Here is a 55,616-nt window from a genome sequence, read left to right on the forward strand (position 1 = left end):
CCGACCTGGCCGCCGCAGCGCGCAGAGCGAGGGCGGGAGCCAGGCGCGCCGCCGCTCCCGCCCGTCCGCGAAGCGTGAGCCTGCCGCTTTTCGACCCGCTGCGGCATCCCCCGAGCCCTGGGCTTGCCGAAGGGGGCCGCGGCCGCCATGGGCCGGCGCGCGCCGTCCCGCGCATCCTGTTTCCCGGCCTCACCGAGCCGTCTCCCCTCCCGCAGCCGCCCTCCCGCGACGATCCGGTAAGCGCCGCGCGTCTTGGCCAGCGGCTGGCGGCACTGGTCGCCGCCCTTGACGATCTGCCGGGGCAGGCCAGGCGCTTTGCCCGCTGGAAGGCGCGCCGCGATCTGGGGCTTGTGCGCCGCACCGCACCGCTGCGCGGCGGCCGGCCGCCCGGCGGACGGCTCTCCCGCTTCGACCCGTCCGCCACTATCCGCCCCCGCAATATCCGCGAGGTCGACGAAATCCTCGTTCATGCCCATTCGCTGGCCGTGGACGCGCTTGCGAGCCCCGATACGTCATGACGCGTGGGCCGCGGACGCGTTCAGAAAGTCGAGCATTCCAACAAGCCAGACGGGGTAAGATCCGGGCGTGGCAAGGATGGAACACGGCCGACCTGCCCACCGAAGCCCGAAGGGCGAAGGTGGGAGGCCAAGGCGGCGACCGCCGCCCGCCCGACTTTTCGGGCGCCCCCGCGGAGGCCAGCGAGCCCGGACTTGTCCGGGGGAGCGCTCGGCCGCACGGCCGCGAGCGAAAGGAACCAACAAGGCGGCGACCGCCGCCCGCCCGACTTTTCGGGCGCCCCCGCGGAGGCCAGCGAGCCCGGACTCGATCCGGGGGAGCGCTCGGCCGTGAGCGAAGGGAAACCAGCGTGGCGAGGATGAAACGCGTCCCTGCCTACCCAAGGCGTGAAGGAGAAGCGATGACCATGAGCCGCATTTACAGCCCCGGCCGGCCGTCCGCGCCGCCTCAGCGCGTCACCCTTTCCAGAAAGCGCTCGACGGCGGCGGTCGCCGCGTCGCCGGGCCGGCCGAGCCGGCTGGCGATGGAGCCATGGGTGTAGCGGCCGCCGTCGAAGACCTCGACGTAGGCGCCGCGGCTTCTCAACAGATTGGCGTAGCCGTTGGTGAGCGCACGGCGGCGCGCGCCGTCGGAGCCCGAATGCAGGAAAAAGTGCGGCGGAAAGCCGGCACTGCGCCTGGCGTAAGTGACAGGCGACCAGCGCACCCAGTTGTCCGGATCGGAGCCGAAGGCGTCGATGTAGGGATAGCCGAGCGAGCCGCGCATGCCGGCATAGGCAACCATGTCGTAAGCCTGGACGTCGTTGGGGATGACGCCCCGCACCTCGCCCACCATGCCGCGCGCCGCCGTCAGCGCCACCAGATGGGCACCGGCCGAATGGCCCATCAGAACGATGCGGTTGGGATCGCCGCCATAGCGGCGGATATTCGTGCGCACCCAGGAAACGGCATCGGCAAGATCGCGCGCCTGGCCGTCGATGGTGGTGGCCGGCACCTTGCGGTAGTCGATGGCGACCAGCAGATAGCCTTTGGCGTTCAGCCATCCGGGCAGGGAATAGACCCTCTTGCGGTCGCCCTTCACCCAGCCGCCGCCATGGGCGTAGATGACAACCGGCTTCAACCCGCTGGACGCCTTGAAGAGGTTCAGTTGCAGGACGCTGGCGCGAACGGGCTCCTCGGCGGGCGTGTGGATATCGAGCTGCAGCCCGCCGCTGTAGACCACGCCGTCGTGCAGCATGGCGCCGCTGGCCGGCAGCGCCAGCGCGAGGAATGTCAGAAAGCCCGTCACGGCCAGCTTCAGCGCCGACCGTCGATTGATCGCGTAAGGCATGGTCCCCCTTTTAATCAATCGGCGTTCATCATGATTTGCGTCCGCAAATTGACACAGGAAAGGCCGCCAGTCATCTTTCCGGCGGAATATTACCTGACATAAACAGAAGTTACCGTAACCGCTACGTGGGGAACGCCGCATGGAACGCCACCGCCTCTGCCTGAAATCCGCAATCCTCGCCGGCGTCCTCGCGGCGGTGAATGCGCCGGCCGCCCTTGCCCTTGAGGCGGAGGATGTCGGCGCGCGCCTGAAAGGGCTGATGACCAAGCAGCAACTCGAATTGACCTATGACGGCGCCAGCATGGACGGCGCCGACGTGATTCTGGAGGGTGTGGCCGTGAAAAGCACGGCCGGCGAGACCGCCGTTCCTATCGGCGACGTGACGCTGCGGAACGTCACCGAGGAGGCGGACGGTGCGCTGCGGGCCGACGCCGTCGACGTGGACGACGTCACGTTCGAGGAGAGCGGCAGGACGTTCAGATTCTCCGGCTTCACCATGACGGGCTTGATCCTGCCCGAAAACGCCGGCTCTAAGGCCATCGACGGCGTGATGCACTATGATCAGGCGGGGCTTGCGCGCCTGGAGATCGAGGGCAAGGACGGGTTCGCCGCCTCCTTCGAGGACATCCGCACCGAGGTCGCCGTCGCCGACGACGACACGATGACGTTCGACGGCGCGATGGGCTCCTTCCTGCTCGACCTACGGTCGGTCAAGGACGGCGCCCGCGCCATCCAGACGCTGAAGGACATGGGCTACGAACGGATCACCGGCAGCGGCAGCGCGACGGGAAGCTGGCGCCCCTCCGACGGGCGGACCACGCTGTCACGCTATGAGGTGACAGCGGACAATGCCGGAACGCTGAGCCTGATGGCGGATTTCGACGGCTATACGCCGGAATTCATCCAGGCGATGGAGGAGATGACAAAGGGTGGGAACGCCGGCGGCGGGGAGAACAACACCGCGCAGGGCATGGCCATGCTCGGCATGATGCAGCAGCTCACCTTCCACGGCCTGACGCTGCGCTTCACGGACGATTCTTTGACCGGCCGGGCGCTCGACTACGCGGCCAAGCAGCAGGGCGGCAAGCCGGAGGACATCATCGCCCAGGCGAAGGCCGTCATCCCGATGCAGCTCACGCCCTATCTCGGCGCCGAGCTGACCCAGAACCTGACCCAGGCCGTCGGCACTTTCCTCGAAAACCCGGAGACCCTGGAAATCAGCGCCAAGCCGGAAAACCCGGTTCCCTTCGCCATGCTGATGGGCGCGGCCATGGGCGCGCCCGAACTGCTCATCAAGCAGATCGGGCTCATGGTCACGGCGAACGAGTAGGGAGGTCGCGCGCCTCAGTCCTTCTTGAGCGGCGCGAGCCTGATATGCAGTTCGCGCAGCTGCTGGGGCGTTGCCTCCGACGGTGCACCCATAAGCAAGTCCTGGGCCTGCTGGTTCATGGGGAACATGGTCACCTCGCGCAGGTTCTTCGCGCCCACCAGAAGCATGACGATGCGGTCGATGCCGGCCGCCATGCCGCCATGCGGCGGCGCGCCGTACTGGAAGGCGCGGTAGAGGCCGCCGAAGCGCTCCTCCACGTCCTGCCTCGAAAAGCCGACGATCTCGAAGGCCTTCACCATCACCTCCGGCAAGTGGTTGCGGATGCCGCCGGAAGCGATCTCGAAGCCGTTGCAGACAAGGTCGTACTGGTAAGCCTTGATCGACAGCGGCTCCTCGCCCTCCAGCGCCTCCAGCCCGCCCTGCGGCATGGTGAAGGGGTTGTGGCCGAAGTCGACGCGCTTCTCGTCCTCGTTCCACTCGAAGAAAGGGAAGTCGACGATCCACGCGAGCTCGAAGCGGTCGCGGTCGACGAGGTCCAGCTCCTCGCCGGCGCGCGTGCGCGCAGCGCCCGCGAAGGCGGCGAACTTCTTCGGGTCGCCGGCAACGAAGAAGCAGGCATCGCCATCCTCGAGCCCGAGCTGGGTGCGGATCGCCTCGGTGCGCTCCGGCCCGATGTTCTTGGCGATCGGCCCGGCGCCCTCAAGCGCCTCGCCCTCCTTGCGCCAGAAGATGTACCCCAGCCCCGGCTGTCCCTCGCCCTGCGCCCACGAGTTCATGCGGTCGCAGAAGGCGCGGGAGCCGCCGGTCTTGGCCGGGATCGCCCACACCTCGGCCTTGGGGTCGTTGGCGAGAATGTTCGCGAAGACCTTGAAGCCGGAACCGCGGAAATGTTCCGACACGTCTTCCATGACGATGGGGTTTCTGAGGTCCGGCTTGTCGGTGCCGTATTTGCGCATGGCCTCGCCGTAGGGGATGCGCCGAAACGTCTCGGTCACCGGCTTGCCATTGGCGAAGGCCTCGAAGACCTCGCGCATCACGGGCTCCATCGTCTGGAACACGTCCTCCTGCTCGACAAAGCTCATCTCCAGATCGAGCTGGTAGAACTCGCCCGGCAGCCGGTCGGCGCGCGGGTCCTCGTCGCGGAAGCAGGGCGCGATCTGGAAATAGCGGTCGAAGCCGGAGACCATGATGAGCTGCTTGTAGATCTGCGGCGCCTGCGGCAGCGCATAGAACTTGCCCTCGTGCAGCCGCGAGGGCACGAGGAAGTCGCGCGCGCCCTCAGGCGAAGAAGCGGTGAGGATCGGCGTCGAGAATTCGGTGAAGCCGGCTTCCGCCATGCGCGCGCGCATGTCGGCGATGATCCTGGTGCGGGCGACGATGTTCCTGTGCAGCGTCTCGCGGCGCAGATCGAGGAAGCGGTATTTCAGCCGGATGTCCTCGGGATAGTCCGGTTCGCCGAAGACCGGCAGCGGCAGCTCGCTTGCCTGGGACAGCACCTCGATCTGGCGCGCGAAGATCTCCACCTCGCCGGTCGGCAGGTTCGGGTTCACCGTCTCTTCCGTGCGTGCCTTCACCTCGCCGTCGACGCGGATCACCCACTCGCCGCGCACCTTCTCGGCGGTGCCGAAGGAGGGCGAATCCGGGTCGGCGACAATCTGCGTGATGCCGTAATGGTCGCGCACATCGATGAAGAGCAGGCCGCCATGATCGCGCACGCGGTGGACCCAGCCGGAAAGGCGGACGGTCTCGCCCACGTCGGATTTTCTCAATTCTGCGCAGGTATGGCTGCGGTAGCGGTGCATTATCTCTGGTCCGTGTCTGAAGGTAACTGTGAACGGGCGCGGGCCGGCCTCGTCAAACCGGCGCGAAAAGCGCATGCGCGTCCCATTTTGTCAAGGCGGGGCGGCGGCGCGGCGAAAACCGGGCGATACAATTTCTTCACATTTCGGGCGGCAACGCCTAAAGAGAGTGCATGGAACTCATCAAAACCCGCAAAGAGCTGGAAACGGCGGTCGCCGCGCTCGAAAAATCCGATTTCATCACCATCGACACCGAATTCATTCGTGAGACCACCTTCTGGCCCGAGCTGTGCCTGATCCAGATGGCGGCGCCCGGTGTGACCGCGATGGTCGACCCGCTGGCCCCGGGGATGGACCTTACGCCCTTCTTCGGCCTGATGGCGAACGAGAAGGTGACAAAGGTCTTCCATGCCGCCAGGCAGGATATCGAGATCATCTACAAGCTCGGCAACCTCATCCCGCATCCCATCTTCGACACGCAGGTGGCGGCGATGGTGTGCGGCTTCGGCGACAGCGTTTCCTACGACCAGCTCGTCTACCGCATCACCGGCGAGCACCTCGACAAGGCCTCACGCTTCACCGACTGGCGCCATCGGCCGCTGTCGCAGAAGCAGCTCGACTATGCGCTGGCCGACGTCACCCACCTCATCCCCGTCTACGAGCACCTCGAGGCCCAGCTGGAGCGTGAAGGCCGCGCCCACTGGCTGAAGGAGGAGATGGGCGTGCTGACGGCGGCGGAAACCTACGATCCGCACCCCGACGACGCCTGGAAGCGGCTGAAGCTGCGCGTGCGCAAGCCAATCGAACTCGCCGTCCTGCAGCATGTGGCGGCCTGGCGCGAGCGCGAGGCGCGCGAGCGTAACGTGCCGCGCGGCCGCGTCTTGAAGGACGACGCCATCTACGAGATCGCCCAGCAGCAGCCGGAGGACGCCGCCGCGCTTGGCCGGCTGAGAAGCACGCCCAAGGGCTGGGAGCGTTCGGCCCCCGCGGCGGGCCTGCTCAAGGCCGTCAACGCCGCCCTCGCCCTGCCCAAGGAAGAGCTGCCGAGGCTGCCCAAGCCCCAGCACGCCCCGGAAGGGGCGGCCGCCGCGGCCGAGCTCATCAAGGTGCTGCTCAAGCTGGTGGCCGAGAAGGAAAGCGTGGCCACCAAGATGCTCGCCTCCAGCGACGACATCGATCGCATCGCTGCCGACGGCGAGAAGGCGCAGGTGCCCGCCCTTTCGGGCTGGCGGCGCGAGGTGTTCGGCGAGGAGGCGCTAAAACTCCTGCGCGGCGAGATCGCCCTCAGATTCGCCAACCGGCGCATCGAGACGTTTTCGCCCGGCGAGCGGGCGGCAGCGGCGGAGTGAGCGGATTCGGCCTCGTGTGCTTCAAATCCCGGAACGCGACTTGAGATAGGAGGCCATTTGTAATACGGTGTATTACAAATGGAGAACGGCTATGTCGAAACCCGCTCTTTCCGATCCGATTACGCTCCGTCTACCGGAGGATGTTCTGACGGCCATCGAACAAATCGCGGAAACCTGCGACCGATCCCGCAGCTGGGTGATGGTGAGAGCCTTAAAGGTGTATCTGGCCGGTGAAGGAGCCGACATTCTCGCCGTGCGGAAAGGCCGAAACGAGGTGGCCAGCGGTGACGTGCACGACATGGACGATGTGCTTCGCGAGATCGACGAGATCATCAGGCGCAAGGTTGCCTGATGAGGGTGCGCCTGTCCGGAAGCGCCCGCACCTATCTTCGAGCAGAAGCAGCCTACCTCAGAAAATATAGCCCGAGAGCGGCGAAGACCTTCCTCGACCGGATGGCCGAGGCACGTAAGAACCTAGCTCGGTTTCCAGAACTTGGCCGTGGAATTGAGAGCCTACCTATTTCCGGCTCTCACCGCCTCGTCGTCGGCGATTATCTCCTTGACTATGATTTGGTCGATGGAGACGTCGTTATCGTTTCCATACGCCACGGCCAGCAGAAGCCGCTGACTCAGGAAACCGACGAAGACTTCGACTACGAGGACGGTGCTTCAAGACCATCCGACCGCGGACCATGAGAGCACCGACCCGAAATGCCTGCTCTCATTTCCCCACATCCAACACCAAATTCAGCCCCGTCACCCTGGCCAGATGCGCCATGCGGCCGTGCGGGCGCTCGCCCATCAGGGCGGCGTGGGAGCGCGGGACCAAGAGGGCGATGGAGCTGTCATCGCGCTTTTCCCACTTGAGCTGCGGGATGATGCCGGGCATCGAGGCCGTGAGCAGATAGACCACGCGCAAAAGCCCGCCCAGGAGCCGCGCCCGCTCCACATAGCGCGGCGTGGCGAGCTTGCGCATCTCCGGCGAAAGCGCGTCGTCGAACAGGCCTTCATGGCGGAAGAGAATGGCAAGCGCGATGAAGGCGCGGCCGGGATGGTCGACGCCGATGAAGGAGCCGTGGGAAATGATGTTGAGCGACTGCGTGCCGCGGTATTCGGGGTGGGCGCGCCAGCCGATGTCGGCCAGAAGGCAGGCCGCGCGGCGGTAGCGCTGCTCCTCCTCCGTTTCCTCGATGCCGAAGGCGGCAAAGGCCGTGCCCGACCACTCGGCGAGTTCGCGCGCATGCGTGACGGAGCGCGAGCGCAGAACGGCCAGTTCCTCGGCCGCCGAGAGCAACGGGTCGGCCTGCCGTTCCTCCTCCCCAAGCAGCGAATGGACAAACCCCTCGCGCACACCGTTCGCCGAGATGACGATCTTCGCCGGCCTGGCCGCGCGAATCACCTCCAGGAGCACGGCAGCGCCGTAGGGCAGCAGCGAACGGCGGTTCTTCGATACCCGCTCGATGCCCTTCATCTTGTCGATGTCGCCCTTGGCGACGCGCTTCAGGAAGGCGGCGTCCTCCTTGGGGTCGACCTCGTAGTGGTGCATCACCGGAAGCGGATAGCCGGTGACGTTCATGTGGAGGCGGGCAAGGTTTCGCCACGTGCCGCCGACACAGTAGAAGGCACGCCCCTCCCCCTTCCCCAGCCATTCGGCGCGTGCAAGCTCGCCGCGGGCGATGCGTGCGGCATCGCTCATCGAGGCGCCGGCCATCTCGCGCAGTTTCAGACCGCCGAGGGGGGTCGTGATCCCCTCTCCCATCGTCTCGCCGCGGACGTCGACGAGTTCGAGGCTGCCGCCGCCGAGATCGCCCATGATGCCGTCGGCATCATGGAAGGCGGCGATAACGCCGAGGGCGGCGTAGCGCGCCTCCTCGCGGCCGGAGAGCACGCGGATCCTGGTGCCCAGGATCCTTTCGGCGCGGTGGATGAAATCCGGCCCATTGGTCGCTTCGCGTGCGGCGGCGGTGGCGAGCACGTGGAGCGATGCGGCGCCCGCCTGCTCGGAGAGCGCGCGGAAACGGCCGAATTCATCGACGGCGCGCGTCACGCCGTCGGGATCGAGCTCGCCTGTCGTCACGATACCGCGGCCGAGGCCCGCCAGCATCTTCTCATTGAACAGCACGGTCGGCGAACGGGCGACGCCCTCGTAGATCACCAGACGAATCGAATTCGAGCCGATATCGATGACCGCAATGGGACGCCGGTTCGGCAACCGGCCCTGGGATACGGCTGCGCCCACCACCGCTAGCCGGCGACGGCCTTCTTGGGCCGCTTGAAGGCGGCGATGCGCTTGGGCGCATGCGACTTCAGCGCGACGCCACGGCCCGACAGGCTGGGATTGGTCATGAAATATTCCTGAGCGTTGAAGGCTTCCTCTCCGTCCTGCGGCGCGATGCGCCGCGAGGTGCCGTCAGGCAATACTTCGAAACTCTGCTGATTGTCCATGATGTTTCCCAGCATGATCTGGCCCAGAACCTGCTCGTGCACGGTCGGGTTGGTGATGGGGACCATGGTCTCGACCCGGCGGTCGAGATTGCGCGGCATGATGTCGGCCGAGGAGATGTAGACGATCGCGTCGTCCGACGGCAGACCGCGGCCGTTGCCGAAGCAGTAGATGCGGCTGTGCTCCAGGAACCGGCCAACGATGGACTTCACCCGGATGTTCTCCGAAAGGCCCGGCACCTGGGGGCGCAGGCAGCAGATGCCGCGCACCACAAGGTCGATCTCGACGCCGGCGCGGCCGGCCTCGTAAAGCGCGTCGATCACCTGCGGGTCGACGAGCGAATTCATCTTCATCCAGATCTGCGCCGGCCGGCCCGCCTTGGCATGCTCGATTTCCGCCTGGACATGCTCGAGGATGCGATTCCTCAAGCTGAACGGAGAGACCGCCAGCTTCATGTCCACATCCGGCTCGGCGTAGCCGGTGATGAAATTGAAGACCTTGGCCACGTCGTGGGCGATCGCCGGATCGACGGTGAAATAGGAAAGGTCGGTGTAGATGCGCGCGGTGATCGGATGGTAGTTGCCGGTGCCCAGATGCACGTAATTGCGCAGGCGCCGGCCCTCGCGGCGCACCACAAGCGACATCTTGGCGTGCGTTTTCAACTCGATGAAACCGAAGACGACCTGTACGCCGGCGCGCTCCAGGTCGCGCGCCCAGCGGATATTCGCCTCCTCGTCGAAGCGGGCCTTCAGCTCCACGAGCGCGGTGACCGACTTGCCCGCTTCCGCCGCGTCGATCAAGGCGCGCACGATGGGGCTGTCGTTGGAGGTGCGGTAGAGCGTCTGCTTGATGGCCACCACTTCCGGGTCCTGCGCGGCCTGGCGCAGGAACTGCACCACGACATCGAAGCTCTCATAGGGATGGTGGACGACGATATCCTTCTCGCGGATGGCCGCGAAACAGTCGCCGCCATGGTCGCGGATACGCTCGGGGAAGCGCGGGTTGTAGGGCGGGAACTTCAGGTCGTCGCGCGGCAGTTTGACGATTTCGGAAATCTGGTTGATGGCGAGCGGCCCGTCGAGCACGCTGATGCGCGAGGACGGCACGCCGAGCTCGGTCGCCACGAAATCGCGCAAGCCCTGGGGCATGGTGCTTTCGAACTCGATACGGATCACCGAACCCCTGCGCCGGCGCTTGAGCGCGCTCTCGAACAGCCGCACGAGGTCCTCCGCCTCCTCCTCCACCTCGATATCGCTGTCGCGGATGATGCGGAAGGTGCCGGAGCCGTTGACCTTATAGCCGGGAAACAATTTGCCGATGGACATCTCGACGATGTCCTCCAGCGCGATGAAGCGCACCGTCTTCGGCCGCTCCGGCAGAGCGACGAAGCGCTGCAGCGTGACCGGCAGGCGCAGAAGCGCCGTCATCCTCTCCTTGTTGCCCAGATGCTGCAGGTCGAGGGCGACCGAAAAGCCGAGATTGGGGATGAAGGGGAAGGGGTGCGCCGGGTCGATGGAAAGCGGGGTGAGCACCGGGTAGATGGCCTCCAGAAAGTGCTCCTCGACCCACTTCCTGTCGTCGCGCGTCAGCGCCTCCGGGCGCACGATCTCGATGCCTTCCTTCCTCATGAGCTCCAGAAGGCCGGCAAGGCTTGCATGCTGGTCCACCTGCAGGCGGCTCACCTCGCGCAGCACGTGCTCGAGCTGCTCTTCCGGCGTGCGCCCGTCGGCACTCCTGGTGGCGATCCCCTCGCGCACCTGGCCGGCGAGCCCGGCCACGCGCACCATGAAGAACTCGTCCAGATTGTCGGCCGAGATCGACAGGAACCGCACGCGCTCAAGGAGCGGGTGGCTGACGTTCTGGGACTCCTCGAGCACCCGCCGGTTGAACTGCAGCCACGAGAACTCGCGGTTGACGAAACGATCGGGGCTCGAGCGCGCAATCTCGTCCGCCGTCCCGGGCTGGGTCGGGAATTCACTCTTGACCGGCTTCAGTTCGTTCATGGCCTGCTCGCTTTTATTGTCCTACCTCCGGGCGGCCCGATCCACCCCATACTACGTCGTGACAGGGTTTTGCGACAGTTTCATATCACGGACTTGCAAAGAAGGTATTTATGCTTCAAACGCACCCGGATAGACGGCGACAGCGGGAGAAAAGAAATGGCGGGCTTTGAGACACCCCATTTCCACAACACGAACGGCTACCGGGCGGTCGAAATCGGCGTCAAGGAGTTCATGTGCGTGGGCGCCAACCCGCCGAACGACCATCCGCATGTCTTTCTCGACATGGGCGACGATGAGGAGCGCATCTGCCCCTACTGTTCGACGCTGTATCACTATAACGCCAAGCTGGAAGCACATGAAACGGTGCCCGAAGGCTGCCTTTTCCGCGAGGAAGCGGTCTAGGGTGTTTCGCGATCGCGATACGGCCGGGCTCGCCCCTCGCCGTTTATCCGATGAACCTCGACAAAAACTCGCCGGCGGCCCGCTATGACCGGCCGCCGCATCGCCATCGCCGGGGCGGGGATCGCCGGGCTGACGGCAGCGCTTTGCTTTGCGGCAAAAGGGTTTTCCGTCGCCGTTTTCGAGCGCGCCGAAACACTTCAGGAAGTGGGCGCGGGCCTGCAGCTTTCGCCCAATGCCACCCGCATCCTCGCCCGCCTCGGCGTGCTGGAGAGCCTCGGCAGGAACGCGGTCCGGCCGCGCGCCATCCTCCTCAAGGATGCAGCAAGGCTTTCCACGCTGGCCGGTGTCACTCTCGGCCAGAAGGCGGAGCGGCGCTGGCAGGCGCCTTATCTGGTCGCCCACCGCGCGGACCTGCAGAAGGCGCTGCTGCAGCGGGTGCGTGACAACCCGGCGATCCGCCTGGAACTGGGCACCAAGGTTCGGGACGCCGCCTTGCGGGACGGCGGAACCGTCGCCACCGTGGCGAAGGCCGGGCAGGCCGGCGAGGTTGCCTGCGACCTGCTCATCGGCGCCGACGGGGTGTGGTCGCAGCTGCGGGCATGCATCGGCGGCCGGCAAAGCCGCTTCACCGGCTTTGCCGCCTTCCGGGCCATCCTGCGCGGAGGCGCGGCGAGCGATCAGGCGGTGGGCACGCTTGCCCCCGACGCCGTCACCGCTTTCCTGGCGCCCGACTTCCACCTCGTCGCCTATCCGGTGAGCGGCGGGGCGGATCTCAATCTGGTGCTGGTGACGCGCAGCGCGGAGATAGGGCGTGGCTGGGCGAACGCCGCCGACATGGCGCACCTTCTGGCGGCAACCCGGCGGGCTGCCCCTGCCCTTTCCGACATTGTCCGGCTGGCCGGGGCCTGGACGGCCTGGCCCATTCACGAGGTGCAGCCCGGAGGGCCGTGGACGAATGCGGGCCTGGCCCTCATCGGCGACGCGGCGCATGCGCTCAGCCCCTACGCCGCCCAGGGCGCAGCCATGGCCATCGAGGATGCAGCGCTCCTGGCGGAGCTGACCGCCGCCGGCGGCGACATGCCGGGCGCGCTCGCCGCCTACGAGCGCCTGCGCAAGCCGCGCCTTGCCCGCGTGGCCCGCCGCGGCGCCTTCAACCGCTTCGTCTGGCATGCCGGCGGGCCGGTCGCGCTGGCCCGCGACGTGGCACTCCGGCTGAAGAGCGAGGAGAGCCTGGCGGCGGATCTCGACTGGCTTTACAGCTATGACGTGGAGGGCGTTTAAGCCGCCCCGCGACTGACGCCCCTAATGCAGGATCTGCGACAGGAACAGCTTGGTGCGCTCGTGCTGCGGGTGGTCGAAGAATTCGGCCGGCGTGTTCTGCTCGACGATCTGGCCCTGGTCCATGAAGATCACCCGGTTGGCCACCTGCCGCGCAAAGCCCATCTCGTGGGTGACGCAGATCATGGTCATGCCCTCCTGGGCAAGGTCCACCATGGTGTCGAGCACCTCCTTGATCATCTCCGGATCGAGCGCCGAGGTCGGCTCGTCGAACAGCATGATGCGCGGGTTCATGCAGAGCGCGCGGGCGATCGCCACGCGCTGCTGCTGGCCGCCGGAGAGCTGGCCGGGATACTTCTTCGCCTGCTCGGGAATCCTGACGCGCTCCAGATAGTGCATGGCGATCTCTTCCGCCTCGCGCTTCGGCGTCTTGCGCACCCAGATGGGGGCGAGCGTGCAGTTCTCCAGGATGGTGAGGTGCGGGAACAGGTTGAAGTGCTGGAACACCATGCCGACCTCGCGCCGCACCTCGTCGATCTTTTTCAGATCGTTGGTGAGCTCGATGCCGTCGACGACGACCCTGCCCTTCTGGTGCTCCTCCAGCCGGTTGATGCAGCGGATCATGGTGGACTTGCCGGAGCCTGAAGGGCCGCACACGACGATACGCTCGCCGCGCATGACCTTCAGATTGATGTCGCGCAGCACATGAAAATCGCCATACCACTTGTGCATGTCGACGATCTCGATCGCCACGTCCGTGTCGGAGATATGAAGTTTCTTCGGATCGATCTTGATCTCCTGCGGGTCGACCACGTTCACGTTCTGCGTTGCCATCGCCTTTTCCCTTGAAGGGCCTTCAAGGCCGTTATCGGTTGTGGCCGGTGTGTAGCCGGCGCTCGGTATAGATAGAATAGCGCGACATGCCGAAGCAGAAGAGCCAATAGACGAATGCCGCGAAGACGAGGCCGGTGGCAGCCGTCGTCGGGGTGATCCAGTTGGGATCGGAAAAGCCGCGCCGCACCGTGCCCAGAAGGTCGGCAAGGCCGATGATGTAGACCAGGCTCGTGTCCTTGAAGAGGCCGATGAAGGTGTTGACGATGCCGGGGATCACCAGTTTGATCGCCTGCGGCATGACCACCAGGCGCATCATCTGCCAATAGCCGAGGCCGAGCGCCTGGGCGCCTTCGTACTGGCCCTTGGGAATGGCCTGCAAACCGCCACGCACCACCTCGGCCATGTAGGCGGCGGAAAACAGCGCCACGCCGATGAGGGCCCGCAGAAGCTGGTTGAAGCTGACCCCTTCCGGCAGGAAAAGCGGGATCATGAAGGCCGACATGAAGAGCACGGTGATCAGCGGCACGCCGCGCCAGAACTCGATGAAGATAATGGAGAACAGGCGCACGGCCGGCAGGTGCGAGCGCCGCCCGAGCGCCAACAGGATGCCGAGCGGCAGCGAGGCGGCGATGCCGGTGAGCGCAACCACCAGCGTCACCAGAAGCCCACCCCACCGATTGGTGGCCACCGGGCTCAAGCCGAAATCGCCGGCAAGCAGCACCACGAGCGCCAGGACGAGGAGCGGCGGGGCGAGCGTGCGCAGAGCCACCGCCCGTCCGTCCTCGCCGGACCACGCCGCAACGAGGCTCGAGGTAATCGACGCCAGCGCCGTCAGGAACGCCAGCAGGGACAGGACCGAGAAGCGGAAGACGAGCAGGTCCATCTGCCCGCTCCAGACGATGTTGGAGGCGAGGAGAAGGACCATCGCCAGCGCAGCAAGCCAGGTCGCCGCCCTCAGGAGCCTGCGCGAAGCGGTGACGTTGGCGGCCGCGAAACTGGCGGACGCAAAGGCGGCCAGCGCGAACAGGAAAGCGATCCAGCCGCCGCCGATGTCGAACTGACCGCCCGTCAAGAGGACGAGGGCGACGAAGGGGAAGGCGACCATCAGAAGAAGCGCGTTCAGCCGCTTTTGCGGCACCGACGGGATCGCCAGCGGCAACGCCAGGGCCACCAGGAGGACGATGACCAGATCAACGCGCCAGCGCTCGCCGAGCGGAAAGAGCCCATACATGAACTGGCCGAGCTTGGCATAGACGAAAGCCCAGCACGCGCCCACCGCCTGGCCTTCCCCTGCCAGGCAGGCTTCCCGGTTGGCGCCGACGAAAACCGCCGACAGGAACGCCCACTGGATCAGGTTCCACGCCGCCCAGATCGAGAAGAGTCCGAGCACCACCGTGAGGGCCGAATCGAGCGGCGTCGCGAAAAGGTTCTTGCGCAGGACGCCGGTGAGGCCGACCTCGCTCGGTGGCGGCGGCAGCGGCTCCTTCTGCTCCTTGGCGACATAGGCTGCAACTTGTTCTTCCACGGCCCGCCTCCTATCGCTCGATCAGCGCCATGCGCGCGTTGAACCAGTTCATGAACGCGGCCACCGCGATGCTCAGGCCCAGATAGACGACCATCCAGATCGCCACCACCTCGACCGACTGCCCGGTCTGGTTGAGCACGGTCGAGCCGACGGCGACCAGCTCTGGATAGCCGACGGCAAGGCCCAGCGAAGAGTTCTTCGTCAGGTTGAGATACTGGCTCGTCAGCGGCGGGATGATGACGCGGAAGGCCTGCGGCACGATGACCAGCCTCAGCGACTGCCTGCGCGTCAACCCTAGTGCCGAAGCCGCCTCAGTCTGCCCCCACGAGACGGCGAGGATGCCGGCGCGCACGATCTCGGCGATGAACGAGGCCGTGTAGAAGGAAAGCGCCAGGAACAGGGCCAGGAATTCGGGCTTCACCTGCAAGCCGCCGACAAGGTTGAAGCGGGTCGCTTCAGGATATTCGAAGACAAAGGGAAAGCCCGTCAGCGCAAAGACGACCAGCGGCAGGCCAAGGATCAAGCCGATACTCGGCAAGAGCGTCGGCCGCTGCTCGCCCGTCCTCATTTGCCGCTGCCTGTTCATCCGGGAAAGGACGATGGCGCCGGCAACGCCGACGACGAAGGCGATCAACGCCAGGACGGCCTCCGGATCGAACCGCATCGCCGGCGTCTGCAGGCCGCGGTTGGAAAGAAAGGCCCCGAACGGCAGATCGATGGCCTGCCGCGGCAGCGGCAGGACGGACAGAACGCCGAAATACCAGAACAGGATGACCAGAAGCGGCGGGACGTTGCGGAAGACCTCGACATAGATCGTGCTCAAGCCGCGCACCAGATAGTTGCGCGACAGGCGGCCGATGCCGACGATAAAGCCGACGATCGTCGCCAGAACGATACCGGAGCCGGCGACGATGATGGTGTTGGTGATGCCGACCAGCAACGCCCGGCCATAGCTCGAGTTGCTGGTGTAGTCGATCGGCACCTGGCCGATGTCGAAGCCCGCCCTCGTCGACAGGAAACCGAGGCCGGAGGCAATGTTGGCCTGTGCGAGGTTGCGCACGGTGTTGTTGATGAGCCATGCGGCGAACGCCAGTATGGCGATGATCATCACGATCTGGATGATCAGCCCGCGTGTCCTGGGGTCGCGCATGAGTGCGACGCGCGGCTCGCGAATGCTTTGGGTGTCAGCCGTCATTTGATCCGCCATAGGCAATGGCGAAGGCCCGGCCGCGGAGACCGGCCCGCCGTTGCTTTGTCAGGCAAGGGAGCCGCGCCTTAGCGGGCGCGGCTCCCCGCTCACCTGATCAGCGGACCGGCGGCGCGTACTGCAGGCCGCCCTTGGTCCACAGCTCGTTCTGGCCGCGCTGGATCCTGAGCGGCGTGTCGGGGCCAACATTACGCTCGAAGATTTCGCCGTAATTGCCGACGGCCTTGATCACGTTGACCATCCAGTCGTTGGACAGGCCGATATCCTGGCCGAAGGTCCCGTCCGTACCGAGGAGACGGCGGATATTCGGATCGTCGGAGTTCACCATCTCATCGACATTGTCCTGGGTCACACCCAGTTCCTCGGCGTTCAGCAAGCCGAAATGCACCCACTTGACGATGTCGAACCACTGCTCGTCGCCCTGGCGGACCACGGGACCCAGCGGCTCCTTGGAGATGATCTCCGGCAGGACGACATGCTCCTCGGGGTTGGCAAGTTCGAGACGCGTGGCGTAGAGGCCCGAGGCATCCGTCGTCAAGACGTCGCAGCGGCCCTGCTCGTAGGCGGCATTGACGTCCGACTGGGACTCGATGACGACCGGGTTGAACTCCATGTTGTTGGCACGGAAGTAGTCGGTCAGGTTCAGCTCGGTCGTCGTGCCGCTCTGCACGCACACGGTGGCGCCGGAGAGCTGCAGCGCCGAGGTCACGTTCAGCTCCTCGCGCACCATGAAGCCCTGGCCGTCGTAGTAGTTGACGCCGGCGAAGTTGAGGCCGAGGGCGGTGTCGCGGTTCATCGTCCAGGTCGTATTGCGCGCCAGGAGATCGACCTCGTTGTTCTGCAGGGCGGGGAAGCGCTGGACCGCGGACAACGGCGAGTACTGCACCTTGCTGCCGTCGCCCTCGAACACGGCGGCTGCCACCGCCTTGCAGTAGTCGACGTCGAGGCCCTGCCATTCACCCTGGTCGTTCTGGGACGCAAAGCCCGGCAGGCCGGTATTGACGCCGCAACGCAGGGCGTCCCTGTTCTTCACGTCGTCGAGCGTGGCTCCGGAGGCCGGAACCGCTGCCAGCGCGATCACGGCCGAGCCGAGCAGTGCCTTGATGGAATTGTTCATGATTATTGACCCTTTTTTTTCGTACAGGGTTCATCCCCTACTGATTTTTGTGCGGAAGCCGGCGCAGGCCGTCTGTCGGGACGACATCGGACGCACGCTTCCTTCTCCCAAGCACGTTTTCCATCGAATGCCATAAATCAGCGCGGGTCAAGAGCCAATGCCGCACGTGCGAGATGCCTGTATCTGTCTGGCAGTCTTGAGAAACCGGCGCGAAGCTTCTATGCCGGACCGGTGCCCGGCGAGGCACGAGGATGGGCGAGGTTTACGGCATGGCGCGAGACGGGCGGAAAGACGGCATCAACACGAGGCTCGCCCATATGGGCAACGATCCGGGCGATTTCTTCGGCTTCGTCAACCCGCCGGTGGTGCATGCCTCGACCGTGCTTTTCCCCGACGCGGCCACCATGGCCTCGCGCAAGCAGAAATACACCTACGGCACGCGCGGCACGCCGACCACCGATGCGCTGGCCAAGGCGATGGACGAACTGGAAGGCTCGGCCGGCACCATCGTCGTGCCTTCGGGGCTCGCCGCCGTCTGCGTGCCGCTCCTGGCGTTTCTTTCGGCGGGCGACCACGCGCTCATCGTCGATTCGGTCTATCACCCTACCCGGCGCTTCGCCGATACGATGCTGAAGCGGCTGGGCGTGGAGATCGAATATTACGATCCACTCATCGGCGCGGAGATCGCGCGGCTGATGAAGCCCAATACGAAGGTCGTCTTCACCGAATCGCCCGGCTCCAACACCTTCGAGATGCAGGATATCCCGGCCATCGCCGCGGCGGCCCGCCAGGGCGGCGCCGTCGTCATGATGGACAACACCTGGGCCACCCCCCTCTTCTTCCGCCCGCTCGACCACGGCGTCGACATCTCCATCCACGCGGCGACCAAGTATCCGGCCGGCCATTCCGACGTCCTGCTCGGCACCGTGTCGGCCAACGAAGCCTGCTTCGAAAGGCTCTATGACACCTTCCTCACCCTCGGCGCCTGCGCCGGCCCGGACGACGTCTACCAGGTGCTGAGGGGCCTGCGCACCATGGGTGTGCGGCTTGCCCGCCACCAGGAGAGCGCGCTTGAGATCGCCCGTTGGCTGGAGGCGCAGGAAGGCGTGGCGCAAGTCCTCCACCCGGCCCTTGAATCACACCCCGGCCACGCGACCTGGAAGCGCGACTTCTCCGGCGCCAGCGGCATCTTCTCGTTCGTGCTCGACGGCGGCGGCGAACGCGAGGCTCATGCCTTCCTCGACGCCCTCGACATTTTCGGCCTCGGCTACTCCTGGGGCGGCTTCGAAAGCCTTGCCGTCCACGTCTTCCTCGGCGACCGGACGGTGGCCAGGGACACCTATGCCGGCCCCGTCATCCGCCTGCAGATCGGGCTGGAGGACGTGGAGGATTTGAAAAGAGATATCGAGAAGGGGTTGCGGGCGGCCCTGAGCGACTGAAGCTCCACAGCTCTTGTCCTGCGGAGCCCCGCGCGAATCAGCATGGCGACCCCGGCAGGGCTCGAACCTGCGACATTCGGTTTAGAAGACCGATGCTCTATCCAGCTGAGCTACGGGGCCGGGCGCGGACGAGACGGGTTCAGTGCGTCCACGGAATTTTGCGGTCATAGCGGAAATTCTCCGCATAGGAAACCTGGCGCCGCTTCGGCGCCTTCGCCTCCTCGAGGCGGAATGGGATGCCGTGTTTCTGCGCATAAGCCACGGCCTCCTCCTTGGTGGCGAAGGTCAGGTGCACCTGGCTCCTGGCGTCAGAGGTGCTGGTGTAGCCCATCAGCGGGTCGATGCGGCGCGGGGATTCGGGCTCGAACTCCAGCACCCAGTGGCCGGTCTTGGCGGTGCCGGACTGCATGGCGGTTCTGGAAGGGCTGTAGATGCGCGCGGACACGTTTGTGACCCTCACTCTCGGTTCTGTTCGTTCCATACCGGCCTTCGCGGGCCGGGGGGTAGTGGTCGGAGCGGCAGGATTCGAACCTGCGACCCTCTGCTCCCAAAGCAGATGCGCTACCAGGCTGCGCTACGCTCCGTGGCGCTGAATTCCCTATAGTCTCACGATGTGCGGAGCAAGTCCCCGGTGCGGCTTTCTTTGAGCTGGAACGCCCGCACACGCGCCTGGCCGGCAAAAAGCCACAGGGCGGCCGCCAGTTCCGCGAGTTCCTCGATGAGCATCGAGTGGCCGCCGATCCAGCCGTTCAGCACACCGCCATGGCCTTCGGCAATGGTCGCGACGGCGACGCATATAAGCGCCAGCAGCGCCTCGAGCCATGGCGCGGCACCGGCGCGGATCACGTCTGCCGCCTTATCCACAAGGCGATGGCGCATGACGATATAGACGACGGCCACACCGATCAGGGCGACAAGGGGGTAGACCACCGGTTTGTACCACAGGTGGTCGGAAGAGAATATCGGCCCGTCATTGGTCATCTGGGTGGGCGGATAGAACACCGCGCCCCAGCTCAGTTCGCGCGCCAGAAGGATAAGCCACAGAGGTGCCGCTGCGCGCCACAGCCATTTCCACTTCCGCTCTTCCGACCGGTGCTGGTAAAGGAGCGCGGCCACCATGCCGACCAGAAGGACGAGCGAGCCCACGTTCTCGACGGGCTGGTTCTCCCAGGCCGTCCAGTTCGGCAATATCTGTGCGAGGGGGTACACCCCCACCGTCGCCAAAACGGCTACGGAGAAGGACAGCCTGAGACAAAACATGGTTTCATCTAGTCGACGGCCGCAGCCCGTTCAAGCGCGCGGCGAGGGAATCAACCGCGAAATCGCATCACCCCGTTTCCATGGCGCCGACGACGTCCGCCGCCAACGCCCGCGTGATGCGCGTCTTGCGCTCGAGCGCGGCGCGGTCGAGGTGTTCCACCACCTGTTGCGCCGCCGACAGCGAGCGCTCGATGCGGCGCACCAGAAACTGCACCACATGCGGCTCCACCGCCACCTGACGGTCGGCGAAGAGCTTCACGATGACGCCGGCCAGAAGCACGTCGTCCGGCTCGTCGATCTCCACCAGCGCCGCCGCCTTGAGGCGCGAGAGAAGGTCGGGCAAGCGCACGCCCCAGGCGGCGGGAAAACGCCGGGCGGTGAGAAGCAGGTGGGTATCGGCACCCTTCACCGTATTGATGAGGTGGAAGAGGCCGGTCTCGTCGCGTGCAGCGCTATCCGCGTCGTCGACGAATACGGGCCCATGCTCGGCCGCGGCAAGGGCCGCGGCGTCGATCTCGCCGGCGGCCACCTGCCGGGCGCCGGAATGAGCGCGCCAGATCGCCGCCAGATGCGACTTGCCCGCCCCCGCCGGCCCCGCCAGCACGGTGACGGGTGACGGCCAGTCGGGCCACCCCTCCACCAGCGCCACGGCGCGCGCGTTGGCCGGCGTGACAACGAGGTCGTCGCGCGAGCGCGCTTCTTCATGCGCAAGGTCGAGCGGCAATTGCCGCGGCGGAGGCCCCTTTCGTGTCATTTGCCGCCGTTCTTCGCATCCGCTTCGGGCGGCTTGTCACCGCTGTAGAGGGGAGAGGCCATGTAGCGTCCCAACGCGAAGCGCACGAGCACGGCGATCGCCGCGGCGGTCGGAACGGCGATCAGAAGCCCGGCGAAGCCGAACAGATAGCTGAACGCGAAAAGCGAGAACATCAGCCACACCGGGTGGAGCCCCACGCTGCGGCCCATCAGCCATGGATGGAGGAGATTACCCTCGATGAACTGTCCTGCGAAGAAGATCGCCGCCACCGCCGCCACCCAATACCAGTCCGGCCAGAACTGCACGACGGCCACCCCCACCGACAGGGCCAGCCCCACCAGCGAGCCGACAAAGGGAATAAAGCTGATGAACCCGGCGAAAAGCCCGATCAGCAGGCCGAAATTGAGGCCCACCGCCGTCAGCCCGGCGGCATAGAGAATGGCGAGGATAAGGCACAGTGTGCCCTGCCCGCGCACGAAGCCGGCAGTCGATGCATTGATGTCGCGAGCGATCTGGCGCACCGTCTCCAGGTGCTCGCGCGGCACCCAGCTGTCCACCTTCTCGATCATGCGGTCCCAGTCGAGCAGCATGTAGAAGGCAACCACTGGCGTGACGACGAAAAGGCTCGCCAGGTTGACCAGCGCCAGGCCGGAGCTCCAGATCGACCTGAAAAGGGTGGCGAGGAAACCGGTGCCTTGCGCCAGAAGCGAGCTCAGCCCCTCCTGTAGGGCCTGCGGATTTACGCCCACCGCCTCCTCGAACCACCCGGGATCGAGGCTCGTGATCAGGGCCTGGAGGCGGGAAAGATAGTCCGGCAAGCGCTCGGCGAACTCGATCAGCTGGTTGCCCAGTACCGGAATGACCACCATCAGCGCCAGCGCGAGCGCAACGACGAAGGCGACCAGGATAACGATGGTCGCGGCCAGCCGCGACAGGCCAATCCGCTGCAACCGGTCGGCCACGGGGTCGAGGAAATAGGCCAGCACCATGCCGGCCAGGAAGGGCAGCAGGATTGAGCTGAAGACATAGAGGAAAAGGACAAGAACGCTTGCGGCGATGAGCCAGAAGACGGCCTGCCGGACGAGCCCACCACTCTCCGGCCCACCACGCTCCGGCCCACCACTCTTGGGCGCCCTGTCAGCCTCGTCCTTGTGGGGTGCCGGTGTCGACATAACCGCCCATGTGCTTGATCCAGGACACGAGATAGGCCGCGCCGGAAGCTGCGGTCAAGAGCCCGCAAAGATAGACCAGGCCATCATAGAAGATACCCAGCGTGAAGGAGAGCGACAGGCTGGCCAGAACCAGCGCGGCAAGCAGCAACTGCGCCAGCGTGTTTGCCTTCGACACGAGGAGCGGCTTCATGGCCACCGGGTTTCCCATGACGGTCGACAGCACCACGCCTCCGACGATCAGCGCATCGCGCGAGACGGCGGCCACCACCAGCCACAGCGGCAGGTGGCCCATATAGCCGAGCACCACGAAGACGCTGACGAGCAACAGCTTGTCGGCGATGGGGTCGAGATAGGCGCCGAGCTCGCTGCGCTGGTCGAACTGGCGGGCGATGAAGCCGTCGACGCCGTCGGAGACGGCCGCGGCGAGGAAGCCGGCGAAGGCCCAGTCCACCTCCTCCGCCAAAAGCGCAAAGACGACCGCCGGCACAAGCAGGAACCGGAAAAGCGTGATGATGTTGGGAATGGTCAAGCCTCTGTCTCCACCGTCTCCCGTCCCGCCGTTCCTCGCGCCTTTCGCGGCATAGATGGCCGGCCGTTCCCGCCGCTTCAAGAGAAAAGAATTGATCCACAGGCAGGTACGCGGGGTATATCTTGCCTGTGCGCCGAACGCCACGCTTCTTGCGGTCGCATGCTGCTTCGTGCCAATAGCCGGGAGAAGTGCCAATGGGGCAATCGATGAGCGACAGGAAGAATGGATTGAGCTACGCCGATGCCGGAGTGGACATCGACGCCGGCAACGCCCTCGTGGAAAGGATCAAGCCGCTGGTGCGCTCCACGCGCCGGGCGGGCGCGGACGGCGAGATCGGCGGCTTCGGCGGCCTGTTCGATCTCAAGGCGGCCGGCTTCTCCGACCCGGTCCTGGTGGCCGCGAATGACGGTGTGGGCACCAAGCTGAAGGTCGCCATCGAGGCGGACAAGCACGATACCGTGGGTATCGATCTCGTCGCCATGTGCGTCAACGATCTCGTCGTGCAGGGCGCGGAGCCGCTTTTCTTCCTCGACTATTTCGCCACCGGCAAGCTCGATCCGGCCCAGGGGGAAGCGATCGTCTCCGGCATTGCCGAGGGGTGCCGCCGCGCAGGCTGCGCGCTGATCGGTGGTGAGACGGCGGAGATGCCGGGCATGTACCGGGACGGCGACTACGACCTTGCCGGCTTTGCCGTGGGCGCTGCCGAGCGCGGCCGGCTTCTGCCGACAGACGACATCGTGGAGGGCGACGTCATCCTCGGCATCGCCTCCTCCGGGCTGCACTCCAACGGCTTCTCGTTGGTGCGCAAGATTGTCGCGCAAAGCGGCCTTTCCTGGGATGCTCCCGCTCCCTTCGACACAGATCGGACGCTCGCCGAAGCCCTTCTGGAGCCGACACGCATCTATGTGAAGCCACTGCTTGAGGCGATCTCCGATACGCACGGCATCAAGGCGCTGGCGCACATCACCGGCGGCGGCTTTCCCGAAAACCTGCCGCGCGTCCTGCCGGAGGTCTACGCGGCGGAAATCGACCTTTCCGCCATCGAGGTGCCGCCGGTTTTCTCGTGGCTGTCGGGCGAAGGCAGGGTGCAGGCGGAGGAGATGCTGCGCACCTTCAATTGCGGTATCGGCATGATTGCCGTCGTGGCGGCGGGCCAGGCCGCGCAGGTGGCCGCAGTTCTGCAGCAGGCGGGCGAGCATGTGGAAACGCTCGGCAGCGTCGTGGCGCGGCGCGAGCGAGGCGTGATCTACCGCAGAGAGCTCGACCTATGACGAAGAAGAAGACGGCGATCCTCATTTCCGGCCGCGGCACCAATATGAGCGCCCTCATCCGCGCCTCCGCCGAGAGCGACTATCCGGCCGAGATCACCGGCGTCGTCAGCGACCAGGCGGACGCGCCGGGGTTGGCCGCCGCCGAGGCTGCCGGCATCCGCGCGGTGGCGGTGCCGCGCACGGAGCACGCCGACAAGGCCGCGCACGAGGCTGCACTGGACGAGGCGCTCGCCGCCCAGGGAGCGGAGATCGTCTGCCTGGCCGGCTTCATGCGGCTTTTGAGCCCCGATCTCGTCGCTCGCTGGCAAGGCAGGATGATCAACATCCATCCCTCGCTCCTGCCGCTCTTCAAAGGATTGTCGAGCCACGCTAAGGCGCTGCAGGCGGGCATGCGCGTCCACGGCTGCACGGTGCACTTCGTCACCGCGGAGACGGATGACGGCCCGATCATCGCCCAGGCAGCGGTGCCGGTGCTTCCCGACGATACGGAAGAGCGGCTTGCCGAGCGTGTCCTGAAGGCGGAGCACCGGCTCTATCCCCTCGCCCTGGCGCTGGTCGCCTCCGGCAAGGCGCGCATGGAAGGCGGCAAGACGGTGTTCTCCGCAGCGGGGGACATCGGCTGGGGCGGACGCGCCAGCCTGCTGGTGCCCTCCTCGGTGGAAGAAGCGGTGAACCTTGAGGACCTGGCGCGGCGCACGCCCTAGGCGGCTTTCATGGTACGGCGAAGCCGGCCGCCATCTCAAATGCGCGCCTTCCTCGGCAGATGGCTCAGGAAGCCGGCGGGGTCGACCTCGTCCCAGCTGCCGTCCAGCGCCTCGTAAATCCGCTCCGGATCGAAGCCCATGTCGCTGATGAGGCGTGGGTCCAGACGAGAGATTGCGACCATCGCCCGGCGCTCCCGGCGATGGAGCCGCATGGCGCGCCAGCCCACCAGCAGCGTGCCGAGAAAATCGTACCTGACGCGTTCCTGGCGGAATTTTTCGGAGATAGCTGTCGTGGACATTTTGCACGCTCCTTCCCAGGCGATTGCACTCCTTCCAGTGCAACCACATACATTGGACCGGTTCAAACCTTGGCTAAGCTGGCTCTTGGACCGGTTCAAATAATATACGCTCCGAAACGCTCGTCAAGCAAAATTTGAACCGGTTCAAGATCTATGCTAAATCAAGAGCTTAGAAACCGGCTGAAAGAGGAAGCATGGCGAAGATCGATTTCGCAAAGGCCCCCACGCTGCACGACGTGGCCAAGGCGGCGGGCGTTTCCAAGGGTACGGCCTCCAACGTCTTCAACAGGCCCGACATCGTGCGCGAGGAAGTTCGCGAGCGGGTTCTAGAAGCAGCAAAATCGATCGGCTATCGCGGCCCGGACCCGAAGGGGCGGATGCTCAGCGCCGGCAAGGTGAACGCCATCGGGGTCGCCACGGTGGAGCCCCTCGCCTACTTCTTCGCAGATCCGTACGCGCGCGTCCTGATGGCGGGCATCACCGAGGCCTGCGACGCCAACGGCACCGGCATTTCGCTGGTCTCGGCGGCGAACGAGGAAGAGCTTGCCTGGAACGTGCACAGCGCGCTTGTCGACGGCTTCATCCTTTTCTGCCTCAAGGGCGCGGACCGGCTGATCGCGCTGTCGCGCGAGCGGCAACTGCCCTTCGTGGCGCTGGATTTCGGCACCAAGGACGATGCCATGTCGGTGGTCAGCATCGACAACATCGAGGGCGCAAGCCGCGCCGCCCGCCATCTGGCCGAACTCGGCCACCGCCGCTTTGCCGTTCTCTCCATGGAGTTCATCGAGGGCAGCTACGGCAGGGCGACGATGGAGCGGGTGAACGCCGCAAGCTATTCGACCTCGCGCGACCGCGTGAGGGGCTATTTCGAAGCGCTGGAGGCGTTCGGCATCGACACGGGCAATGTGCCGATCTTCGAGACGTTGTGCGACAGGGAGACCGTCCACTCGGCGCTGGAGGAGATCTTTGCCTCGCCCTCCCCGCCGACGGCGATCCTCGCGCAATCGGACAGGATCGCATTCTTGGCGCTCGACTGGTTCAAGGCGAAGGGGATCTCCGTGCCTGCCGACGTCTCCATCGTCGGCTTCGACGGCGTGCCGGAAAGCGCCACCTCCACCCCTCCCCTTACGACGATCCGGCAGCCGATTGCCGAAATCGGCCGCCGGGCCGTGCGGGCGATCCTGGACCATGCCGGCGAGACCTGGCGGGAGAAGATCGACACGGAGCTCGTCGTCCGCGGGTCGACGGCGCCGCCGCGGGATTAGAGCAATTCCAGGAAAAGTGGAAGCCGGTTTTCCGTCCGGAATTGTGACAAAACAATGAGTTAGGGAGCCGCCCTCACCCACACCTTGGTGTCGTGAAACGCAGCGCCGCCGTGCGGTGCGATGGCGTCGGCTCCCGTCAGCACGTTGATGCCCTCGCCGCGCTCGTGGGCACCGTTGGGCCAGATGCCTTCGGCGATGACGATGCCGCGGCGCATGCCGTCGAAGAGCTTTGCGTGCAGCACCACCTCGCCACGCTCGTTTCCCACCTCGACGCGGTCGCCCGCGGCGATGCCTAGCCCCGCCGCATCGTCGGGATGCAGCATCAGCTCCGGCCGTCCCTCGCGCTTTTTCGAGCCGGGCGTCTCGGTGAAGCTCGAATTCAGGAAGGTGCGGGCCGGCGAGGTGGCGAGCCGGAAGGGATGCGCAGCATCCGCCGCCTCGATGAAGTCCACATGGTCGGGAAATTCGGGCAGGCGCGCGTAAGGGCCCTGGATACCGATCGATGCCGGCGGGCGCGTCGGTCCGGGCGTGCCTGCCCAATCCGGACGGAAGCGGAACTTGCCGCCCTGGTGGGCGAAGCCGCCGATGAAGTGCGCCGTGTCGAAATCCGGCTGCACATCGGCCCAGCGGTCGTGGCGGAAGCTGTCGAAGGTGCCGAGGCCGCGCCGGCCGAGCATCCAGTCCAGATGCTCGCGCGCCGAAAGGCCGAAGCCCGGCTTGTCCGCGACACCCAGGCGTTTGGCGAGCTCCTCGATGACGAAGAGGTTCGGCCGCGCCTCGCCCGGCGGGTCGATGAGCTTGGGGCCGAGCAGGATGTGCTGATGGCCGCCGCCGCGATAGATGTCGTCATGCTCCAGGAACATGGTGGCCGGCAGCACGACATCGGCGAGCATGGCCGTATCGGTCATGAACTGCTCGTGCACGCACACGAAGAGGTCGTCGCGCAGGAAACCCCGCTTCACGAGCCGCTGCTCGGGCGCCACATTGGCCGGGTTGGTGTTCTGGATCAGCATGGCGGTCACGGGCGGGCCGCCGTGGAGCGCCGCCTTCTCGCCGGTGAGAACGCGGCCGATCTGCGACTGGTCGAGCGCGCGCACGGAAGGATCGCGCAGGGCGTGCCCCTCGATAAGCGACTTGTCGAGGCCGAAGATCGACGAGTTGGAGTGGAAAGCGCCGCCGCCCTCGTATTTCCAGCAGCCGGTGACGGCGGCAATGGAAAGCGCCGCATGCATGTTGACGGCGCCGTTGCGGTTGCGCGTGAAGCCGTAGCCGAGGCGGAAGTAAGTGCGCCTGGTCTCACCCACGAGCCTGGCGAAAACCTCGATCTCGGCCGCCGGCACGCCTGTGATGGCTTCTGCCCATTCGGGCGTGCGGGTGGAAAGATGCGCTTCGAGCCCCTTCGGGTCGTCCGTGTACCGTTCCAGATATGCCCGGTCGGCGAGATTGTCGCGGAAGAGCACGTGCATGACCGCGCAGGCGAGCGCGCCGTCGGTGCCCGGATTGACGACAAGGCCAAGATCGGCCTGCTTCATGGTGGCGTTGTCGTAGACGTCGATGACGACGATCTTCGCCCCGCGTTCCTTGCGCGCCCGGATGGCGTGGGTCATCACGTTGACCTGGGTGGCGACCGCGTTGGTGCCCCAGATGACGACGCAATCGGCCTTGGCCATCTCGCGCGGGTCCGGCCCGCGCAGGTCTCCGGTGCCCATGACGTAGCCGGCCCAGGCGGGGTTTGTGCAGATGGTGCCGAAGAAATCGGAATAGCGCTTGGCGTGGCGCAGGCGATGAATCGAATCGCGCTGCACGAGGCCCATGGTGCCGGCATACTGATAGGGCCAGACAGTCTGGCTGCCGAACCTTTCCTCGGCCTTCAGGAATTCCTCGGCCACGCGGTCGAGCGCGGCGTCCCAGCTCGCCTCGCGCCACGCCCCCTCCCCCTTGGCCCCGGTGCGCACCAGCGGCTTCAAGAGGCGGTCCGGATGATGCACGCGCTCGGCATAGCGCGCCACCTTGGCGCAGATGACGCCGGCGGTGTAGCTGTTGTCCTTGGCGCCGTGCACGCGCTTGACGCGCCCATCGACGATCTCGATATCGAGCGCGCAGGTGGAGGGGCAGTCGTGCGGGCAGGCCGAATGGCCGATGTGGATGTTCGCGTGTGTGTTCATGGGTCGAGACTAGCCGTTTTACGCGCCGGCGCGTAGACCCAGTTCGGCCAAAAATGTTTGCGCCAACCATTCATGCCGTTGATGCCCCTCCCCGCGGGCGCGCGTCATCCTCGCCACGCCCGCTTTCGCGTCTGGCTATTGGGTAAGTGGGAAGCGGGGCGCGTCTTCGGCACCGCACAAGGCGCTCGGAAGCGCCTCAAATAAGGCGCGTCCAACGCGCCCCGCCGGCCGCTGTCCCGACGTCGACCGGTCAAGAGGGTTCCTTTCGCCCTTTCGGGCACCCAGGACGGTCACACGCAGTGAAGCGACCTGAGCCATGGAACCCCCGCGGCTTCTCCGCGCCCTGCACCACCCGCCTTGCGACGGACGTTGCAGGGCTCCGGCCTGCTGCGGGCCCTCATCATGCCTCCGGGTTCCGATCCCGAAGGGGGAGGCTGCCGCCGCCCTCCCGAACACCCGGTGCGCATCCGGTTCCCGCGAGAGCGATGGGGAGGATTGTAAGGGGGCTGGAGGGAGGGGGGATAAAAAGGGCGAAAAAAGTTTGAGAAATTTTGCGATTGTGAATGGGATCAATGGGTTGGCGGATTCCGGCCATTGGATTTTATCCCCGTTTGGAGATTGGCGCCGTTTCCCCCTCACCGACCCCGCTTCGCGGGCCCACCTCTCCCCCACTGTGTGGGGGAGAGGAATCGCCGGCCGCGATGACTGGCGCCACTCCTCTCCCCTGCTTTGCGGGGGAGAGGTGGGCCCGCGAAGCGGGGTCGGTGAGGGGGTAACCGGCGCCTGCTTGACCGAAGGCGCGGCGCCGGCGGTGAAAATTTAACGCTTGGTCGCCGTGATAAAGGGCCTGGCTGGGTGGAGAGCGGAAACCTACCGCGGACGCGCGGAATAGCCGCTTGGCGGACTTTTGCAGTCGTTCGACGAGCCGCCTGTTAATCGAGCGACAACGTCATACCCCTCTTCACCGTTTTGAGCGCGATGAGGCTCTTGTACTTTCGAATGAACGACTGCTGCTCTGCCATCAGCCGGTCAATGAAAGCGTTGTATTCCTCGAGGTCCCGTACGGCGACCAGAAGAACGAAATCCATGTCACCGGTGACATACCAGCAGGACTGCACCTCCGGCGCGCGGTCCACCCATCGATGAAACGTCTCCAGCGTGTGTCGATGCTCGTTCTGGATCTCGAGTTCAACAAGGATGGATTGGGTACGGTCCACGGCTTTCGGGCTGACCACCGCCACAATCTTCTCTATCAGGCCGCTGCGCTTCAGCTTGCCGATGCGGCGCTCGACTGCCGAGGGAGATAAGCCGACCGCATCGGCGATTGCCTTGGCAGGAAGGTCGGCATCTTCTTGCAGGGTTGCCAGTATGGTCCGGTCTATCTCGTCCAATGCGCCCTCCTGGGAAAAACCTCGGATAATCCGCGAGCAATAGAGCCCTTGCGCGGTTTCTCCGCGTCTCTACACGATTATCATTCCGGCATGACGACACAAGCACCTTTGTCTTGCACGAATATCGAAGAGGCCCGCAGCCGGATCGACCCGGTGTTCCTGAACAGCGGGACCTTGTCCTTTGCCGAATCGGGCCTCGATCTGATCGTCAAGGATGAGACCAAAAATCCGATCCGCAGCTTCAAAGGCCGCGGGACGGGCTGGTTCCTCGCCAATCTCGACGATGACAAAGCCCCTCTTGTCACGGCCTCGGCCGGGAACTTCGGTCAGGGACTTGCCTACAACGCCGCGCGGGAGGGAAGACCGCTGGCGGTCTTCGCCAGTGTGCATGCCAACCCGTTGAAGATCGAGGCCATGCGCCGGCTTGGGGCAAAGGTCGTCCTCGACGGAAAGGACTTCGATGCGGCAAAGGAGAGCGCCAAGCTCCATGCTGCCAAACACGATCTCATGTTCGTGGAAGACGGCGCGAGCGCCAGCATCGCCGAGGGCGCAGGCACAATCGCAACGGAGCTTACGGAAAGCAGTCCGGTTATCGATGCCATATTCGTGCCTCTCGGCAACGGCGCACTGGCAGCAGGCATCGGGTGCTGGTTCAAGTCGCGATCACCGCGGACGAAGGTGGTCGCAGTCGCGGCCCGCGGAGCCCCCTGCATGGCGCTGTCATGGAAGGCGCGCAAGGCAACCTCAACACCGGAGGCCCGCACCATCGCCGACGGGATCGCCGTGAGAACGCCTGTGCCGGCAGCGGTTTGCTGGCTTCAGGACGCGATTGACGATGTCGTGCTGGTCGATGATGACCAGATCCTCGCGGCGATGCGCTTTGCCCATGAAAACTGGGGACAGATCGTCGAGCCGGCGGGAGCGGCGGGCCTCGCCGGAATTCTCGCCGGGCGAACGGAACTCCGGACGTGCCGCGTTGCGACCGTGCTCTGCGGGGCCAATTTGACATCCGAGCAGATCAGCAACTGGCTGCCTGCCGCGACGAGCGAGATATGAAATGCCGCTTGGCCACCGACTGGGTGGTCCGGCCTCAGACACCCCCGGCCTGCCGTGCACGGTGAGACAGGGCTCGGCATCGCCGGCCGTTTGTGCTGCCGAAACGCGGCGGCATGAAGCCAGGAAATCGATGGAGCACACGATGGATATTTCCTTGTTGGTTGCAGCGCATCTGTCGGCGGGCAACCAACCGACATTTGACCCTGAAGAATTCGATCTGGCTATGCGCAAAGCCGACGAGCGGCGTGAACGGTGGTTGGAGCGACTGGCCTGGATCAAGCTAGCGATGGCAATGCTGCGCCGCGATCCGGAGCCTTCAACCAAACCGGACATGACCATGCGGATGAACCAGAACATCCGGCCTGCGGTATGAGTGTTGAGCGCCAGGCTTGGCCAGCGGCCGCCTCGATGGCGCTTCAACAAGCGCGCATCGGAACACCTCGCTCGCTGTGAGGACGAGACAAACGAGGGCGCGCGGGCTACAACCTACACGGCGGCATCTTGACCGCCGTGCGCGGGTGGCGGAAACTGCGGCCGGCGCTCACAGAGTCACCATCGGGAGAGATTCGCTCATGGCACGCCTACCGGCCCTTTTCGCAGGCCTTGCCGCTTTCATGGCGGCGGCCATGCCGCTGCTTCCGGCGCAAGCTGCCGACGCTATCGGCATCTACGCCGCGGACGACCCCATCTGCGCGCATCAGAGCGTGCGCGGAGCCATCGTGAACCGCTTCCGCTATCAGGTGATGCATGTGCCGAATCTACCCGATGTCGGCATCGTCGATTTCTATGGCGCGCGGGGGACACGCTATGAGCCGGCAACGGCGAGCAGCCCCATCGAGCGGCGCTACTGCGCGGCGACCGTGCGGCTGACCGACGGGCAGGACAGGCCGATCTGGTATCTGATCGAATACGGCCAGGGCTTTGCCGGCCTCGGCGACAATGTGGAATTCTGCGTCTCCGGCTTCGACCGCTGGAACGTGTACAACGCCGAATGCAGCGTGCTGCGCTAGCGCCGCGGTTGCCTTTCCCGTTGCGCCCCTTCGCGCCCCCCTCTGGCCTGAGCTTGCCGAAGGGGCGCCGACATTTCTCGCAACTGAAATGCTAGGCAGACGCTTTCTCCGCCGGGCAATCACGGCCGCCCTTCTCGCCATCGCGCCCTTCCCCACCTTTTCCGGCGAGCGGGGTGCCGAGCCCGGCGTTTTCGACTTCTACGTCCTGTCGCTTTCCTGGTCGCCCAGCTACTGCGCGGCGGAGGGTGCGGAGGCGAACGAGCGGCAATGCGGCAGTGGGCGGCCCTATGCCTTCGTCGTGCACGGGCTGTGGCCGCAGTACGAGCGCGGCTATCCCGAGTTCTGCCGCGGCCGCCAGCCCGGCCGGGTGCCGGACCGGCTGGTGCGGGACCATCTCGACATCGTGCCGTCAGTGGGGCTGATCGGCCATCAATGGCGCAAGCACGGCTCCTGCTCCGGCCTTGGACATGCCGACTATTTCGCGCTCACGCGCGCGGCGCGCGAACGGGTTTCCGTGCCGGCGGAATTTTCGCGACTCGCGGCGCCGCGCATGGTGGCGCCGGATGCGGTGGAGGAGCTGTTCATCGCCGCCAATCCGGGGATGGAGCCGGAGGGCATCGCGGCCACCTGCGACAGGCGGTATCTGCGCGAGGTGCGCATCTGCATGACGCGGGACCTGCGGTTCCGCGCCTGCCGGGAGGTGGACCGCAAGGCGTGCCGGCTGGACAGGGCGCTTATGCCGCCGGCGCGGGGTGGATAAAAAAAGCCGGGCACGAGGCCCGGCTTTCGTGTCGGCGGTCAAGCCAACGCGTTCTCTTGTCGCAATTCCGGGGCCCGGAATTGCTCTAGAACTGCATACCGATACCGACAAGGACCTTGTGGCTGTTGGCGTCGACATCGTAGCTGGCGCCGCCGACGTCAAAGGTCTCGCTGCCCAGATCCGTGTAGCGGTACTCGAGCCGCCCGAAGGCCTGCTCGGTCAGCTTCACGTCGGCACCGGCACCGGCCGTCCAGCCCCACAGGGTCTGCTTGTCGGAGGAGGCGCCGTCGGACAGTTCGTGACGGCCACCGGCACCGCCGGCAGTGGCGTAGAGCAGGATGTTATCCGTGGCCGCGACGCCGAGGCGGGCACGCAGCGTGCCGTCGACACCGCCTTCCGTATCGAGACCGGCATCGCTACCGTCCATGCCGTTGTAGCCGATGTCACCCTCGACACCGTATACGAAGGTGCCGGACTGCCAGTTCCAGCCGGCAAAGACGTTACCGACGAAGCCGTCGGTGTCGATGTCGGTGGTCACGCCGCCAAGCTCGGCTTCCGTGCTGCCGCCGAAGCCGTAGCCTGCGGCGACACCCGCATAGGGGCCGGCCCAGGTGGCCACTGGCGCCACTTCCATGGGCGCGGCGGGCGGTGCCGGAGGCTGCTCCAGAACCGCGTCAGCGGCAAAGGCCGGGATGGCCGCCGCAGCAAACAGGCCGGCCGCAGCCGTGCCTAGCATCAAACTCTTGACTCTCATCGTGTGAACTCCTTGCCACATCTGCAGTTCGGGGAGGCGGTGTCTGCCGGGAAGTCGGCAAAAACGCCCCGATGTGCCCCAACCGCCTGCCTACACATCCATTTCGTGCGGCCTGCGGTTCCGCCTATGGCGAGGGAAAAAGACGCCAAAGATGGCCGCATGATGGCTTTCGGCGAGGACAGGCTCTTGCGGGTCTTTCGCTGTTGCTGAAAGGACACACAAACGGAACGAGCCCGGCCTCAGGCCGGGCTCGATCGTCCGATCCGCGCTGGAACTAGAAGGAGATGCCGAAGCCGACCAGCATCTTATGCTGCCTGGTGGTGTTGGTGACGGGGATTCCGCCGATATCGAACTTCTCCTTCCCGAAGTCGGTATAGCGGTATTCCAGCTTCGCGAAAGTGCGCTTGGTGAGCTTCACATCGGCACCGGCGCCGGCGGTCCAACCCAGCATGACCTTGGTATCGGAGTTGCCCGCACCATCGTCGTAGCTTCTCGGCTGGACAGCTCCTCCCGCCGTGCCGTAGAGCAGGACGTTGTCGGTGACGGCATAGCCGATGCGCGGGCGCACGGAGGCGGTGTCGAGGGCCCACTTCTTCTTCCCGTTCCGCACGTTCTCGCTTTGCCTGCCAATGCCGACGTCGCCCTCAACGCCGTAGACGAAGTTGCCGGACTGCCAGTTCCAGCCGGCGAAGACGCCGCCGATGAGGCCCTTTTCGTCGTGCTTTCCGGACGCGTTGCCGCTGGTCACTTTCGAATCGCCGGAGAAGGCGTAGCCCACGGTGGCACCGGCATACCCGCCGTTCCAGCCCGACGGCGCGGACACGGCGGGCGGCGCCGGAATGTCGGCCGGGGGCAGGATAACCGCATCCGCAGCATTGGCCGCATTAGCAAAGGCGAGGAGTGCTGCGCATGGAAGCAGCGTACGTACGATCTTCATAAAATCACCCATCGATCAAAGTATTAGTGAAAACTGTCAAACTTCACCAAAAACAGCTCACACGGCGAAGCATAGTGCGATAACGGCTGTGAATGCGGCGGAAGTTCGGCCTTTTGTTATTTGTAAAAACTGTATCATCCCTCGCCATCCACCCTTCCGCTGCCGCGGCAAGGCTGTCTGGAAGGTGCTATAAATACGCGGCGCTACACCATATATAAGCCGCGGAGAACGGGTGAACGGATGCGGCAGACGGATAAGTGCGCCCTCGTGACAGGCGGGGCGAAAAGGATCGGCAGGGCCATCGCGCTCGATCTGGCGGCACACGGCTTCAGGGTCGCGATCCATTGCGCCATGTCCCGCGAGGAAGCCGACCAGTTGGCGGCGGCGATCATAGCCGAGGGCGGCCAGGCGTGCGTGCTGCAGGCAGACCTTGCCGACACGAAGCAGGCCGAGATGCTGGTGGACGAGGCGACGGTGGCGCTGGGATCGGTCGGGCTCGTGGTCAACAATGCCTCCGTCTTCGAGGAGGATTCGGTGACCGACTTCACCGAAGAGGTCTGGGACCGGCACTTCGCCATCCACGTGAAGGCGCCAGCGGTCATCGCCAAGAGCTTCGCGCAGGCACTGCCGCAGGGGGAGGAAGGCTTGATCGTCAACATGATCGACCAGCGCGTCTGGAAGCCGACGCCGCGCTTCTTCAGCTACACGCTGTCGAAATCGGCGCTGTGGACGGCCACGCGCACCATGGCGCAGGCGCTGGCCCCGCGCATCCGCGTCAACGCCATCGGCCCGGGCCCGGCACTGCCCAACGAGCGCCAGGACGAAGAGGATTTCCGGCGCCAGACCAAGGCGCTCATCCTAGAGCGGGGGCCGGAATTGCCGGAATTCGGCGCCACGATCCGCTATCTGTGGGAAACGCCGTCGGTGACGGGACAGATGATCGCGCTCGACGGCGGACAGCATCTGGCCTGGCAAACGCCGGATGTCGCCGGAGTGACCGAATGAGCACATCCGATCTTTCCCCGGAGATGAGCCCCCTGCCCGGCAAGACCGTCGAATGGGACAGCGCGGGTGCCGACAGTGCCGCCGTCGGTGCTGAGGTGATCCAGGCGGTCGTCAAGCGCCTGCCCAACGCGCCGGGCGTCTACCGCATGATGAACGCGGCGGGCGACGTGCTCTACGTCGGCAAGGCGCGCAGCCTGAAGAAACGGGTGACGAACTACGCTCAAGGGCGCGGCCACACGAACCGCATCACGCGCATGATTCGCGAGACGGCGTCGATGGAGTTCGTCGTCACGCGCACCGAGACGGAGGCGCTTCTTCTTGAGGCCAACCTCATCAAGCGCCTGCGCCCGCGCTTCAACGTTCTCCTGCGCGACGACAAGTCGTTTCCCTATATCCTCTTGACCGGCGACCACCCTGCCCCGGGCATCTTCAAGCATCGCGGCGCGCGCTCCAAGAAGGGCGATTATTTCGGCCCCTTCGCCTCGGCCGGCGCGGTGGGGCGGACCATCAACTCGCTGCAGCGGGCTTTCCTCATCCGCACCTGCACGGATTCGGTCTTCGAAAGCCGCACGCGGCCTTGCCTCCTCTACCAGATCAAACGCTGCTCCGGCCCGTGCACGGGCGAGATCAGCGAAGAGGACTATGCGGCGCTGGTGGCGGAGACGAAGGCGTTTCTTTCCGGCCGCTCCAGCAAGGTGAAGGCGGATATCGCCACGGCCATGCAGGAGGCCTCCGAGGCGCTGGACTTCGAGCGGGCGGCGGTCTACCGCGACCGGCTTTCCGCGCTCAGCCACGTGCAAAGCCACCAGGGCATCAACCCGCAAGGCATCGAGGAGGCCGACGTTTTCGCCATCCACCAGGAAGGCGGGCAGAACTGCATCCAGGTCTTCTTCTTCCGGACAGGGCAGAACTGGGGCAACCGCGCCTATTTTCCAAAGGCCGACCCCGCGCTCGGGCCCGGCGAGGTGCTCGGCTCCTTCCTCGCCCAGTTCTACGACGACAAGCCCTGCCCGCGCGCCATCCTCCTGTCGCACACGGTCGAAGACCAGGCGCTCCTGGCCGAGGCGCTGTCGACGCGGGCGGGACGCAAGGTCTCCGTCTCGGTGCCGCAGCGCGGCGAGAAGAAGGACCTTGCCGGGCATGCCCTGCGCAACGCGCGCGAGGCGCTGGGGCGCAGGCTCGCCGAAACCTCGTCGCAGACGCGGCTTCTGGAGGGATTTGCCGAGACCTTCGGGCTGGAGGCCGCGCCGCGGCGCATCGAGGTCTACGACAACTCGCACATCATGGGCGCCAACGCCGTCGGCGCGATGGTCGTGGCGGGCGCCGAAGGCTTCGTGAAGAACCAGTACCGCAAGTTCAACATCCGCTCGACCGAGATCACGCCCGGCGACGACTTCGGCATGATGCGGGAGGTGATGCAGCGGCGCTTCTCCCGGCTTATCAGCGAACAGGGCCTGCCGGGAAACGGCGCCGACGGCGGGGCGGAGGCGGACACCTTCCCCGCCTGGCCGGACGTCATCCTGATCGACGGCGGCAAGGGACAGATGTCGTCCGTGCGGCAGATCCTCGACGATCTCGGCATCGCCGACCTCGTCACGGCGATCGGCATTGCCAAGGGGCCGGACCGGGACGCCGGGCGCGAGCGATTCTTCATGGAAGGAAAGCAGCCCTTCTCGCTGCCGGTGCGCGATCCCGTTCTCTATTTCGTGCAGCGGCTGCGCGACGAGGCGCACCGCTTCGCCATCGGCTCGCACCGGGCGCGGCGCAAGAAGGAGATGGTGAGGAACCCGCTCGACGAGATCGCCGGCATCGGACCGGGGCGCAAACGGACGCTTCTGCACCATTTCGGCACGGCGAAGGCAGTCAGTCGGGCGGGCGTCGAGGACCTGATGGAGGTCGACGGCATCTCCGAATCCATCGCCCGGCTGATCTACAACCACTTCCACGAGGGCAGATAGTGCTTTACCGGCCGAAGGAGCCCATATGTCAGCTTGACCCGCACGCCGCGGCGTCCGATGTGAAAGGCCATCCATGAGCCAGCAAACCATGCAACAGCCGCAAAGCGCCTTCAATCTGCCCAACCTGCTCACCTATGCGCGCATCATGGCGGTGCCGCTGATCGTCCTGTGCTTTTTCCTCGAAGGGCGGCTGCAGTCGAGCGACTTCGCGCGCTGGACGGCGCTCGGCATCTTCCTGGCGGCCAGCATCACCGACTATCTCGACGGGTATCTCGCCCGCACGTGGCAGCAGACCTCGAATATCGGCAAGATGCTGGACCCGATCGCCGACAAGCTCCTGGTGGCCACCTGCCTCCTGCTTCTGGCCGCCGACACGGACCGCACCATCGCCGGATGGACGCTGTGGGCGGCGATCATCATCCTGTGCCGGGAGATCCTCGTCTCCGGATTGCGCGAATATCTGGCCGCGCTCAAGGTGAGCGTTCCGGTGACGCAACTTGCCAAATGGAAGACGACCATCCAGATGCTGGCGATCGGCTTCCTGCTTGCCGGCCCCGCCGGCGACAAGGTGGTGCCCTATACGACCGAGGCCGGCATTGCGCTTCTATGGTTCTCGGCGCTGGTGACGCTTTACACCGGGTACGACTATTTCCGTGCCGGGCTGAAGCATATCATCGAGGAATAACGGCCATGAAACTCGTCTATTTCGCATGGGTGCGCGAGCGCATCGGCCGGGAGACCGAAACGGTGGCCCTGCCGCAAGAGGTGGAGACGGTGGCCGATCTTCTTGCCTGGCTGAAGGGGCGCGGCGACGGCTATGCGGCGGCGCTGGAGTATCCGGAGGTGATCCGCGTCGCCGTCGACCGCGAGCATGTGGAGCACGAGGCCAAGCTGCCGGCCGACGGCGAGGTGGCGCTGTTTCCGCCGATGACGGGAGGCTGACCGTGGCGGAGCATTGCCAGCCCCTCGTGCGCGTTGAGGCCAACGATTTCGACATCGCCGCCGAGATCGACCGGCTGACGGCGGGGCGCCAGGACGTCGGCGCGGTGGTGACCTTCACCGGGCGCTGCCGCGACGAGGGCGGGCGGCTTGCGGCACTCGAACTCGAACACTATCCCGGCATGGCCGAGGCCGAGATCGGCCGCATCGCGGATGAGGCAGCGGAGCGCTGGCCGCTCACCGGGCTCACCGTCATCCACCGCTTCGGCAAGCTCCGGCCGGGCGAGAACATCGTCCTGGTGGTGGCGGCGTCGACGCACCGCAAGGCGGCGCTGGAAGCGGCGGATTTCCTCATGGACTTTCTCAAATCGCGCGCCCCCTTCTGGAAGAAGGAGCATCCGGCGGGTGGCGAGGATGGCAGGTGGGTGGAGGCGAAGGCGCAGGACGAGGAGGCGCTTGGGCGCTGGGGGAAGGTTTGACGGGAGGCGCCGAGGCGCTGCCCTCGTCATCCCGGAAAGCCGAAGGCTTGTCCGGGATGACGCGCGTCGCGTGGGGTGAGGTGGCTGCCTCGTCCGTGGTCCTCGGGTTTAACCCGAGGATGACCCGAGGCCCCATGCCTGAACGGTCAAGCCGGCAAAACGCTCAAATAAAAAGCCGGAGGCGTGCCCCCGGCTTCTTGAATCTTCTCAACCGCTTGCAGCCGAAAGCTGCAGGATCGATTCAGCCGACCAGCTCGACGTCGGAGAACCAGTAGCGGATCTCCTCGGCCGCCGTCTCCGGCGCGTCGGAGCCGTGGACGGAGTTCTCGCCGATGGAATTGGCGAAGAGCTTGCGGATGGTGCCCTCGGCGGCGTCGGCCGGGTTGGTGGCGCCCATGATCTCGCGGTTTTTGGCGATGGCGTTCTCGCCTTCCAGAACCTGCACCACGGTGGGGCCGGAGGACATGAAGGTGCACAGCTCGCCGAAGAAGGGCCGCTCCTTGTGGACGGCGTAGAAACCCTCGGCCTGGCGGCGGCTCATCCACACGCGCTTGGAGGCGACGACCCTCAAGCCCGCATCTTCGAACATCTTGGTGATGGCGCCGGTCAGGTTGCGTGCCGTGGCGTCCGGCTTGATCATGGAGAAGGTGCGTTCAATCGCCATTTCAGGTCCTTGCGTTTGACGGGAAAGAATTGAGATGGCGGGTCTATAGCGGTGCGGAAGGCCCGTGTGAAGAGCGATCACGCCGCGGCAGGCACGCTGCGGCCGAGGCCACTGTGAAGGTCGAGACAGCGGGCGAACCACTCGGCCACCGGATCGTCTGGCGCCAGGAAGGAAAAGGGCGAGGCCACGCGCGCCCATTGCAGGGCGCCGGCGACGATGTAATCGGCAAAGAGCGGGCCGTCGCCGCCGATGAAGGGCTGATGCTCGAAGAGCGTGCGCAGCGGCGCGAGGGACGTGCGGAAGCCTTCGAGCTTCGCCTCGCGGCCGGCCGGCACCTCTTCCAGCGCCTTGCCGAAGCGTGCCTCCCGGCTTTCCCGGAAATAGGCCTGGTCGTCGGCGCCGAGCAGGCCGTGGATATCCGTCAGCGCCGCCTCACCGATGAAGGTGTGGAGTGTGAGCTGCGACCAGCGTTCGACGAAACGCGCCGTCGCCTTGCCCCCTTCCCCGGCGAACAAGGTCGGCCGGTCCGGATAGGCTTCCTCCAGGTAAAGGGCGATGGCGAAGGAGTCCCTCACCACGCGGTCGCCGTCGCGGATGAGGGGCACGGTCTTCGTGGCGCCGTTCTCGATGCCGGCGATCTCGGTGAAGCGGGTGGGAACGGCCTTGAAGGAAAGGCCCTTGTGGGCAAGTGCGAGCGCCACCTTCCAGCAATGCGGGCTGAAGGGGCGGCGCTCGTCGCTTCCAACCAAGTCGTAGAGCAGGATCGTCATTGGCATCTCTCCATTCGGACCCTCGGCTTACCTCGCATCGAGCGAAGGTTCCAATCGCTTTTTTTCGAGGCAAAGATGCATGGAATTGATGGGTGGCGGCGGGAAGGATGCGCTAATCATGGGGCGTTGCAAGAGCAGGCCAAGAGCGGGAAAGCACCATGAAACAACATTTCGAGATGATGGCGGCCTATAGCCGGTGGGCGAACGGCCTTATCTACGAGGCCGCGGCCGGTTTGAGCAAGGAAGATTTTGCGCGCGACGTGGGCGCCTTCTTCAAGTCCATGAAGGGCACGCTCAACCACATTCTGGCGGCCGACCGCATCTGGATGAAGCGCTTCACCGGCAAAGGCGGGGCGCCGGCAAGGCTCGACACGATCCTTCATCCGGCCCTGCCGGCGCTGAGACAGGCGCGCGAGGCGGAGGACGAGCGCATCGCCGACTGGATCGCCGGCCTTGACGAGGACGCGCTGCAAGGGCGGTTCACCTACATGACGATCGTCAACCCGCGCACGATCTCGCAGCGCCTGGCGCCAGCGCTGACGCATTTCTTCAACCATCAGACGCACCATCGCGGCCAGGCGCACATGATCCTGTCGGTGTTGGGGAAGGAGCCGCCGTCGATGGATATCACCTATTTTCATAGGACGCCGGAAGGCAGGGGGTATGCCTGAGGGGTGCTTGGGGGGTCGACGCGACGGGTGCCGCCCATTTAGGCGATTACTCTGCACTTCACCAGCAAGGGGCTTGCAAGTGGCGGCGGCCTCGGCCTAAACCCCGCGGTCATGCTTACGATCAACGACCTTTCATTACGCGTCGCCGGGCGGCTGCTCATCGAGCATGCCTCGCTCACCCTGCCGGCTGGCACCAAAGCGGGGCTTGTGGGCCGCAACGGCACCGGCAAGACGACGCTGTTCCGCGCGGTCACCGGCGAGCTTGCGCCGGAGACGGGCGCGGTGGGCCTGCCGAAGGGAACGCGCATCGGCCAGGTGGCGCAGGAGGCGCCGGGCACGGAAGAGCCGCTGATCGACATCGTGCTGAAGGCGGATACCGAGCGCGAGCGCCTGATGCGCGAGGCGGAAACGGCTGAGGACCCGCACCGCATCGCCGAGATCCATGTGCGGCTTGCCGACATCGACGCCCATTCCGCGGAAGCGCGGGCGGCTTCCATCCTTTCCGGTCTCGGGTTCGATGCCGAGGCGCAGAAGCGGCCGGCCTCCTCCTTCTCCGGTGGCTGGCGCATGCGCGTGGCGCTTGCGGCGGTACTGTTCGCCGAGCCGGACCTGCTGCTCCTCGACGAGCCGACCAACTATCTCGACCTTGAAGGCACGATGTGGCTGGAGAGCTACCTGATGCGCTATCCGCATACGGTGCTTCTCATCAGCCACGACCGCGACCTCTTGAACAATGCCGTTTCCTCGATCGTGCATCTGGAGCACAAGAAGCTCACCTTCTGGCGCGGCGGCTACGACCAGTTCGCCCGGCAGTATACGGAAAAGGCCGAGCTGCAGGAGAAGACGCGCGCCAAGCAGGAAGCGCAGCGCAAGCATATGGAGGCCTTCGTCGAGCGCTTCCGCTACAAGGCCTCGAAGGCGAGGCAAGCGCAGTCGCGGCTCAAGGCGCTGGCGCGCATGCAGCCGATCGGCGCGGCGGTGAACGAGCATGTGCGGCCTTTCCGCTTTCCCAATCCGGCCAAGGCCGTCGCCTCCCCCATCGTCGCCCTCGAGGGCGGGGCGGTCGGCTATGAGCCGGGCAAGCCTGTCCTGAAGAACATGTCGCTGCGCATCGACGAGGACGACCGCATCGCCCTTCTGGGCTCCAACGGCAACGGCAAGTCCACCTTCGCCAAGCTGATCGCCGGCAGGCTCGGCCTCGAAAGGGGCACGATGACGCTGGCGCCGGGGCTGAAGGTGTCGATCTTCGCCCAGCACCAGCTCGATGACCTTCGCCCCGACGAGAACGCGCACCAGCATGTGCGCCGGCTGATGCCGGAGGCGCCGGAGGCCAAGGTCAGGGCGCGCGTTGCGCAGTTCGGCCTGTCGACGGAGAAGATGGACACGCCGGCGCGCGACCTTTCGGGCGGCGAGAAGGCGCGGCTTCTGATGGGGCTTGCCTCCTTCGAGGCGCCGCATCTTTTCATCCTCGACGAGCCGACCAACCACCTCGACATCGACAGCCGCGAGGCGCTGGTCGATGCGCTCAACACCTACGAGGGCGCGGTCATCCTCATCAGCCATGACCGGCACCTGATCGAAGCGTGCGCGGACCGCCTGTGGCTGGTCGGCGATGGCACTGTGCGCCCCTACGAGGGCGACATGGAGGACTACCGCGCGCTGACCACCGGCGGGGCGAGCCGCAACCGCGAGAAGCGCGAGGCGGAAAAGGCTTCGAAAGCCGAGCGCCGGCGCGAAGCGGCAAGACGCCGGGCCGAACTCGAGCCGCTGGCCAAGGAGATCAAGGCGACGGAAGGCCTGATCGAGCGTACGCGCAAGCGCCTCGAAGCCATCGAAGCGCAAATGGCCGATGCCGGCCTCTACGAGCGCGACCCGGGCAAGGCCTCCGCGCTCGCCAAGGAGCGCGCCGAGCTTGCGCGAACGGTGGAGCGGCAGGAGGAGAAATGGCTGGCGCTCTCGGCGGAGTACGAGGGGGAGATGGCGGAATGAGCTCGACCGTCATCGGCTTCGACGCCGACGACACGCTGTGGCAGAACGAGCGCTTTTACCGGCTCACGGAGGCGCGCTTCGCCGAGCTTCTGGGCGATTATGCCGAGCCCGACCATCTTTCAGCGCGGCTTCTTGAGGCTGAGAGGCGCAATCTCGGCAAGTACGGCTTCGGCATCAAGGGCTTTACCCTTTCGATGATCGAAACGGCGATCGAGGTGACCGAGGGGCGCGTGCCGGCGCAGACGATCAAGGGCATTCTGGAGGCGGGGCGCGAGATGCTCGACCACCCGGTCGAGACGCTGCCGCATGCGCGCGAAACGCTGGAGAACCTTGCGGGACGGTACCGCATCGTGCTGATCACCAAGGGCGACCTGTTCGACCAGGAGCGCAAGCTGGCGGCTTCGGGCCTCGGCGACTTCTTCGACGCGGTGGAGATCGTCAGCGACAAGAATCGTGCCGTCTACGAGCGCGTCTTCGCGCAACATGGCGACGGCGCCGGCAAGGCGATGATGGTTGGCAACTCGATGAGATCGGATGTGCTGCCGGTGATCGAGGCTGGGGGATGGGGCGTGTTCGTGCCGCATGAACTGACCTGGGCGCACGAGCACGCGGAGGCGCCGGAAGGGGTGGAGCGCTTTCGGCGGATCGAGCATCTTGGGGAGTTGGAGGGGGTGCTTGGGGAGATTGGGTTGGGACGGTAGGTTCGCTGGTGCTCTTTCGCCGGCAGCCCCCTCACCCCTTCCTCTCCCAGCGCCGGTCCGGGCCCTGCTGCCAGTAGGTGACGGCGTGGCCGGCGGCCTTCATGGCTTTCCAATGGGAGCGGGCGGCGTCGAGTTGGGCCGTATCGTGGCCGTCGAAGAGGAAGACGGCGCGCGCGTAGCCGTCGAGGGAGCCGGGTTCGGCACCGTCGACCAGGAAGCGGATCGTTGCGCCGTTCAGGTTTTCGGGGCCGGTGGTCAGAAGCACCGGCTGCTCGGCCGCATTCGGCTCGCGGTCGGTGCCATGCGGCACGAAGCTGTCGTCGCGGAAGGTCCACAGCCGGGCGTCCATGGCATCGCGGCGCTCCTCGCCGGCCGTCTGGACGGCGACCTTCCACCCCCGCTCCAGGCTCTTCTCCACGAGCGGGGGCAGCGCCTCTTCCAGCGTCGATTCGGTCAGGTGATAGAAGAGGACCTCCACCCTCACCTCTCGTAGTGGTCGGCCACCAGCCGGTCGAGCAGGCGCACGCCGTAGCCCGAGGCCCAGGACTGGTTGATCTCGGAGGATGGCGAGGCCATGGCCGTGCCGGCGACATCGAGATGCGCCCAGGGCGTGCTGTCGACGAAACGCTTCAAGAACTGGGCGGCGGTGATGGAACCGGCGTGGCGCCCGCCGGTGTTCTTCATATCGGCGTTCTTGGTGTCGATGAGCTTGTCGTATTCCTTGCCCATCGGCATGCGCCAGACCTTCTCGCCCGTCACGGTTCCGGCCGCCGTCAGGCGCTCGGCAAGCGCGTCGTCGTTGGAGAACAGGCCGGCATGGCTGTTGCCCAGCGCAACCAGGATGGCGCCGGTCAGCGTCGCCAGATTGACCATGAACTGGGGCTTGAACTCCTCGTTGCAGTACCACAACAGGTCGGCCAGAACGAGGCGGCCCTCGGCGTCGGTGTTGATGATCTCGATCGTCTGGCCGGACATGGAGGTGACGATGTCTCCCGGCCGTTGCGCGTTGCCGTCGGGCATGTTCTCGACGAGGCCGATGATGCCGACGGCGTTCACCTTTGCCTTGCGGGCGGCGAGCGCGTGCATGAGGCCGACGACGGTCGCCGCCCCTGCCATGTCGCCCTTCATGTCCTCCATGCCGGCGGCGGGCTTGATGGAGATGCCGCCGGTGTCGAAGACGACACCCTTGCCGATGAAGGCGACGGGCTTCTGCTTGGCCTTGCCGCCGTTCCAGCGCATGACCGCCATGCGCGGCGGGCGGACAGAGCCTTGCGCCACGCCCAGAAGCGCGCGCATGCCGAGCTTCTTCATCTCCTTCTCGGTGAGGATATCCACCTTGACGTCGAGCTCCTCCAATTCCTTGGCGCGTGCCGCGAACTCCACCGGACCCAAAACGTTGGGCGGCTCGTTGACGAGGTCGCGGGCCAGAAGCACGCCGTCACCCACGGCGGAGGCCTCGGCGAAGGCCTTTTTCGCAGCCGCTGGATCAGCACACTGGATGGTGAACTTCACCGCTTTGTCGGCGGGCTTGGGCGTGCCGTTCTCCTCCTTGCGGGTCTTGTACTTGTCGAAGGTATAAGAGCGCAGCACGATGCCGAGGGCGATCAGCGCCACGTCGCGGGCACTCGCCTCGGCGCCGGCGACCTCCGCGACGACCGTCACTTCCGTTGCGTTCCTGGCGGCGGCCGAAGCGGCGCCGCCGATCTTCAGCCAGGCCTGTTCATCGAGCGCATCCGTCTTGCCGGCGCCGACGGCGGCAAGACGATCGAAATCCGTACCCTGCGGCGCCAGCGCCTCGACGCTTGCCGCCAGCTTGCCGGAGAAATCCGCCGCCGCGAAAACCTTGGGCAGGATGTCGGCCGGGTCGCACGCCCTTGCCGCCTCGCCGAACTTGCCGCCCTCCGGCGCCAATACGATGACGCTGCCTTTCTTGGGCGCAGCGAATTTGGCGAAGGCGACGGTCGGTTTGTCTGTCATGGAGCTTCCTGTCCGGTAGGGTTTGCGGGCTGGCGCGATCTTGGCGGTTTTAAGCGAATTGACAAGGGGGTGGAAAGGGATAAGCCTTTAAACTGTGCCATCAGAGTAGTAGCTTGTGGCTGACTTTTCCAAACAAATGGGTAGCATCTGTTTGGGTCAGACCACTAGTGGTGCGATCCTGACAGATGGTCCCCATCTGTCAGGACAAATCGCCCCGCCAGATTAATAGCTTGTGGGCTGACTTTTCCAAACAGATGGTACCATCTGTTTGGGTCAGACCACCGGAAGTGCGGCAGGGAATCGTTAACCGCGTTCTTTTCCGCTTCGTTAGGCCTGTCCGCGACAGACTGGCATGGGGACAATCTCTGCCGAACCGTTCAAACCGGCGGATCCGCGTTGTACCACCACGGCGTACGGGAGCCGCGCGCCATATAGTGGCCGTCAACACAGGTGACACATCTGCCGATGAAGGTGATCGAGCTCTACATCCTGCGGCGCACGCTATCGATTTTCGCTGCTTCGCTAGCGTGGGTGCTTCTCATCGTGTGGACGACCCAGGTGCTCAACCGCATCGACCTGGTGACGAGCAGCGGGCAGTCGGCTGCGACCTTCTTCGTGGCCGGCGCGCTGACGCTGCCGGCCGTCATCCCCATCGTCATGCCGTTTGCCATCGGCATCGCCGTCGCCCATACGCTGGCGACAATGAACGCGGATTCGGAATTGGTGGTCATCGGCGCCGCCGGGGGCCCGCGCCACACCGTTATCCGGCCGATCCTGCTGATCGCCATCGCCACCAGCATCGCCGCCTTCGCCGTCAACAACACGCTGGAGCCCTATTCGCGCCAGGCGCTGCGCCAGATCCTGGCCAGCGCGAACGCCGACCTGATCTCCACTGTCCTGCAGGAGGGCAGCTTCCAGAAGATGGACGACGGGGTGTTCGTGCAGATCTCCGAGCGCCTGCCGGACGGGCAACTGGGAGGCATCTTCGTCGCTGACACCCGCGAAAAGGGCATGAAGCTGATTTACCACGCACGCCGTGGCCTGACGGTGGAGCGGGAGGGCGGCAGCATTCTCGTCATGCAGGACGGCGAGGTGCACCGGCAATCCGACAACGGCGACGTCTCGGTGATCCGCTTCGAGGCTTACGCGTTCGATCTGTCCCAATTCACCCGTGGTGCCGATACGCCAACGCTTTACCGCAAGGACCGTTATCTCACCTACCTTCTCAACCCGGATCCGAACGACAAGGCCTATGCGACGAACCCGCAAAGCTATCGCGCCGAACTGCACAAGCGGCTTACCGACTGGCTCTATCCCATCGTCTTCGCGCTCATAGGCATCGCCGTGGCGGGCGATGCCCGCTCCTTCCGCGAGGCACGGGTGCATCCCATGATCACCACCCTGGCAATCGGCCTCCTGGTGCGCTGGATGGGCTTTTATGCCAGCAACGAGGCGGAGACGAAGCCGTTCTTCTCCTTCGTCCTTTATGCCGTGCCCCTCGGTATGATCGCCGTGTGCACAGGTTTCATCGCCACCAACCGCATGATGGAGCTGCCGACGAGTTGGACGGAAAAGCTGCACGAGCGTCTCCAGAGCGTTCGTGACGATCTTTCCCGGCGGTTCGGCTGGGCGCGGAGGCGCGCATGATCGGCAAAACGCTCGGCGGCTATTTCTTTCGCCGCTACACAGCCATCACGGTGTGGAACTTCGTCGGCATCGCCGCGCTCGTCTTCATCGTCACCTTTACCGAGATTGCCGGACGGGCGGGCGACCTCGAAGGCTTTTCGGCCCAGTGGGCGCTGGGGCTTGCCGCCTTGCAACTGCCCATCATCATGCAGCAGGTCGTGCCCTTCGTCGGGCTGATCTCGGCAATGGCCACACTCATCAGCCTGAACCGCAAATACGAATTGGTGGTCGCGCGCGCGGCCGGCATCTCCGCCTGGCAGTTCCTGACGCCGATCGCCCTCGGCGCCTTCATCTTCGGCCTGCTTGCGGTGCTCGTCCTGAACCCCATCGCGGCGGCTGGGTTCTCCAGGGCACAGACGGTCGAAGCCGAGGTGCGTGGCGCCAAGACCAGGGCAAATACGGACAACGAGCGTTGGATCAAGCAGCGGACCGAATCAGGCGAGACGGTCATCGGCGCGGATGCCGCCCTCGAAGGCGGTACAGAGCTGGTGCGGCCGGTGTTCTTCATCATGGATCAGGAGGACCGGATCGTCGAAAGGCTGGACGCTCGCCGCGCATGGCTCCGTGACGGCCACTGGGAACTGAACGATGTGACCAGGCGGCGCGACGGGAGCGCCCCGGAGACCCTGGAAACCGTCGATGTACCGACGAACCTGCAGCCCGAGTTCGTCGGCCAGCAGCTCTCACCGCCCGAGGCGGTGTCGGTTTTCGCGCTTCCAGCGAAGATCGAGGTGGCACGCTCTTTTGGTTTACGCGCCAATGCTTTCGCCATGCATTTTCATTCTTTGCTGACGCTGCCTCCCCTCCTCGTGGCCATGACGCTGATCGCGGCGACGGTTTCCATGAGATTTGCACGGATGGGGCAATCGGTGACGGTGATTCTGGGTGGCGTCCTTGCCGGCTTTCTGCTTTATGTCGTTTCGGTTTTGGTCAAGGCGTTTGGCAGCGCCGGATTCGTGCCGCCCTTCGTGGCAGCGTGGGTGCCGGTGGTCGTAGCGATGTTTTTCGGAGTAACCTTCCTGTTGTTCAAGGAGGACGGATAGTGGCGGGGGAAGCGGTGACGGGGGGCCGCAAGGCCTCTCCGACGCGTCGGCGACGCGTCGGATTGGGTGTGGCGCTTGTCGCCCTTATCGCGACTGCTTCCGTCGCCACCGCGCAGGTGGACGGATTCGATAGGAGCGAGTTGCCGCGGGATGCGCAGATGCTGCTGTCCGCCGATACGCTCGTCTACGACAACGACCGCAACACGATCAGTGCCGTGGGCGGCGTCCAGATCGAATATGCCGGCAACCGGCTGGTGGCCCAGCGCGTCACCTACAACCGCGCGACTTCGCGCGTGATCGCCAGCGGCAACGTCGAGATCATCGAGGAAGACGGCAACCGCATCTATGCCGACCGGATCGACGTCACCGACGATTTCAGCGAGGGTTTCGTCAACGCGCTCAGGGTGGAGACGGTCGACGAGACCCATTTCGCCGCGGAAAGCGCGGAGCGTTCGGGAAACAGGCTGACCACCTTCAACAAAGCCGTCTACACCGCATGCGAGCCCTGCGAGGAAAATCCGGACAGGCCGCCGCTGTGGCAGATCAAGGCGCAGAAGATCATCTGGGACGGAGAGGCCAAGACGGTGCGCTTCGAGCGCTCGCGTTTCGAGTTCTTCGGCGTGCCGATCGCCTTCCTACCCTATTTCGAGATCGCCGATCCGACGGTGAAGCGCAAGTCCGGCTTCCTCATGCCCAGCATCAGGGGCGGCAGCGAGTTGGGTGTCGGGCTGAAGGTGCCGTATTACCTGGCGCTGTCGCCGACCTACGATCTCACCGTCGCGGTTACCGGCTATACCAAGCAGGGTTTCCTCGGCGAGGCCGAGTGGCGCCAGCAATTCGACAACGGTCAATACAACCTGAAGATCGCCGGCATCCACCAGAGGAGCCCCGAGGAATGGGGCATCAGCGAGGTCGACCGCCACGAGACCAATCGCGGCATGATCGGCTCCACGGGTCGCTTCGACATCAACCCGCGCTGGGCCTTCGGCTGGGACGTGTTGGCGCAGACGGACAAGAACTTCTCCAAAACCTACGGCATCGAGGGTTTCTCGGACACGGTGCATCGCTCGGAGGTCTATCTGACCGGTCTCAACGACCGCAATTACTTCGATTTGAGGGGCTATCATTTTCAGGTGCAGGAGAGCCGGCTCGACAGCCATTCACTTGCGCGCAACGACAAGCAGCCCTGGGTGGCGCCCAACCTGGACTACTCTTACACCCCCGACGAGCCGGTTGCCGGCGGCGAGTTGAATCTTGATGTCAACGTGCAGGCGCTGCACCGCAGCGACGGCATGTACGGCACCAAGCTGCAGGGGCTGGAAGGCAATTCCGGACGGCTGACGGCGGAGGCCGAGTGGAAGCGCTCCTTCGTGACCAGCATGGGGCTGGTGCTTACGCCGATGCTGCACGCCCGCGGCGACGGCATCTACAGCGACCTGTCGGCCGGCGCCCAGACGGAAGTCGAGGCGTTCGCGATCAACGGCCAACAGACGAACAGCGACATACGCTCCGCCTACTACAGGTCCATGGTGACCGCCGGCCTGGAGGCGCGCTGGCCGATCCTGTTTTCCACCGCCAGCGCCTCGCATGTGCTGGAACCGATGGCGCAGATTTTCGTGCGGCCGGACGAACCCTATAATGGCAGGCTGGGTATCCCAAACGAGGACGCCCAATCGCTCGTCTTCGATGCCTCGACGCTGTTCGAACGCGACAAGTTTTCCGGATACGACCGCATCGAGGGCGGCACCAGGGCTAATCTCGGCATCCGCTATTCGGGCATGTTCGCGGGCGGCTGGACGGCCCACGGCCTGTTCGGCCAGTCCTATCATCTGGGCGGCGTGAACTCCTATGCCTCGCCGGACCTCGTGAACGCCGGCGCCTATTCGGGCCTCGACACGGATGTGTCGGACTACGTCGGCCTGATCGGCTTCACGGCGCCGAACGGTTTCTCCGCTTCCCTGGCGGGGCGTTTCGACGAAGAGACGTTCGAACTGCGCCGCACGGACGTGCGGGCGGGGGCCAGCCTGGGCCCGCTGAGCGTGAATGCGCAATACGCCTTCATCCAGAGCCAGCCACTCTACGGCTTCGATGAAGACCGCCGGGAGATCGGCGGGAGCGCTTCGCTGCGCTTCAACGAAAACTGGCGCGGCTTTGCATCGGCGACCTACGATCTGGAAACCAACGTGCTCGTGAAAAACTCGTTCGGCTTCGCCTATGACGATGAGTGTTTCATCTATACGATGAGCTTCAGCCAGAAACGCAGCCGCAGCACCGACGAGCCGGAGAACACATTTGGTTTCACCGTTGCGCTGCGTACGCTCGGCGAGTTCGGCAGCAGCTCGGGCGCGCTCACGCAGTTTGCGGAATAGAAGGATCGGCGATCCATGCCACGGTTTTGCCTCTCGCGGCGCGTATGGAGGGAAAAGCCGAGTTCGAATGGTCAGTATGTCATGAAGAATAGAGAAAAAACCCCGCTGGCGGGCAGGCCCCGCCTTCTGACGGCGGCGCTCCTGGCGGCGGCATTGTCGGCGGTTGCCATGGCGCCGATGGCCCCCGCGATGGCGGCGGAGATCCGCTATGTCGTCAACGACAAGGCGGTGACGAGCTACGATATCCAGCGCCGGGTCGCGCTTTTGCAGCTGATGCGGCGGAACGGCAACCTGAACGAGCTCGCCGCGCAGGAGATGATCGACCAGGCACTGCGCCAGCAGGAGATAGAGCGGGCGCGGGTTCCGGTCACGGAAGAAATGGTCAACCAGTCCTACGCGGGCTTCGCCTCCTCCAACAACCTTTCGCAGGCGCAGCTGGACCAGATTCTGGCTCAGTCGGGTGTGACGAAGGAACACTTCAAGGAGTTCATGCGCACGCAGATCGGCTGGGGCCGCCTTCTACAGGCGCGCCAGCGCTCCGGGAATTCGCTGACCGAGCAGGACGTGGTGCACAGGATGCTGCAGCAGGGCGGACAGAAGCCGACGGCGACCGAATACATGCTGCAGCGGGTGATCTTCGTCATCCCGTCCGCCGAGCGATCGCAGCTGCTCGCCAAGCGCAAACGGGAGGCACAGGCCATGCGCGACCGCTTCCAGAGCTGCGATACAAGCATTCAGTTCGCCAAGGGGCTGATCGACGTGACCGTGCAGGACATGGGCCGCGTTTTGGCGCCGGAGCTGCCGGCGGAGTGGAAGGAACAGGTGCAGAGCACCAGCCCCGGCAGCGCCACGCCCGTGCGCGAGACGGAACGCGGCGTCGAGTTCATTGGCGTGTGCAGCGCGCGCGAGGTCTCGGACGACCATGTGGCACAGATGGTCTTCCAGAGCGAGGAACAGAGCGACGGAACCGTCCAGCAGCTGTCGGAGGAACTGATGACGGAGCTGCGCGAGAAAGCGCGCATCGCCAAGCGCTGACGGCGCTCAAGGCTGCGGCTGCCTCGTGACCGGACCCGCCCCCTCCCCGCTGGCGCTGACGATCGGCGAGCCCGCCGGTATCGGACCGGAGGTGCTGCTCGGCGCGTGGCTGGCGCGCGAGGCGCAGGGACTGCCGTCCTTCTACGTTCTGGGCGATCCGGCGCTGATCGCGGCGCGGGCGCGGCGGCTGGCGCTCGATGTCCCGCTCGTCGAGGTTTCGCCGGAGGATACGGCGGCGCATTTTGCGACCGCGCTTCCCGTGGTGCCGCTGGAGAACAGGCTGGCCGACACGCCCGGCACGCCATCCGGGGCCAACGCCGCCGGCGTGGTCGAGGCGATCGCGCGCGCCGTGGAGGACACGCTTTCGGGCCGTGCGGCCGCCATCGTCACCTGCCCCATCGCCAAGAAGGCGCTCTACGACGCGGGCTTCCAGTATCCCGGCCATACGGAATATCTCGGCCATCTGGCGGAAGAGGCGACCGGCAGGCCGGCCACCCCTATCATGATGCTGGCGGGGCCGGACCTGCGTACCGTGCCGGTGACGGTGCATCACGCGCTGAACGAGGTGGCGGGAAGCCTGACCCGGCAAGCAATCGAGACAGCGGGCGAGATCGTCGCCCGCGACCTTGCCGAGCGTTTCGGCATCCCCTCCCCGCGGCTTGCCGTCTCCGGCCTCAACCCGCATGCCGGCGAAGGCGGTGCGATGGGCAGAGAGGATATCGACATCATCGCGCCGGCCATCGCGGCCCTGCGCGAGAAGGGCATCGACGCCTTCGGTCCGCTGCCGGCGGACACGATGTTTCACGCGGCGGCACGGAGGAACTACGACGCCGCCCTTTGCATGTATCACGACCAGGCGCTGATCCCGGTGAAGACTCTCGCCTTCGACGATACGGTGAACGTGACGCTGGGCCTGCCCTTCATCCGCACCTCGCCCGACCATGGCACCGCCTTCGACATCGCCGGAAAGGGTATTGCCCGCCCCGACAGCCTGATCGCGGCCATCAAGCTCGCCCGGCGGCTCGCCGACAATGCGGAAAAACGCGCACCATGACGATGGACGGGTTGCCGCCGCTGCGCGACGTCATCCGGCGGCACGGGCTTTTCGCCAAAAAGGCGCTCGGCCAGAACTTCCTCCTCGACCTCAATCTGACGCGCCGCATCGCCCGCACGGCGGGCCGGCTCGAGGATGCGACCGTCATCGAAGTGGGGCCGGGGCCCGGCGGGCTGACGCGGGCGCTCTTAAGCGAGGGGGCCTTGCGCGTGATCGCGATCGAGCGCGATGAACGCTGTATCGCGGCACTGGAGGAGATCGCCGGGCATTATCCCGGCCGTCTGGAGATCGTGGCCGGCGATGCGCTGAAGACGGACTTCGCAGCCCTTGCGGCGGGTGCGGAGCCGGTGAAGATCGTCGCCAACCTGCCCTACAACATCGGCACGGAGCTTCTGATCCGCTGGCTGACGCCGGAGCGCTGGCCCCCGTTCTATGCGTCCATGACGCTGATGTTCCAACGCGAGGTGGCGGAGCGCATCGTCGCGCGGCCGGGCAGCGGCTATTACGGGCGGCTCGGCGTGCTTGCCGGCTGGCGGGGGCAAGCGCGGATCGCCTTCGACGTCCCTCCCCAGGCCTTCACCCCGCCCCCCAAGGTGACGTCGTCGGTGGTGCACATCGTGCCGAACGCCGAGCCGCTGCCGGTCGAGGCGGGAAAGCTGGCGCGGGTGACGGAAGCGGCCTTCGGCCAGCGGCGCAAGATGCTGCGCCAGAGCCTGAAGAGCCTTGGCGGCGAAGCCTTGCTTGCAAAAACTGGGATCGACGGGACGCGGCGGGCGGAGACGCTCGGCGTTGAGGAGTTCGTGGCGCTGGCGCGGCTTTTATAAGGGCGCTTATGCCGGGGGCTGGGCAGGGGCTCGGGTTGAATTTTGATTCTCGGCCCGTTGCTACGGTCGGCAATAGGCGGGGCAGGTCTCAATTGAGCCCGGAGCGGTCGTTCCCCGTAGAGGGTTTCTTCGTCGAGGAATCGGCGGGCGGCGATCCACCCGCCGGATCCTTGTCGATTGGCTAGGCGTCACCCTTGATCCATTGCGGTGTGATCGTGCGAAACTCCGACGGTCCGGCGAGCAGCGCGGCCGTCTCCCGCTCATAGTCCGGATACCAGGGCTGTTTGACGAAATCGCCCGTTCCGGCCTCGTCAGTATAGAGCTGGTAGGCGACGATCGCATCGGGATCGGTGTCGTCGAAGCCGTAGACATAGGCGACCTGGCCACTGGCGCCTTCGATATAGGCGCGCGCATATTTCTCCCAGATGCGCTTCACCTCGTCTCGCTTGCCGGGCTGCGCCTTGTGCCTGATGTACAGTGCTTTCGTGCTCATGATCTTCTCCTCGAACTTCGCGGCGCTTGGCCGCTAATGGCTGGGCTCCATGCCCATGCTCGTGTGACGTTCGAGGGGAGGTGTTTGTGACGCCGTGAGGAAAGAATCGCTGACGGGATATTGTGGCCTCTGATGGGGAGACCGTTCTGGAAAGAACCCGGCGAGGGCATCTGCCCTCGCCACGCCAGTATTCGCCGGCGATCGGCGTGCCACCCGATCCCTCAATGGTCAGTGAATTGATACCTCGCCCACGCCAGCGAGCTTGTCGGGATTGCGCACGATGAAGATGTCGGTGATGCGGTCCGAGCTGTCGAAGGCGAACGAGACCGTGGCAACAACCTTGCCACCTTCCTTCAGCATCAGTCCCCGCGCACCATTGAGCTCGGCGAAGCTCCATTCGTAGGCTGCCCACCATCCGGTCAGCCGCTCTGTCAGGAACGCCAGCACGGCGTCGCCTTCCAGGATGTCGGCCACCGTCGCAACCTTGCCGCCGCCGTCGGCGGTCAGGCGCACGTCGCTGGCAAGCATCGCGACCAGGCCGCCGGGCCGCCCCGTGCGGATGGCATCCTCGAAGGCGGTCAGCAATTCCTCCTGCCGTTCGCGCGTCGGCTGGTATCTCACCTGATCGTCACCGATGCGCGCCTTGGCCCGTGACACTAGCTTGCGGCACGCCGGCTCGCTCATATCCAGCGACGCCGCGATATCGGCATACGACATCTCGAATATCTCGTAGAGCAGATAGGCCGCCCTTTCCTTCGGCGTCAGGCGTTCCAGCATCAGCAAGAAGGCGGTCGAGAGAGACGATGAAAGTTCCATTTGCGCCTCCGCTTCGCTGTCGACAAGCGTGTGGACCGGCTCGGGCAGCCAGTTGCCGACATAGTCCACACGGCTGCGATAGGCGGCGCGAAGCATGTCGATGGCACGACGGGTGCAGGCGGTGGTCAGCCAGGCACCCGGAGAGCTGACGGTGGCTATGTCGGTCTCCTGCCAGCGAAGAAACGTGTCCTGAACCGCATCCTCGGCCTCAGCCCGCGAGCCGAGGATCCGGTAGGCAATACTGAGCAGCCGGGGCCGCGCGTGCTCGAATATCTCGGCTTGTGTCCGCGTCAGATCCTCGGGCATACCTGCCTGCTTCTGCAACCCGCCGGGTCGCTTTGCATTGCGTGTCATCGACAACCTTTATCCCATATTGCGTATGCCCATGCCCTGTTTGACGATCCAACAGATCAGTTTGTGACACCCTCCGATTCTATTTTAACCCTCTGCGCGGAGAATGATGAACGGAACAAAGTTCACCGGTCGGCAAGTGGGCGCCACAGGAGTCCTACGCCGTGGCTTTTCAAGGAAGACTGCTTCACCACCTGATTCTGGCGTTACGGCTTGACCTCGCGACGGTCGGCTATAGGTCGCGTTTTGCCGTAGCGCCGCGCCGAACGAAGGGCAGACAAGGGTCGAAACACGTCCGTGCCAGCCGCCAATCCGAATGTCGCAAAAGTCCGCAATCATGCCATTCCGGCAGGTGAGGTGAAAGCCCACCTACCACCGGCCCCCGGCCTTACTCCCCCTTCTCCTCCAACAGCCCCGCCACAAAATCAAACAGCCCCGGCAGGCGGTCGCGGCGGAGGCGTTCGGCGGTGATGATGGCGCGCACGCTTGCGAAGGCGCGGTTCAGATCGTCGTTGACGATGACGTAGTCGTATTCCCGCCATTGCTCGATCTCGAAGCGGGCGTTCTTCAGCCGCGTCTCGATGACGTTCTGCGGATCCTCGGCGCGGCGCTTCAGTCGAGCCAGAAGCTCCTTCATCGTCGGCGGCAGGACGAAGATGGAGACGACATCGCCGCGCATCTTCTCGCGCAGCTGCGCCGCGCCCTGCCAATCGATGTCGAACAGCATGTCGCGGCCTTCGGCGATCGCCTCCTCGACCGGCTTCTTCGGCGTGCCGTAGAGGTTTCCGTGGACCTCCGCCCACTCGAGGAGATCGTCGTTGTCGCGCAGCATCTCGAAGTCGCGCTGGGACTTGAAATGATAGTGCACGCCCTCGATCTCGCTGCCGCGGCGCG

53 protein-coding genes, 2 tRNA genes and 1 pseudogene (1 of these 56 running past the window's edge) are annotated in these 55,616 nt (G+C 65.4%); 29 read left to right on the forward strand and 27 right to left on the reverse strand.

What is annotated here, in order from left to right; genetic code table 11:
- A pseudogene (locus tag GPJ75_RS22130) lies at positions 1 to 518 on the forward strand (hypothetical protein); the annotation flags it as partial.
- 445 nt (positions 519 to 963) lie between these two features.
- Here the strand turns inward: GPJ75_RS22130 and GPJ75_RS22135 are convergent.
- A complete protein-coding gene (locus GPJ75_RS22135) occupies positions 964 to 1,845 on the reverse strand; it encodes an alpha/beta hydrolase (RefSeq protein WP_246249209.1) in 882 nt (293 codons plus the stop codon).
- A gap of 139 nt (positions 1,846 to 1,984) precedes the next feature.
- Here GPJ75_RS22135 and GPJ75_RS22140 point away from each other — a divergent pair, with 139 nt between their 5' ends.
- Positions 1,985 to 3,175: a YdgA family protein gene (locus tag GPJ75_RS22140; protein WP_163271431.1), complete on the forward strand. Its 1,191-nt coding sequence runs from the start codon at positions 1,985 to 1,987 to the stop codon at positions 3,173 to 3,175.
- A gap of 14 nt (positions 3,176 to 3,189) precedes the next feature.
- Here the strand turns inward: GPJ75_RS22140 and aspS are convergent, their stop codons facing one another.
- Positions 3,190 to 4,977 carry an aspartate--tRNA ligase gene (gene aspS / locus GPJ75_RS22145; protein ID WP_163271433.1) on the reverse strand — a complete coding sequence of 596 codons (1,788 nt, stop codon included), beginning with the start codon at positions 4,975 to 4,977 and terminating at the stop codon, positions 3,190 to 3,192.
- A 170-nt stretch (positions 4,978 to 5,147) separates the two neighbouring features.
- Here aspS and rnd point away from each other — a divergent pair, with 170 nt between their 5' ends.
- The 3 genes from rnd (at position 5,148) to GPJ75_RS22160 (ending at position 7,019) form a co-directional block, all read left to right on the forward strand.
- Positions 5,148 to 6,323, forward strand: coding sequence for a ribonuclease D (gene rnd, locus GPJ75_RS22150; protein WP_163271435.1), 1,176 nt, complete (start codon positions 5,148 to 5,150; stop codon positions 6,321 to 6,323).
- Between the two features lie 91 nt (positions 6,324 to 6,414).
- Entirely contained in the window at positions 6,415 to 6,675 is a 261-nt protein-coding gene (locus tag GPJ75_RS22155) for a CopG family ribbon-helix-helix protein (protein WP_163271437.1), read from the forward strand.
- A complete protein-coding gene (locus GPJ75_RS22160; RefSeq protein ID WP_163271439.1) occupies positions 6,675 to 7,019 on the forward strand; it encodes a type II toxin-antitoxin system RelE/ParE family toxin in 345 nt (114 codons plus the stop codon). The genes GPJ75_RS22155 and GPJ75_RS22160 overlap by 1 nt, the downstream gene beginning before the upstream one ends.
- Before the next feature lie 25 nt (positions 7,020 to 7,044).
- Here GPJ75_RS22160 and ppx read toward each other — a convergent pair whose 3' ends face one another.
- Positions 7,045 to 8,562 carry an exopolyphosphatase gene (ppx, locus tag GPJ75_RS22165; RefSeq protein WP_163271441.1) on the reverse strand — a complete coding sequence of 506 codons (1,518 nt, stop codon included), beginning with the start codon at positions 8,560 to 8,562 and terminating at the stop codon, positions 7,045 to 7,047.
- A 5-nt stretch (positions 8,563 to 8,567) separates the two neighbouring features.
- Positions 8,568 to 10,769: an RNA degradosome polyphosphate kinase gene (locus tag GPJ75_RS22170; protein ID WP_163271443.1), complete on the reverse strand. Its 2,202-nt coding sequence runs from the start codon at positions 10,767 to 10,769 to the stop codon at positions 8,568 to 8,570.
- 156 nt (positions 10,770 to 10,925) lie between these two features.
- Here GPJ75_RS22170 and GPJ75_RS22175 point away from each other — a divergent pair, with 156 nt between their 5' ends.
- Positions 10,926 to 11,171 carry a zinc-finger domain-containing protein gene (locus GPJ75_RS22175; protein WP_163271445.1) on the forward strand — a complete coding sequence of 82 codons (246 nt, stop codon included), beginning with the start codon at positions 10,926 to 10,928 and terminating at the stop codon, positions 11,169 to 11,171.
- Between the two features lie 84 nt (positions 11,172 to 11,255).
- Entirely contained in the window at positions 11,256 to 12,452 is a 1,197-nt protein-coding gene (locus GPJ75_RS22180; RefSeq protein WP_163271447.1) for an FAD-dependent monooxygenase, read from the forward strand.
- 21 nt (positions 12,453 to 12,473) lie between these two features.
- Here GPJ75_RS22180 and GPJ75_RS22185 read toward each other — a convergent pair whose 3' ends face one another.
- The 4 genes from GPJ75_RS22185 to GPJ75_RS22200 form a co-directional block, all read right to left on the reverse strand.
- Positions 12,474 to 13,283, reverse strand: a complete 810-nt coding sequence (locus GPJ75_RS22185) for an amino acid ABC transporter ATP-binding protein (RefSeq protein WP_163271449.1) — start codon at positions 13,281 to 13,283, stop codon at positions 12,474 to 12,476.
- A gap of 31 nt (positions 13,284 to 13,314) precedes the next feature.
- On the reverse strand, positions 13,315 to 14,808 hold the full coding sequence (locus GPJ75_RS22190; RefSeq protein WP_163271451.1) for an amino acid ABC transporter permease: 1,494 nt from the start codon (positions 14,806 to 14,808) through the stop codon (positions 13,315 to 13,317).
- A 10-nt stretch (positions 14,809 to 14,818) separates the two neighbouring features.
- Entirely contained in the window at positions 14,819 to 16,003 is a 1,185-nt protein-coding gene (locus GPJ75_RS22195; protein ID WP_163271453.1) for an amino acid ABC transporter permease, read from the reverse strand.
- A 109-nt stretch (positions 16,004 to 16,112) separates the two neighbouring features.
- Positions 16,113 to 17,135, reverse strand: a complete 1,023-nt coding sequence (locus tag GPJ75_RS22200; RefSeq protein WP_425483183.1) for an amino acid ABC transporter substrate-binding protein — start codon at positions 17,133 to 17,135, stop codon at positions 16,113 to 16,115.
- Positions 17,136 to 17,401: 266 nt separating this feature from the next.
- Between GPJ75_RS22200 and GPJ75_RS22205 the strand changes: the two genes are divergently transcribed.
- Positions 17,402 to 18,571, forward strand: coding sequence for a cystathionine beta-lyase (locus tag GPJ75_RS22205; RefSeq protein WP_163271713.1), 1,170 nt, complete (start codon positions 17,402 to 17,404; stop codon positions 18,569 to 18,571).
- 43 nt (positions 18,572 to 18,614) lie between these two features.
- On the opposite strand, the gene GPJ75_RS22210 is transcribed toward GPJ75_RS22205, so the two are convergent.
- The 7 genes from GPJ75_RS22210 to GPJ75_RS22240 form a co-directional block, all read right to left on the reverse strand.
- Positions 18,615 to 18,691, reverse strand: a tRNA-Arg gene (locus GPJ75_RS22210).
- A gap of 19 nt (positions 18,692 to 18,710) precedes the next feature.
- A complete protein-coding gene (locus tag GPJ75_RS22215) occupies positions 18,711 to 19,016 on the reverse strand; it encodes an ETC complex I subunit (RefSeq protein ID WP_163271457.1) in 306 nt (101 codons plus the stop codon).
- 62 nt (positions 19,017 to 19,078) lie between these two features.
- Positions 19,079 to 19,155, reverse strand: a tRNA-Pro gene (locus GPJ75_RS22220).
- A 22-nt stretch (positions 19,156 to 19,177) separates the two neighbouring features.
- Positions 19,178 to 19,831 (reverse strand): hypothetical protein, encoded by a 654-nt coding sequence (locus GPJ75_RS22225; protein ID WP_163271459.1) that lies wholly within the window; start codon positions 19,829 to 19,831, stop codon positions 19,178 to 19,180.
- Between the two features lie 67 nt (positions 19,832 to 19,898).
- Positions 19,899 to 20,585: a DnaA regulatory inactivator HdaA gene (gene hdaA, locus GPJ75_RS22230; protein ID WP_163271461.1), complete on the reverse strand. Its 687-nt coding sequence runs from the start codon at positions 20,583 to 20,585 to the stop codon at positions 19,899 to 19,901.
- On the reverse strand, positions 20,582 to 21,757 hold the full coding sequence (locus GPJ75_RS22235; RefSeq protein ID WP_163271463.1) for an AI-2E family transporter: 1,176 nt from the start codon (positions 21,755 to 21,757) through the stop codon (positions 20,582 to 20,584). The genes hdaA and GPJ75_RS22235 overlap by 4 nt, the downstream gene beginning before the upstream one ends.
- Positions 21,723 to 22,286 carry a CDP-alcohol phosphatidyltransferase family protein gene (locus GPJ75_RS22240; protein ID WP_163271465.1) on the reverse strand — a complete coding sequence of 188 codons (564 nt, stop codon included), beginning with the start codon at positions 22,284 to 22,286 and terminating at the stop codon, positions 21,723 to 21,725. The genes GPJ75_RS22235 and GPJ75_RS22240 overlap by 35 nt, the downstream gene beginning before the upstream one ends.
- 206 nt (positions 22,287 to 22,492) lie before the next feature.
- On the opposite strand from GPJ75_RS22240, the gene purM reads away from it, so the two are divergent.
- Entirely contained in the window at positions 22,493 to 23,557 is a 1,065-nt protein-coding gene (purM, locus tag GPJ75_RS22245) for a phosphoribosylformylglycinamidine cyclo-ligase (protein WP_163271467.1), read from the forward strand.
- Positions 23,554 to 24,261, forward strand: coding sequence for a phosphoribosylglycinamide formyltransferase (purN, locus tag GPJ75_RS22250; protein ID WP_163271469.1), 708 nt, complete (start codon positions 23,554 to 23,556; stop codon positions 24,259 to 24,261). Before purM ends, purN begins: the two co-directional genes overlap by 4 nt.
- 35 nt (positions 24,262 to 24,296) lie before the next feature.
- Here the strand turns inward: purN and GPJ75_RS22255 are convergent, their stop codons facing one another.
- Positions 24,297 to 24,560, reverse strand: a complete 264-nt coding sequence (locus GPJ75_RS22255) for a hypothetical protein (RefSeq protein WP_163271471.1) — start codon at positions 24,558 to 24,560, stop codon at positions 24,297 to 24,299.
- A gap of 194 nt (positions 24,561 to 24,754) precedes the next feature.
- On the opposite strand from GPJ75_RS22255, the gene GPJ75_RS22260 reads away from it, so the two are divergent.
- Positions 24,755 to 25,825 (forward strand): LacI family DNA-binding transcriptional regulator, encoded by a 1,071-nt coding sequence (locus GPJ75_RS22260; protein WP_163271473.1) that lies wholly within the window; start codon positions 24,755 to 24,757, stop codon positions 25,823 to 25,825.
- 59 nt (positions 25,826 to 25,884) lie between these two features.
- Here the strand turns inward: GPJ75_RS22260 and GPJ75_RS22265 are convergent, their stop codons facing one another.
- Positions 25,885 to 27,990 (reverse strand): molybdopterin-containing oxidoreductase family protein, encoded by a 2,106-nt coding sequence (locus GPJ75_RS22265; protein WP_163271475.1) that lies wholly within the window; start codon positions 27,988 to 27,990, stop codon positions 25,885 to 25,887.
- 932 nt (positions 27,991 to 28,922) lie between these two features.
- Complete coding sequence (locus GPJ75_RS22270) at positions 28,923 to 29,381, reverse strand: Lrp/AsnC family transcriptional regulator (RefSeq protein WP_163271477.1); 459 nt, start codon at positions 29,379 to 29,381, stop codon at positions 28,923 to 28,925.
- A 90-nt stretch (positions 29,382 to 29,471) separates the two neighbouring features.
- Between GPJ75_RS22270 and GPJ75_RS22275 the strand changes: the two genes are divergently transcribed.
- The 4 genes from GPJ75_RS22275 to GPJ75_RS22290 all read left to right on the forward strand — a co-directional run bounded on the left by GPJ75_RS22275 (position 29,472) and on the right by GPJ75_RS22290 (position 32,207).
- Complete coding sequence (locus GPJ75_RS22275; RefSeq protein WP_163271479.1) at positions 29,472 to 30,437, forward strand: threonine ammonia-lyase; 966 nt, start codon at positions 29,472 to 29,474, stop codon at positions 30,435 to 30,437.
- 142 nt (positions 30,438 to 30,579) lie between these two features.
- On the forward strand, positions 30,580 to 30,810 hold the full coding sequence (locus GPJ75_RS22280) for a hypothetical protein (protein ID WP_163271481.1): 231 nt from the start codon (positions 30,580 to 30,582) through the stop codon (positions 30,808 to 30,810).
- A 199-nt stretch (positions 30,811 to 31,009) separates the two neighbouring features.
- Positions 31,010 to 31,447: a hypothetical protein gene (locus tag GPJ75_RS22285; protein ID WP_163271483.1), complete on the forward strand. Its 438-nt coding sequence runs from the start codon at positions 31,010 to 31,012 to the stop codon at positions 31,445 to 31,447.
- 88 nt (positions 31,448 to 31,535) lie between these two features.
- A complete protein-coding gene (locus GPJ75_RS22290) occupies positions 31,536 to 32,207 on the forward strand; it encodes a ribonuclease T2 family protein (RefSeq protein WP_163271485.1) in 672 nt (223 codons plus the stop codon).
- Positions 32,208 to 32,292: 85 nt separating this feature from the next.
- On the opposite strand, the gene GPJ75_RS22295 is transcribed toward GPJ75_RS22290, so the two are convergent.
- Positions 32,293 to 32,961 (reverse strand): outer membrane protein, encoded by a 669-nt coding sequence (locus GPJ75_RS22295; protein WP_163271487.1) that lies wholly within the window; start codon positions 32,959 to 32,961, stop codon positions 32,293 to 32,295.
- A gap of 274 nt (positions 32,962 to 33,235) precedes the next feature.
- Entirely contained in the window at positions 33,236 to 33,898 is a 663-nt protein-coding gene (locus GPJ75_RS22300; RefSeq protein ID WP_163271489.1) for an outer membrane protein, read from the reverse strand.
- Between the two features lie 240 nt (positions 33,899 to 34,138).
- On the opposite strand from GPJ75_RS22300, the gene GPJ75_RS22305 reads away from it, so the two are divergent.
- The 5 genes from GPJ75_RS22305 to GPJ75_RS22325 all read left to right on the forward strand — a co-directional run bounded on the left by GPJ75_RS22305 (position 34,139) and on the right by GPJ75_RS22325 (position 38,279).
- Entirely contained in the window at positions 34,139 to 34,903 is a 765-nt protein-coding gene (locus tag GPJ75_RS22305) for an SDR family oxidoreductase (protein ID WP_163271491.1), read from the forward strand.
- Between the two features lie 23 nt (positions 34,904 to 34,926).
- A complete protein-coding gene (gene uvrC, locus GPJ75_RS22310) occupies positions 34,927 to 36,861 on the forward strand; it encodes an excinuclease ABC subunit UvrC (protein WP_246249219.1) in 1,935 nt (644 codons plus the stop codon).
- 73 nt (positions 36,862 to 36,934) lie between these two features.
- Positions 36,935 to 37,546: a CDP-diacylglycerol--glycerol-3-phosphate 3-phosphatidyltransferase gene (gene pgsA / locus GPJ75_RS22315; RefSeq protein WP_163271495.1), complete on the forward strand. Its 612-nt coding sequence runs from the start codon at positions 36,935 to 36,937 to the stop codon at positions 37,544 to 37,546.
- Between the two features lie 5 nt (positions 37,547 to 37,551).
- A complete protein-coding gene (gene moaD, locus GPJ75_RS22320; RefSeq protein ID WP_163271497.1) occupies positions 37,552 to 37,803 on the forward strand; it encodes a molybdopterin converting factor subunit 1 in 252 nt (83 codons plus the stop codon).
- A 2-nt stretch (positions 37,804 to 37,805) separates the two neighbouring features.
- A complete protein-coding gene (locus GPJ75_RS22325; protein ID WP_163271499.1) occupies positions 37,806 to 38,279 on the forward strand; it encodes a molybdenum cofactor biosynthesis protein MoaE in 474 nt (157 codons plus the stop codon).
- Positions 38,280 to 38,520: 241 nt separating this feature from the next.
- Here GPJ75_RS22325 and ndk read toward each other — a convergent pair whose 3' ends face one another.
- Both ndk and GPJ75_RS22335 read right to left on the reverse strand, forming a co-directional pair.
- Complete coding sequence (gene ndk / locus GPJ75_RS22330; RefSeq protein ID WP_163271501.1) at positions 38,521 to 38,943, reverse strand: nucleoside-diphosphate kinase; 423 nt, start codon at positions 38,941 to 38,943, stop codon at positions 38,521 to 38,523.
- A gap of 77 nt (positions 38,944 to 39,020) precedes the next feature.
- Positions 39,021 to 39,713, reverse strand: a complete 693-nt coding sequence (locus GPJ75_RS22335) for a glutathione S-transferase family protein (RefSeq protein ID WP_163271503.1) — start codon at positions 39,711 to 39,713, stop codon at positions 39,021 to 39,023.
- Between the two features lie 158 nt (positions 39,714 to 39,871).
- Here GPJ75_RS22335 and GPJ75_RS22340 point away from each other — a divergent pair, with 158 nt between their 5' ends.
- The 3 genes from GPJ75_RS22340 to GPJ75_RS22350 all read left to right on the forward strand — a co-directional run bounded on the left by GPJ75_RS22340 (position 39,872) and on the right by GPJ75_RS22350 (position 43,074).
- Positions 39,872 to 40,384, forward strand: coding sequence for a DinB family protein (locus GPJ75_RS22340; protein ID WP_163271505.1), 513 nt, complete (start codon positions 39,872 to 39,874; stop codon positions 40,382 to 40,384).
- A 111-nt stretch (positions 40,385 to 40,495) separates the two neighbouring features.
- Positions 40,496 to 42,373 (forward strand): ABC-F family ATP-binding cassette domain-containing protein, encoded by a 1,878-nt coding sequence (locus GPJ75_RS22345; RefSeq protein WP_163271507.1) that lies wholly within the window; start codon positions 40,496 to 40,498, stop codon positions 42,371 to 42,373.
- Positions 42,370 to 43,074, forward strand: a complete 705-nt coding sequence (locus GPJ75_RS22350) for an HAD family hydrolase (RefSeq protein ID WP_163271509.1) — start codon at positions 42,370 to 42,372, stop codon at positions 43,072 to 43,074. The genes GPJ75_RS22345 and GPJ75_RS22350 overlap by 4 nt, the downstream gene beginning before the upstream one ends.
- Positions 43,075 to 43,105: 31 nt before the next feature.
- On the opposite strand, the gene GPJ75_RS22355 is transcribed toward GPJ75_RS22350, so the two are convergent.
- Positions 43,106 to 43,552: a DNA polymerase III subunit chi gene (locus tag GPJ75_RS22355; protein ID WP_163271511.1), complete on the reverse strand. Its 447-nt coding sequence runs from the start codon at positions 43,550 to 43,552 to the stop codon at positions 43,106 to 43,108.
- A 2-nt stretch (positions 43,553 to 43,554) separates the two neighbouring features.
- Complete coding sequence (locus GPJ75_RS22360) at positions 43,555 to 45,051, reverse strand: leucyl aminopeptidase (protein WP_163271513.1); 1,497 nt, start codon at positions 45,049 to 45,051, stop codon at positions 43,555 to 43,557.
- Between the two features lie 465 nt (positions 45,052 to 45,516).
- Between GPJ75_RS22360 and lptF the strand changes: the two genes are divergently transcribed.
- The 6 genes from lptF (at position 45,517) to rsmA (ending at position 53,062) form a co-directional block, all read left to right on the forward strand.
- Entirely contained in the window at positions 45,517 to 46,698 is a 1,182-nt protein-coding gene (lptF, locus tag GPJ75_RS22365) for an LPS export ABC transporter permease LptF (protein ID WP_163271515.1), read from the forward strand.
- Positions 46,695 to 47,780, forward strand: coding sequence for an LPS export ABC transporter permease LptG (lptG, locus tag GPJ75_RS22370; RefSeq protein WP_163271517.1), 1,086 nt, complete (start codon positions 46,695 to 46,697; stop codon positions 47,778 to 47,780). Before lptF ends, lptG begins: the two co-directional genes overlap by 4 nt.
- Before the next feature lie 158 nt (positions 47,781 to 47,938).
- Positions 47,939 to 50,149 (forward strand): LPS-assembly protein LptD, encoded by a 2,211-nt coding sequence (locus GPJ75_RS22375; RefSeq protein WP_163271715.1) that lies wholly within the window; start codon positions 47,939 to 47,941, stop codon positions 50,147 to 50,149.
- An 81-nt stretch (positions 50,150 to 50,230) separates the two neighbouring features.
- Positions 50,231 to 51,184, forward strand: coding sequence for a SurA N-terminal domain-containing protein (locus tag GPJ75_RS22380; RefSeq protein WP_163271519.1), 954 nt, complete (start codon positions 50,231 to 50,233; stop codon positions 51,182 to 51,184).
- Positions 51,185 to 51,209: 25 nt separating this feature from the next.
- Complete coding sequence (pdxA, locus tag GPJ75_RS22385; protein WP_163271521.1) at positions 51,210 to 52,238, forward strand: 4-hydroxythreonine-4-phosphate dehydrogenase PdxA; 1,029 nt, start codon at positions 51,210 to 51,212, stop codon at positions 52,236 to 52,238.
- Positions 52,235 to 53,062 carry a 16S rRNA (adenine(1518)-N(6)/adenine(1519)-N(6))-dimethyltransferase RsmA gene (gene rsmA / locus GPJ75_RS22390; RefSeq protein WP_163271523.1) on the forward strand — a complete coding sequence of 276 codons (828 nt, stop codon included), beginning with the start codon at positions 52,235 to 52,237 and terminating at the stop codon, positions 53,060 to 53,062. Before pdxA ends, rsmA begins: the two co-directional genes overlap by 4 nt.
- A gap of 181 nt (positions 53,063 to 53,243) precedes the next feature.
- Here the strand turns inward: rsmA and GPJ75_RS22395 are convergent, their stop codons facing one another.
- The 3 genes from GPJ75_RS22395 to gmk form a co-directional block, all read right to left on the reverse strand.
- Complete coding sequence (locus tag GPJ75_RS22395; protein ID WP_163271525.1) at positions 53,244 to 53,555, reverse strand: putative quinol monooxygenase; 312 nt, start codon at positions 53,553 to 53,555, stop codon at positions 53,244 to 53,246.
- A gap of 228 nt (positions 53,556 to 53,783) precedes the next feature.
- Positions 53,784 to 54,725 (reverse strand): RNA polymerase sigma factor SigJ, encoded by a 942-nt coding sequence (gene sigJ, locus GPJ75_RS22400; protein ID WP_246249211.1) that lies wholly within the window; start codon positions 54,723 to 54,725, stop codon positions 53,784 to 53,786.
- A gap of 385 nt (positions 54,726 to 55,110) precedes the next feature.
- Positions 55,111 to 55,616 carry the 3' portion of a guanylate kinase gene (gmk, locus tag GPJ75_RS22405; RefSeq protein ID WP_163271527.1) on the reverse strand. It continues 151 nt past the right edge of the window, so 506 of the gene's 657 nt are visible here — the last part of the coding sequence; its start codon lies beyond the right edge, outside the window — the gene reads right to left on this strand; it ends in the stop codon at positions 55,111 to 55,113.

It is taken from the genome of Chelativorans alearensis (genome assembly GCF_010993735.1).
Lineage (GTDB): Bacteria > Pseudomonadota > Alphaproteobacteria > Rhizobiales > Rhizobiaceae > Chelativorans > Chelativorans alearense.

What these genes read in the sequence shown, in the direction of transcription:
- ndk (WP_163271501.1), bottom strand. Translation starts at nt 38,943, where the DNA reads ATGGCGATTGAACGCACCTTCTCCATGATCAAGCCGGACGCCACGGCA.
- lptG (WP_163271517.1), top strand. Translation starts at nt 46,695, where the DNA reads ATGATCGGCAAAACGCTCGGCGGCTATTTCTTTCGCCGCTACACAGCC.
- purN (WP_163271469.1), top strand. Translation starts at nt 23,554, where the DNA reads ATGACGAAGAAGAAGACGGCGATCCTCATTTCCGGCCGCGGCACCAAT.
- GPJ75_RS22140 (WP_163271431.1), top strand. Translation starts at nt 1,985, where the DNA reads ATGGAACGCCACCGCCTCTGCCTGAAATCCGCAATCCTCGCCGGCGTC.
- rsmA (WP_163271523.1), top strand. Translation starts at nt 52,235, where the DNA reads ATGACGATGGACGGGTTGCCGCCGCTGCGCGACGTCATCCGGCGGCAC.
- GPJ75_RS22235 (WP_163271463.1), bottom strand. Translation starts at nt 21,757, where the DNA reads ATGTCGACACCGGCACCCCACAAGGACGAGGCTGACAGGGCGCCCAAG.
- moaD (WP_163271497.1), top strand. Translation starts at nt 37,552, where the DNA reads ATGAAACTCGTCTATTTCGCATGGGTGCGCGAGCGCATCGGCCGGGAG.
- lptF (WP_163271515.1), top strand. Translation starts at nt 45,517, where the DNA reads ATGAAGGTGATCGAGCTCTACATCCTGCGGCGCACGCTATCGATTTTC.
- GPJ75_RS22225 (WP_163271459.1), bottom strand. Translation starts at nt 19,831, where the DNA reads ATGTTTTGTCTCAGGCTGTCCTTCTCCGTAGCCGTTTTGGCGACGGTG.
- GPJ75_RS22295 (WP_163271487.1), bottom strand. Translation starts at nt 32,961, where the DNA reads ATGAGAGTCAAGAGTTTGATGCTAGGCACGGCTGCGGCCGGCCTGTTT.
- GPJ75_RS22175 (WP_163271445.1), top strand. Translation starts at nt 10,926, where the DNA reads ATGGCGGGCTTTGAGACACCCCATTTCCACAACACGAACGGCTACCGG.
- GPJ75_RS22265 (WP_163271475.1), bottom strand. Translation starts at nt 27,990, where the DNA reads ATGAACACACACGCGAACATCCACATCGGCCATTCGGCCTGCCCGCAC.
- GPJ75_RS22180 (WP_163271447.1), top strand. Translation starts at nt 11,256, where the DNA reads ATGACCGGCCGCCGCATCGCCATCGCCGGGGCGGGGATCGCCGGGCTG.
- GPJ75_RS22340 (WP_163271505.1), top strand. Translation starts at nt 39,872, where the DNA reads ATGAAACAACATTTCGAGATGATGGCGGCCTATAGCCGGTGGGCGAAC.
- GPJ75_RS22300 (WP_163271489.1), bottom strand. Translation starts at nt 33,898, where the DNA reads ATGAAGATCGTACGTACGCTGCTTCCATGCGCAGCACTCCTCGCCTTT.
- GPJ75_RS22290 (WP_163271485.1), top strand. Translation starts at nt 31,536, where the DNA reads ATGCTAGGCAGACGCTTTCTCCGCCGGGCAATCACGGCCGCCCTTCTC.
- GPJ75_RS22280 (WP_163271481.1), top strand. Translation starts at nt 30,580, where the DNA reads ATGGATATTTCCTTGTTGGTTGCAGCGCATCTGTCGGCGGGCAACCAA.
- GPJ75_RS22360 (WP_163271513.1), bottom strand. Translation starts at nt 45,051, where the DNA reads ATGACAGACAAACCGACCGTCGCCTTCGCCAAATTCGCTGCGCCCAAG.
- GPJ75_RS22375 (WP_163271715.1), top strand. Translation starts at nt 47,939, where the DNA reads ATGCTGCTGTCCGCCGATACGCTCGTCTACGACAACGACCGCAACACG.
- GPJ75_RS22275 (WP_163271479.1), top strand. Translation starts at nt 29,472, where the DNA reads ATGACGACACAAGCACCTTTGTCTTGCACGAATATCGAAGAGGCCCGC.
- GPJ75_RS22380 (WP_163271519.1), top strand. Translation starts at nt 50,231, where the DNA reads ATGAAGAATAGAGAAAAAACCCCGCTGGCGGGCAGGCCCCGCCTTCTG.
- GPJ75_RS22395 (WP_163271525.1), bottom strand. Translation starts at nt 53,555, where the DNA reads ATGAGCACGAAAGCACTGTACATCAGGCACAAGGCGCAGCCCGGCAAG.
- GPJ75_RS22155 (WP_163271437.1), top strand. Translation starts at nt 6,415, where the DNA reads ATGTCGAAACCCGCTCTTTCCGATCCGATTACGCTCCGTCTACCGGAG.
- GPJ75_RS22285 (WP_163271483.1), top strand. Translation starts at nt 31,010, where the DNA reads ATGGCACGCCTACCGGCCCTTTTCGCAGGCCTTGCCGCTTTCATGGCG.
- rnd (WP_163271435.1), top strand. Translation starts at nt 5,148, where the DNA reads ATGGAACTCATCAAAACCCGCAAAGAGCTGGAAACGGCGGTCGCCGCG.
- GPJ75_RS22160 (WP_163271439.1), top strand. Translation starts at nt 6,675, where the DNA reads ATGAGGGTGCGCCTGTCCGGAAGCGCCCGCACCTATCTTCGAGCAGAA.
- sigJ (WP_246249211.1), bottom strand. Translation starts at nt 54,725, where the DNA reads ATGACACGCAATGCAAAGCGACCCGGCGGGTTGCAGAAGCAGGCAGGT.
- GPJ75_RS22260 (WP_163271473.1), top strand. Translation starts at nt 24,755, where the DNA reads ATGGCGAAGATCGATTTCGCAAAGGCCCCCACGCTGCACGACGTGGCC.
- GPJ75_RS22205 (WP_163271713.1), top strand. Translation starts at nt 17,402, where the DNA reads ATGGCGCGAGACGGGCGGAAAGACGGCATCAACACGAGGCTCGCCCAT.
- GPJ75_RS22255 (WP_163271471.1), bottom strand. Translation starts at nt 24,560, where the DNA reads ATGTCCACGACAGCTATCTCCGAAAAATTCCGCCAGGAACGCGTCAGG.
- GPJ75_RS22335 (WP_163271503.1), bottom strand. Translation starts at nt 39,713, where the DNA reads ATGACGATCCTGCTCTACGACTTGGTTGGAAGCGACGAGCGCCGCCCC.
- GPJ75_RS22350 (WP_163271509.1), top strand. Translation starts at nt 42,370, where the DNA reads ATGAGCTCGACCGTCATCGGCTTCGACGCCGACGACACGCTGTGGCAG.
- GPJ75_RS22170 (WP_163271443.1), bottom strand. Translation starts at nt 10,769, where the DNA reads ATGAACGAACTGAAGCCGGTCAAGAGTGAATTCCCGACCCAGCCCGGG.
- aspS (WP_163271433.1), bottom strand. Translation starts at nt 4,977, where the DNA reads ATGCACCGCTACCGCAGCCATACCTGCGCAGAATTGAGAAAATCCGAC.
- GPJ75_RS22135 (WP_246249209.1), bottom strand. Translation starts at nt 1,845, where the DNA reads ATGCCTTACGCGATCAATCGACGGTCGGCGCTGAAGCTGGCCGTGACG.
- hdaA (WP_163271461.1), bottom strand. Translation starts at nt 20,585, where the DNA reads ATGACACGAAAGGGGCCTCCGCCGCGGCAATTGCCGCTCGACCTTGCG.
- GPJ75_RS22305 (WP_163271491.1), top strand. Translation starts at nt 34,139, where the DNA reads ATGCGGCAGACGGATAAGTGCGCCCTCGTGACAGGCGGGGCGAAAAGG.
- GPJ75_RS22185 (WP_163271449.1), bottom strand. Translation starts at nt 13,283, where the DNA reads ATGGCAACGCAGAACGTGAACGTGGTCGACCCGCAGGAGATCAAGATC.
- purM (WP_163271467.1), top strand. Translation starts at nt 22,493, where the DNA reads ATGAGCGACAGGAAGAATGGATTGAGCTACGCCGATGCCGGAGTGGAC.
- uvrC (WP_246249219.1), top strand. Translation starts at nt 34,927, where the DNA reads ATGAGCCCCCTGCCCGGCAAGACCGTCGAATGGGACAGCGCGGGTGCC.
- GPJ75_RS22195 (WP_163271453.1), bottom strand. Translation starts at nt 16,003, where the DNA reads ATGACGGCTGACACCCAAAGCATTCGCGAGCCGCGCGTCGCACTCATG.
- GPJ75_RS22345 (WP_163271507.1), top strand. Translation starts at nt 40,496, where the DNA reads ATGCTTACGATCAACGACCTTTCATTACGCGTCGCCGGGCGGCTGCTC.
- pgsA (WP_163271495.1), top strand. Translation starts at nt 36,935, where the DNA reads ATGAGCCAGCAAACCATGCAACAGCCGCAAAGCGCCTTCAATCTGCCC.